At 43.8% G+C, this 54,531-nt stretch carries 45 protein-coding genes, 2 tRNA genes, 1 rRNA gene and 1 pseudogene; 37 read left to right on the top strand and 12 right to left on the bottom strand.

All coding sequences use genetic code 11. The annotated features are described in order from the left end of the window. Positions 1 to 42: 42 nt before the first annotated feature. Both AACW75_RS23255 and AACW75_RS23250 read left to right on the top strand, forming a co-directional pair. A tRNA-Met gene (locus AACW75_RS23255) sits at positions 43 to 119 on the top strand. A gap of 77 nt (positions 120 to 196) precedes the next feature. Further along, positions 197 to 272, top strand: a tRNA-Gly gene (locus tag AACW75_RS23250). A 632-nt stretch (positions 273 to 904) separates the two neighbouring features. On the opposite strand, the gene queG is transcribed toward AACW75_RS23250, so the two are convergent. Beyond that, positions 905 to 2,047, bottom strand: a complete 1,143-nt coding sequence (gene queG / locus AACW75_RS23245) for a tRNA epoxyqueuosine(34) reductase QueG (RefSeq protein WP_145572181.1) — start codon at positions 2,045 to 2,047, stop codon at positions 905 to 907. 247 nt (positions 2,048 to 2,294) lie between these two features. On the opposite strand from queG, the gene tsaE reads away from it, so the two are divergent. From tsaE to hflC, 8 genes are all read left to right on the top strand, one after another. After that, positions 2,295 to 2,759, top strand: a complete 465-nt coding sequence (tsaE, locus tag AACW75_RS23240; protein ID WP_004735870.1) for a tRNA (adenosine(37)-N6)-threonylcarbamoyltransferase complex ATPase subunit type 1 TsaE — start codon at positions 2,295 to 2,297, stop codon at positions 2,757 to 2,759. After that, positions 2,753 to 4,462: a LysM peptidoglycan-binding domain-containing protein gene (locus AACW75_RS23235; protein ID WP_017073488.1), complete on the top strand. Its 1,710-nt coding sequence runs from the start codon at positions 2,753 to 2,755 to the stop codon at positions 4,460 to 4,462. The genes tsaE and AACW75_RS23235 overlap by 7 nt, the downstream gene beginning before the upstream one ends. Positions 4,463 to 4,513: 51 nt before the next feature. Next, positions 4,514 to 6,775 (top strand): DNA mismatch repair endonuclease MutL, encoded by a 2,262-nt coding sequence (mutL, locus tag AACW75_RS23230; protein WP_145572180.1) that lies wholly within the window; start codon positions 4,514 to 4,516, stop codon positions 6,773 to 6,775. A 97-nt stretch (positions 6,776 to 6,872) separates the two neighbouring features. Further along, positions 6,873 to 7,805 (top strand): tRNA (adenosine(37)-N6)-dimethylallyltransferase MiaA, encoded by a 933-nt coding sequence (miaA, locus tag AACW75_RS23225; protein ID WP_017073486.1) that lies wholly within the window; start codon positions 6,873 to 6,875, stop codon positions 7,803 to 7,805. A gap of 193 nt (positions 7,806 to 7,998) precedes the next feature. Further along, complete coding sequence (gene hfq / locus AACW75_RS23220) at positions 7,999 to 8,265, top strand: RNA chaperone Hfq (protein WP_004735866.1); 267 nt, start codon at positions 7,999 to 8,001, stop codon at positions 8,263 to 8,265. A 44-nt stretch (positions 8,266 to 8,309) separates the two neighbouring features. Then, entirely contained in the window at positions 8,310 to 9,617 is a 1,308-nt protein-coding gene (gene hflX / locus AACW75_RS23215; RefSeq protein WP_017073485.1) for a ribosome rescue GTPase HflX, read from the top strand. A gap of 27 nt (positions 9,618 to 9,644) precedes the next feature. Beyond that, positions 9,645 to 10,847, top strand: coding sequence for an FtsH protease activity modulator HflK (hflK, locus tag AACW75_RS23210; protein WP_017073484.1), 1,203 nt, complete (start codon positions 9,645 to 9,647; stop codon positions 10,845 to 10,847). Positions 10,848 to 10,849: 2 nt separating this feature from the next. Further along, positions 10,850 to 11,830, top strand: a complete 981-nt coding sequence (gene hflC / locus AACW75_RS23205; RefSeq protein WP_017073483.1) for a protease modulator HflC — start codon at positions 10,850 to 10,852, stop codon at positions 11,828 to 11,830. 475 nt (positions 11,831 to 12,305) lie between these two features. On the opposite strand, the gene AACW75_RS23200 is transcribed toward hflC, so the two are convergent. After that, positions 12,306 to 12,494 carry a DUF2065 domain-containing protein gene (locus AACW75_RS23200; RefSeq protein ID WP_017073482.1) on the bottom strand — a complete coding sequence of 63 codons (189 nt, stop codon included), beginning with the start codon at positions 12,492 to 12,494 and terminating at the stop codon, positions 12,306 to 12,308. 172 nt (positions 12,495 to 12,666) lie between these two features. Here AACW75_RS23200 and AACW75_RS23195 point away from each other — a divergent pair, with 172 nt between their 5' ends. Further along, positions 12,667 to 13,983, top strand: a complete 1,317-nt coding sequence (locus AACW75_RS23195; protein ID WP_017073481.1) for an adenylosuccinate synthase — start codon at positions 12,667 to 12,669, stop codon at positions 13,981 to 13,983. A gap of 314 nt (positions 13,984 to 14,297) precedes the next feature. Beyond that, the gene (motX, locus tag AACW75_RS23190) at positions 14,298 to 14,933 is read left to right on the top strand and encodes a flagellar protein MotX (protein ID WP_135459053.1); all 636 of its coding nucleotides are present in this window, start codon (positions 14,298 to 14,300) and stop codon (positions 14,931 to 14,933) included. 205 nt (positions 14,934 to 15,138) lie between these two features. Here motX and AACW75_RS23185 read toward each other — a convergent pair whose 3' ends face one another. Continuing rightward, the gene (locus AACW75_RS23185; protein ID WP_145566100.1) at positions 15,139 to 16,548 is read right to left on the bottom strand and encodes an amidohydrolase; all 1,410 of its coding nucleotides are present in this window, start codon (positions 16,546 to 16,548) and stop codon (positions 15,139 to 15,141) included. Between the two features lie 248 nt (positions 16,549 to 16,796). Here AACW75_RS23185 and rnr point away from each other — a divergent pair, with 248 nt between their 5' ends. From rnr to rplI, 5 genes are all read left to right on the top strand, one after another. Continuing rightward, positions 16,797 to 19,295: a ribonuclease R gene (gene rnr, locus AACW75_RS23180; protein ID WP_102572984.1), complete on the top strand. Its 2,499-nt coding sequence runs from the start codon at positions 16,797 to 16,799 to the stop codon at positions 19,293 to 19,295. A gap of 156 nt (positions 19,296 to 19,451) precedes the next feature. After that, a complete protein-coding gene (rlmB, locus tag AACW75_RS23175; RefSeq protein ID WP_017073477.1) occupies positions 19,452 to 20,192 on the top strand; it encodes a 23S rRNA (guanosine(2251)-2'-O)-methyltransferase RlmB in 741 nt (246 codons plus the stop codon). Between the two features lie 358 nt (positions 20,193 to 20,550). Next, positions 20,551 to 20,964: a 30S ribosomal protein S6 gene (gene rpsF / locus AACW75_RS23170; protein ID WP_004735855.1), complete on the top strand. Its 414-nt coding sequence runs from the start codon at positions 20,551 to 20,553 to the stop codon at positions 20,962 to 20,964. 132 nt (positions 20,965 to 21,096) lie between these two features. After that, on the top strand, positions 21,097 to 21,324 hold the full coding sequence (gene rpsR, locus AACW75_RS23165) for a 30S ribosomal protein S18 (protein ID WP_000090472.1): 228 nt from the start codon (positions 21,097 to 21,099) through the stop codon (positions 21,322 to 21,324). Positions 21,325 to 21,362: 38 nt separating this feature from the next. Continuing rightward, positions 21,363 to 21,815 (top strand): 50S ribosomal protein L9, encoded by a 453-nt coding sequence (gene rplI, locus AACW75_RS23160; protein WP_017073476.1) that lies wholly within the window; start codon positions 21,363 to 21,365, stop codon positions 21,813 to 21,815. Positions 21,816 to 22,068: 253 nt separating this feature from the next. On the opposite strand, the gene AACW75_RS23155 is transcribed toward rplI, so the two are convergent. Then, positions 22,069 to 22,968, bottom strand: a complete 900-nt coding sequence (locus AACW75_RS23155) for a DUF481 domain-containing protein (RefSeq protein WP_029224843.1) — start codon at positions 22,966 to 22,968, stop codon at positions 22,069 to 22,071. Positions 22,969 to 23,143: 175 nt separating this feature from the next. On the opposite strand from AACW75_RS23155, the gene AACW75_RS23150 reads away from it, so the two are divergent. Genes AACW75_RS23150 through AACW75_RS23140 form a run of 3 tightly spaced genes read left to right on the top strand, consistent with a single transcriptional unit; the run spans position 23,144 to position 26,856 of the window. Further along, positions 23,144 to 24,535, top strand: coding sequence for a replicative DNA helicase (locus AACW75_RS23150; RefSeq protein ID WP_017073474.1), 1,392 nt, complete (start codon positions 23,144 to 23,146; stop codon positions 24,533 to 24,535). Between the two features lie 6 nt (positions 24,536 to 24,541). Next, a complete protein-coding gene (alr, locus tag AACW75_RS23145) occupies positions 24,542 to 25,627 on the top strand; it encodes an alanine racemase (RefSeq protein ID WP_102572983.1) in 1,086 nt (361 codons plus the stop codon). Between the two features lie 23 nt (positions 25,628 to 25,650). Continuing rightward, positions 25,651 to 26,856: a BamA/TamA family outer membrane protein gene (locus tag AACW75_RS23140; RefSeq protein WP_102572985.1), complete on the top strand. Its 1,206-nt coding sequence runs from the start codon at positions 25,651 to 25,653 to the stop codon at positions 26,854 to 26,856. Positions 26,857 to 26,950: 94 nt separating this feature from the next. On the opposite strand, the pseudogene AACW75_RS23135 reads toward AACW75_RS23140, so the two are convergent. Next, a pseudogene (locus tag AACW75_RS23135) lies at positions 26,951 to 27,370 on the bottom strand (secondary thiamine-phosphate synthase enzyme YjbQ). Between the two features lie 325 nt (positions 27,371 to 27,695). On the opposite strand from AACW75_RS23135, the gene pgi reads away from it, so the two are divergent. Continuing rightward, a complete protein-coding gene (gene pgi / locus AACW75_RS23130) occupies positions 27,696 to 29,348 on the top strand; it encodes a glucose-6-phosphate isomerase (protein WP_145566092.1) in 1,653 nt (550 codons plus the stop codon). Positions 29,349 to 29,535: 187 nt separating this feature from the next. Here pgi and AACW75_RS23125 read toward each other — a convergent pair whose 3' ends face one another. Continuing rightward, positions 29,536 to 29,997, bottom strand: coding sequence for a chemotaxis protein CheX (locus AACW75_RS23125; RefSeq protein ID WP_004735847.1), 462 nt, complete (start codon positions 29,995 to 29,997; stop codon positions 29,536 to 29,538). A gap of 17 nt (positions 29,998 to 30,014) precedes the next feature. Continuing rightward, positions 30,015 to 30,473, bottom strand: a complete 459-nt coding sequence (gene zur, locus AACW75_RS23120) for a zinc uptake transcriptional repressor Zur (protein ID WP_004735846.1) — start codon at positions 30,471 to 30,473, stop codon at positions 30,015 to 30,017. A gap of 560 nt (positions 30,474 to 31,033) precedes the next feature. Between zur and AACW75_RS23115 the strand changes: the two genes are divergently transcribed. After that, on the top strand, positions 31,034 to 31,342 hold the full coding sequence (locus AACW75_RS23115; RefSeq protein ID WP_237297518.1) for a pyocin activator PrtN family protein: 309 nt from the start codon (positions 31,034 to 31,036) through the stop codon (positions 31,340 to 31,342). 40 nt (positions 31,343 to 31,382) lie between these two features. On the opposite strand, the gene AACW75_RS23110 is transcribed toward AACW75_RS23115, so the two are convergent. Both AACW75_RS23110 and AACW75_RS23105 read right to left on the bottom strand, forming a co-directional pair. Further along, a complete protein-coding gene (locus AACW75_RS23110) occupies positions 31,383 to 31,682 on the bottom strand; it encodes a hypothetical protein (protein ID WP_145572175.1) in 300 nt (99 codons plus the stop codon). 5 nt (positions 31,683 to 31,687) lie between these two features. Next, positions 31,688 to 32,521, bottom strand: coding sequence for a hypothetical protein (locus tag AACW75_RS23105; RefSeq protein ID WP_145572174.1), 834 nt, complete (start codon positions 32,519 to 32,521; stop codon positions 31,688 to 31,690). 223 nt (positions 32,522 to 32,744) lie between these two features. Between AACW75_RS23105 and AACW75_RS23100 the strand changes: the two genes are divergently transcribed. The 7 genes from AACW75_RS23100 to AACW75_RS23070 all read left to right on the top strand — a co-directional run bounded on the left by AACW75_RS23100 (position 32,745) and on the right by AACW75_RS23070 (position 42,754). Then, the gene (locus tag AACW75_RS23100; protein WP_145572183.1) at positions 32,745 to 33,089 is read left to right on the top strand and encodes a hypothetical protein; all 345 of its coding nucleotides are present in this window, start codon (positions 32,745 to 32,747) and stop codon (positions 33,087 to 33,089) included. Between the two features lie 130 nt (positions 33,090 to 33,219). Further along, complete coding sequence (locus AACW75_RS23095; RefSeq protein WP_145572173.1) at positions 33,220 to 35,568, top strand: type I restriction-modification system subunit M; 2,349 nt, start codon at positions 33,220 to 33,222, stop codon at positions 35,566 to 35,568. An 86-nt stretch (positions 35,569 to 35,654) separates the two neighbouring features. Then, entirely contained in the window at positions 35,655 to 36,971 is a 1,317-nt protein-coding gene (locus AACW75_RS23090) for a restriction endonuclease subunit S (protein ID WP_237297517.1), read from the top strand. Positions 36,972 to 37,041: 70 nt separating this feature from the next. Beyond that, positions 37,042 to 37,656 (top strand): DUF2971 domain-containing protein, encoded by a 615-nt coding sequence (locus AACW75_RS23085; RefSeq protein WP_145572171.1) that lies wholly within the window; start codon positions 37,042 to 37,044, stop codon positions 37,654 to 37,656. A gap of 14 nt (positions 37,657 to 37,670) precedes the next feature. After that, entirely contained in the window at positions 37,671 to 38,270 is a 600-nt protein-coding gene (locus AACW75_RS23080) for a hypothetical protein (protein WP_145572170.1), read from the top strand. Positions 38,271 to 38,511: 241 nt separating this feature from the next. Beyond that, the gene (locus AACW75_RS23075; protein WP_237297567.1) at positions 38,512 to 41,745 is read left to right on the top strand and encodes a type I restriction endonuclease subunit R; all 3,234 of its coding nucleotides are present in this window, start codon (positions 38,512 to 38,514) and stop codon (positions 41,743 to 41,745) included. Beyond that, positions 41,732 to 42,754, top strand: coding sequence for a hypothetical protein (locus AACW75_RS23070; protein WP_145572169.1), 1,023 nt, complete (start codon positions 41,732 to 41,734; stop codon positions 42,752 to 42,754). The genes AACW75_RS23075 and AACW75_RS23070 overlap by 14 nt, the downstream gene beginning before the upstream one ends. Before the next feature lie 70 nt (positions 42,755 to 42,824). Here the strand turns inward: AACW75_RS23070 and AACW75_RS23065 are convergent, their stop codons facing one another. The 3 genes from AACW75_RS23065 to AACW75_RS23055 form a co-directional block, all read right to left on the bottom strand. After that, positions 42,825 to 43,880, bottom strand: coding sequence for an AAA family ATPase (locus AACW75_RS23065; RefSeq protein WP_145572168.1), 1,056 nt, complete (start codon positions 43,878 to 43,880; stop codon positions 42,825 to 42,827). A gap of 73 nt (positions 43,881 to 43,953) precedes the next feature. Next, positions 43,954 to 45,129, bottom strand: a complete 1,176-nt coding sequence (locus tag AACW75_RS23060) for a site-specific integrase (protein WP_145572167.1) — start codon at positions 45,127 to 45,129, stop codon at positions 43,954 to 43,956. Between the two features lie 171 nt (positions 45,130 to 45,300). Further along, complete coding sequence (locus AACW75_RS23055) at positions 45,301 to 46,368, bottom strand: site-specific integrase (protein ID WP_145572166.1); 1,068 nt, start codon at positions 46,366 to 46,368, stop codon at positions 45,301 to 45,303. A 243-nt stretch (positions 46,369 to 46,611) separates the two neighbouring features. On the opposite strand from AACW75_RS23055, the gene dusA reads away from it, so the two are divergent. The 8 genes from dusA to AACW75_RS23015 all read left to right on the top strand — a co-directional run. Further along, entirely contained in the window at positions 46,612 to 47,592 is a 981-nt protein-coding gene (gene dusA / locus AACW75_RS23050) for a tRNA dihydrouridine(20/20a) synthase DusA (protein WP_145572165.1), read from the top strand. Positions 47,593 to 47,841: 249 nt separating this feature from the next. Continuing rightward, positions 47,842 to 48,063: an envelope stress response protein PspG gene (gene pspG, locus AACW75_RS23045; protein ID WP_004735816.1), complete on the top strand. Its 222-nt coding sequence runs from the start codon at positions 47,842 to 47,844 to the stop codon at positions 48,061 to 48,063. 135 nt (positions 48,064 to 48,198) lie between these two features. Further along, the gene (locus tag AACW75_RS23040) at positions 48,199 to 48,867 is read left to right on the top strand and encodes a TIGR04219 family outer membrane beta-barrel protein (protein WP_065682097.1); all 669 of its coding nucleotides are present in this window, start codon (positions 48,199 to 48,201) and stop codon (positions 48,865 to 48,867) included. Positions 48,868 to 49,068: 201 nt separating this feature from the next. Next, positions 49,069 to 49,299 carry a hypothetical protein gene (locus AACW75_RS23035; RefSeq protein WP_017073465.1) on the top strand — a complete coding sequence of 77 codons (231 nt, stop codon included), beginning with the start codon at positions 49,069 to 49,071 and terminating at the stop codon, positions 49,297 to 49,299. A gap of 122 nt (positions 49,300 to 49,421) precedes the next feature. Continuing rightward, the gene (locus tag AACW75_RS23030) at positions 49,422 to 51,287 is read left to right on the top strand and encodes an assimilatory sulfite reductase (NADPH) flavoprotein subunit (RefSeq protein ID WP_145566086.1); all 1,866 of its coding nucleotides are present in this window, start codon (positions 49,422 to 49,424) and stop codon (positions 51,285 to 51,287) included. Next, complete coding sequence (gene cysI / locus AACW75_RS23025) at positions 51,287 to 53,014, top strand: assimilatory sulfite reductase (NADPH) hemoprotein subunit (RefSeq protein WP_145572164.1); 1,728 nt, start codon at positions 51,287 to 51,289, stop codon at positions 53,012 to 53,014. The genes AACW75_RS23030 and cysI overlap by 1 nt, the downstream gene beginning before the upstream one ends. After that, positions 53,007 to 53,783 (top strand): phosphoadenylyl-sulfate reductase, encoded by a 777-nt coding sequence (locus tag AACW75_RS23020; protein WP_054548387.1) that lies wholly within the window; start codon positions 53,007 to 53,009, stop codon positions 53,781 to 53,783. Before cysI ends, AACW75_RS23020 begins: the two co-directional genes overlap by 8 nt. Before the next feature lie 659 nt (positions 53,784 to 54,442). After that, positions 54,443 to 54,531 (top strand): 16S ribosomal RNA (locus tag AACW75_RS23015); the annotation flags it as partial.

Here is a 54,531-nt window from a genome sequence, read left to right as displayed (position 1 = left end):
ATGTTGGGAAATAGACTCATTGACTTAAACAATGCATCCGGACGCGGGATGGAGCAGTTTGGTAGCTCGTCGGGCTCATAACCCGAAGGTCGTCGGTTCAAATCCGGCTCCCGCAACCACATTACAGTTACACGTTGGTCACTGCCTTGCAGTAAGCTCTTAGCTTCTTAGCAGACAGGATTAACGGTTAACTAATGCGATACTAGCTCAGTTGGTAGAGCGCAACCTTGCCAAGGTTGAGGTCATCGGTTCGAACCCGATGTATCGCTCCAGCTTTCTTCTTAAAAAGTTATTAAGATTCTTTAAGCCACCGTGTTCTTCTTTAGATCACAGAGTTTAAAGGCGACCTTAAAGGTCACGCTCTTTCTTTAATGCTGCGAAGCATAATCCCCCCAAAAAGCAAATAATCCTCCATCATGGTGGATATTTTTTTGTCTTAAATTTTTCTTAGCAACTGGAATGCTAGTAAACATCAGGTCTCTGAAGCAGATACTTGAGGTTTTTCACATCTATAAACAGACTTATCCACAATAAGTCGGATGTGGATAACTTGGTTGATAAAGTTATTTCAGGCTTAATTCTTTACATATCTCTAAAAGATCTTTCTTGTTTTCAATATATTAGCTGAATTGAGGCGATCGTAACTTGTTGTTTTTTATCAAGTTGACTACTCATCTTGAATTTGACAAAAGATCGTTAACTTATTGTTTTTTGATCTTAATCATTTATCGCTACTGTGTTTAACTTTGTGAGGGTGTCGGAAGTTTACGAGAGATCTGAATTTTTTCCACATTGTTAAAATTGAGAACAAGGTCAAACATTGTTCTAAAATTATGTGCAACGAGTTGTCTTAAATCTTGGACTGTTGGCGTCCGTTAGTCCGCCAATCGTTGGTACCTAAAGGCTAGGCGTCTCTCGGTAGTCCTTTTTCCACGATACGGATAAGTCTGTGCTTTTTGGTGGAGACTTTATTCTTGCCTTCTTGGATGTTACTGGCATTCGGCAACTGCTGTAGTTGTTTTTCCAAAGCCCACTCAATATGCACATCCAACATGTCGTTTTTGCCTTGATGAGATTCCAGTGTTTCAACAATGCGTTGTTGAAATGGCGCATTGCCCATAGCAACAAAGATATTGCGCAACCACTGGGTGTGGCCGATGCGTCTTATTGCTGAGCCTTCCATTTTCTTCAGGAAGGTTGCTTCGTCCCAACTTGAAAGTGAAACCAGATCGGCTTCTTGAAAATCTTCTCTGCGATGAAAGTCTTTTTGCTCTGTGAGTTCGGCATGGCGATTCCACGGGCAAACTAACTGGCAGTCATCACAACCGTAGATACGGTTACCAATTGCGTCTCTATACTCTTCAGGTATGACGCCATCGTATTCAATGGTTAAGTACGAAATACATTTTCGAGCATCGACTACGCCATCAGCAATAATGGCACCCGTTGGGCAAGAAGTGATACATGCGGTACATTTCCCGCACTCATCGATACTTGGCGTATCTACTGGGAGAGGGATGTTAACGAGCAGTTCTCCTAGGAAGAACCAAGACCCCGCGTCTTTATCTAAAATTAGCGAATGCTTCCCTGTCCATCCAAGCCCTGCTTTTTGAGCAAGCGGCCTTTCTAAAATAGGCGCTGAATCCACGAAAGGACGCGAGTCTAAACCTTCGACTTCTTTCTCAATTCTTTGTCCCAGCTTTTTCAACTGGTTACGGAACAATTTGTGATAATCGCGGCCTAAAGAATAACGGCTGATATAGCCTTGAGTGGTATCGCTTAGGTTAGAGGCAAACTGAGCTTCTGGTGGTAGGTAGTTCATTCGGGCGCTGATCACTCGAATGGTGCCAGGATGAAGCTCATTAGGGCGAGCTCGCATCATGCCATGTCGAGCCATCCAATCCATTTCGCCGTGATTGCCAGCATCTAGCCATGCTTGAAGAGGGGCTTCGTGTTCACTTAAATCGACATCACAGATGCCAACTTTTTGAAAGCCTAACTCTTTCCCCCAGATTTTAATTTTTTCAGCAAGATGGTCTAGATTCATGGCTTCATTCTTAATTCTTATTTTCTCTGTTTTACAATTAGAGATAAGGCTAATTAAAATTAGGTTCGGCAAAAATGGGGGCGGATCTTAACGGATCTTAGTGGTATTGACCAGAACAGACGTGTTTTGAGCAGTATTTTTCATAGAACTTACACTTGAGTGCTTGTCTCCCAAAAGCATCACGGTTTACTATTCTTGTTCTTTTGATTTTTATATAGTCAACGATCGATTTTTAGAGAACGTATTCATGAGCACGAAACAATTTACTTTGAAAGATGAACAAGCAACGATTCAATTAGGAACGGAGCTTTCTAATCTTTGCTCACAGCAGACGACTATTTATCTGCATGGTGATCTTGGCGCAGGCAAAACGACGTTCAGTCGTGGCTTTGTAAAAGCACTTGGCCATCAAGGAAATGTAAAGAGCCCAACGTATACTCTAGTTGAACCTTATCAACTTGCAGATTGGCAGGTGTATCACTTTGATCTTTATCGCCTAGCCGACCCTGAAGAGTTAGAGTTCATGGGAATTCGTGATTACTTTACTCCGGACGCTATCTGTTTGGTTGAATGGCCTGAAAAAGGTTATGGGATGCTACCAGAAGCGGATTTGGACATTGATATTCGTTACCAAGACGATCACCGTATTGTTTCTTTAACCGCTAATAGTGAATACGGACAGCGCTTACTCAGTCAGTTGGAGTTATGTTGATTTCTAGACGCCTTTTTTCAACAGTAGCAATGGTAGCTACTGTTTTCTCTTTATTGTTTTCTTCACTTGTTTCTGCGAACTCACTGAAAGGGTTGAGGGTTTGGCCTTCACCTGAAGAAACTCGTGTGGTTATCGATCTTAAATCCGAAGCCGACTTTAGCTATTTCACTTTGAGTAGCCCGAGTCGCTTAGTTGTCGATTTGAAACATACCGGCCTTGCGACCCAGTTACCTGTTGTGGTGAAGGATAGCCCTGTTCTGACGAAAGTTCGTAAGAGCTCTCCACCGGACAAAAATACTTTTCGCTTAGTTTTCGAGTTAAAGAAATCCTCTAAAGCCGATTTGTTTAAACTCAACCCAACACCGGGAGGTCAGTACGGTCATCGTCTGGTGATTGACTTCCCTCATGGTGCGGCAAGCAAAGGAACATCGACGCCGAGCAAGCCAACGGTAAGTAAGAACATTAACCAAGTTAAGCGCCAGCGAGATGTTCTTATTGTGATTGACCCTGGTCATGGTGGTGAAGACCCAGGCTCTATTGGTCCTTCTCGTAAATATGAGAAGAATGCGACTCTGAGTATCTCTCGCAAGCTTGCTGCACAGTTGAATGCCGTTCCGGGTATCAAGACACGCTTAACGCGTAATGCCGACTACTTTGTAAACCTTAACCGACGTGTTGCGATCGCTCGTGAAAATGAGGCGCACTTGTTTATCTCTATTCACGCCGATGCCTTTACAACGCCTCAACCAAGAGGTGGTTCGGTATTTGTGTTGAATACTCGACGAGCGAATACTGAGATTTCTCGCTGGATTGAGAATAAAGAGAAACAATCAGAATTGCTGGGTGGTAGCGGTGCGGCTTTCACTGGCAATACTGATGATAAGAACGTAAACCAAACGCTGCTTGATCTGCAGTTTAGCCACTCTCAAAAAGAGGGCTATAAACTGGCAACGACCATTTTATCTGAAATGGGCAAGGTCGCTAAGCTGCATAACAGCAAGCCGATTAACACCAGTTTGGCCGTATTACGTTCACCACAGATACCATCGGTATTAGTAGAGACTGGCTTTATCTCGAACCCGACTGAAGAAAAGCTTCTTTTCCAACGTTCGCATCAAGATAAGCTTGCTCGTGCTGTGACTAAAGCGGTTGTTAAGTATTTGAAAGCGAACCCACCAGAAGGGATTATTCTTTCAAACGCGACAGTGCCGTCTAACTCTACTGGTCAGCATAAAGTGAAGCGTGGTGAATCGTTGTCTGTGATTGCTAAGAAGTATGGGACATCCACACAAGCGCTAGTGAAGTTAAATGGCTTGAAGTCGACGAGCTTAGCAATAGGTCAAACTTTGAAGGTTCCAAGTTCAGGTTCGCAAACCTCGACCACAACAAACCGTAAAACGGTGACGCATGTGGTTAAGTCAGGCGAGTACCTTGGAGGCATCGCTAAAAAATATGATGTTACGGTTGCTGCGATTAAACGAGAGAATAATCTACGCAGTGATACGCTTAGAGTCGGGCAGAAGCTCCGAGTCACCCACGATGTCAAAGCATTGCCTTTGCGAAAGCACAAAGTCGCAAGAGGTGATTATCTTGGCAAGATTGCCTCTAAGTACGGTGTGAGTGTTGATTCTATCCGTAAAGCAAATAATCTACGATCTGATGGCCTAGCTGTCGGGCAGGTGTTGATTATTCCGCACAAGTAATCTTTTTAACGAAGACATGTTTCCATTAATGGCAGTAAGGTAACTATACATATGACGATCAAAATACTGCCAGCTCGGTTAGCGAACCAAATCGCAGCAGGTGAAGTGGTAGAAAGACCCGCTTCTGTTGTGAAAGAGTTGGTTGAGAACAGTTTGGATTCAGGTGCCACACGTATCGATATCGATATCGAGAAAGGTGGCGCCAAGATGATTCGTGTTCGTGACAACGGTAAGGGCATCGTTAAAGATGAACTTGCTTTGGCATTAAGCCGTCATGCGACCTCTAAGATTCATACACTGGATGACCTCGAGGCGATCGTCAGCCTTGGTTTTCGTGGTGAGGCGTTGGCGAGTATCAGCTCTGTTGCGCGCTTAACCATGACTTCACGCCCTGCCACTCAAGATCAAGCTTGGGCAGCACACAGTGAAGGCCGTGACATGCAGGTAAAACTGCAGCCTGCTGCGCATCCCATTGGTACTTCGGTCGAGGTGTTGGATCTGTTCTTCAATACGCCAGCACGCCGCAAGTTCTTACGCACCGAGAAAACCGAATTCACGCATATCGATGAGCTGCTTAAACGCATCGCATTGAGTCGCTTTGATGTGACGATTAACCTTCGTCATAACGGCAAAATGATTCGTCAGTACCGCGCGGCTAAAACAGACGTTCAAGCAGAAAAACGCATCGCTGCGGTATGTGGCAATCCTTTTGTTCGTCATATGCTTAAGATCGAACTTGAGCATCAAGGCCTAAAACTTCATGGCTGGATCACCACGCCAGAAGGAGCAAGACAACAAAGCGATCTGCAATACTGCTATGTGAATGGTCGTATGATGCGTGACAAGCTGATCAATCATGCGATTCGTCAAAGCTATGAGACTAGCCTGCGTCCAGACCAATTCGCAACTTATGTACTGTTTATTGAATTAGACCCGCATCAGGTGGATGTGAATGTTCACCCTGCAAAACATGAAGTGCGTTTCCACCAAGCTCGCCTTGTGCATGATTTCATTTATCAGGCATTGAGTGATGGACTCGCTCAAAGCAAACAGATTAATGCGGTACCAATCAAGCAGTCTGCGTTTCATCAATCAGAAGCAACGAATTATCAGCAAGATAATGCAATTCCTGAATCTAGTGATGCGACGAGTTACCCTACGCAAGAAAGCGCTGTCCCTGCTTATTCAGATCAAAACCCAGCATTTGATCAAAGCCCTCCATCTGAAAGGGCGCGACATGCTATTGATCAAACGCCTTCATACCCAAGAAAGGCTGAGTCTGAACAAGCGAATGATCAGCCTCAATACGGCGTTAATGATGGTGGACAACACTATAGCTCAACAGCCAACCGAGGTTCATCGTCTAGCAGAGGTTCGTCATCTAATCAAGGCTCGTCACCTAGCCGAGGTTCTTCATCTAACATAGGCTCGTCTGCTCGCGACACCAGTTTTACGGGTTCTCCTCGCCAAGAGTGGATCGAGTCTCGACCTGAACCTAAAAAAGAGAAAGAGCCACATCAGCATCATGGTGACCCCGCACCCTCTAAGCGAGAAGTGAAAGCCTACAAAGAGCTTCTGAAAACGCCAGATTTTGATGATCAAGTTGTAGCTCCATCATCTCCTCAAGAGCATGTGGCACCAGTAGGAACCAGAGAAAATAGAGAAAATATAGAAGCTAAGCCCGCTCAACAGAATCCTGTTCATTCAAAGCCAAGAGCACCTGTGACGGACTTAGGCAAAGCCGTCTCGGTAGTGGAACGCCAATATTTGGTAATGGGAAACAAAAACGGCAGCGTATTGCTGTCTCTAGCCAAAGCAGAATTGCTACGTGTGATTGGCCAACTTGATACTCGAGAAGGGGCGTTAAAAAGCCAACCGCTATTGGTGCCTTTATCAATTAAGCTTGGTAGTGAACTTGTCGAGGTTGCTAAGGCGTTGAGCCAAACACTGGCGTTATTGGGGATTGAGCTTAAGGCGCGAAACAGTGAAGCGGTAATGGTGATGGGCGTGCCTTCTCCTTTGAGGCAGCAAAACTTACAAATTTTGATCCCAGATCTGTTATCTTACGCGGCTTCATTAAACGCTCAGATTGTCGATAATCACGCAGATACTGTTTTTAACGATATGTTGCCATCATTGGTCAACTGGATCGGGATTCAAACGGCACAAGTAAAAAGCGACTACACTTTATCTGAAGCGGTTCAACTAGTTGGGGAACTTGAACAGCTTTGGCATGGTCTACTTCCATTAGATGATCCAGAGTTTGTCAATCCTATCGACTTTTCAGCGACCATAGCCGCGTTTACGGTTTAACTTTTTCGCGATGGCATTTGTCTTTTTAGCTGAATACGTCGCGACACAAAGCCCTTTTTTATAAAGCGCTCTAACAGAGAAACAAATACAAAATATCATGACTGAAAAATTACCTTTAGCGTTGTTTTTAATGGGCCCTACGGCATCAGGAAAAACAGATTTAGCTATCCGCTTACGCCAGAAATACCCAGTAGAAATCATCAGTGTGGATTCGGCATTGATCTACAAAGACATGGATATTGGCACCGCTAAACCAGACGCGGAAGAGCTCGCGCTCGCGCCTCATCGCTTGATTGATATTCTGGATCCAAGCGAAGCGTATTCTGCGGCAGATTTTCGTCGTGATGCGATCAATGAAATGAATAAGATTGTAGCGGAAGGCAAAATCCCGCTACTTGTTGGTGGCACAATGCTGTACTACAAGGCATTGCTGGAAGGTTTATCGCCACTACCCGCGGCAGATAAAGAGATTCGTCAGCAGATTGAAGCAGAATCTATCGAACAAGGTTGGCAGGCTCTGCATGATCAATTAAGAGAGATAGATCCCGTATCCGCTGAAAGAATACACCCAAATGATCCACAAAGGCTTTCAAGGGCATTGGAAGTTTATCGAATTTCGGGTAAAACATTAACTGAGCTAACTCAAACGAAAGGCGATAGCCTGCCATTTCGTGTAAAACAATTTGCTATAGCTCCCAAGGAAAGGACTGAACTCCATCGCCGTATTGAACTACGTTTCGAGAAGATGATTGAGGCGGGTTTTGAAGAGGAAATGAAGGCGTTACACGCCAGAGAAGATCTTCACCCGGAGCTACCATCGATCCGATGCGTCGGCTATAGGCAGATGTGGGATTATTTAGACGGGAATTGTGATTTGGACGAAGCGGTTTTCCGTGGTGTCTGTGCAACTCGTCAGTTGGCCAAGCGACAAATCACCTGGTTGCGCAGTTGGGATGATTTAACTTGGTTAGATAGCGAAAACATTGATCAAGCGTTAGAAACTCTTTCAGATGCAATAGCATCTGATTAGTATTGCTGTGTATAATGTGATCGTTTTTGCGTGAATATACTCTGGAAAGGATCCGTTATTGAGGCTTTTAAAAAATCACAGCCTTTCAATAACAACGGAGTTTTTTTATTCATTTAGCTCAGAGGCAAAGGCCGCACCTTTTTGTGCACCGCTAGCTAAATAATTACAACAAAATACAAATAAGGAAAATAAAATGGCTAAGGGGCAATCGCTACAAGACCCATTCCTGAATGCACTCCGTCGTGAGCGCATTCCAGTCTCTATCTATCTTGTGAACGGCATCAAGCTGCAAGGTCAGATCGAGTCTTTCGATCAATTCGTGATCTTATTGAAGAACACGGTAAACCAAATGGTTTACAAGCATGCGATTTCTACTGTGGTTCCTGCTCGTGCAGTTAGTCACCACAGCGGCGAGCAACAACGTGCGCCATCTGATCGTCCAGAGAAGACTGAAGATTAATCGTTCAACAAATACAGCACACGCTGTAATAAGGAGTTGGTTGCTTGTTTGACCGTTATGAATCCGGCGAGCGAGCCGTACTTGTTCATATCAACTTCACGCAAGAGGGAGAATGGGAAGACCTAAGCGAATGTGAAATGCTGGTCTCCTCAGCAGGGGTAGAAACGCTACAAGTGATTACTGGTAGCCGCCAATCCCCGCTCCCTAAATACTACGTTGGAGAAGGTAAAGCCCAAGAAATCGCTCAAGCCGTTCAGCTGACTGGGGCTGAAATCGTGGTGTTTAACCACTCTCTCTCTCCTGCCCAAGAGCGAAATCTCGAACAGTTGTGTAAATGTCGTGTGATTGATCGCACGGGTTTGATCTTAGATATCTTTGCACAGCGTGCACGAACTCACGAAGGTAAGCTACAAGTTGAGCTCGCTCAGCTTCGTCATATCTCTACTCGACTGATTCGTGGTTGGACTCACCTTGAAAGGCAGAAAGGTGGTATTGGTCTTCGTGGTCCAGGTGAAACTCAACTGGAAACCGATCGCCGTTTGTTGCGTGACCGTATAAAGGCAATACTGCGTCGTTTAGCGAAAGTGGCTAAGCAACGTGAACAAGGACGACGTGCTCGAAATCGAGCTGAAATCCCAACTATTTCTTTGGTTGGCTATACCAACGCAGGGAAATCAACACTTTTCAATCGCATTACCAGTGCGGGTGTTTATGCTGCAGACCAACTGTTTGCAACCCTAGACCCAACACTACGTAAGATTGATTTGGCAGATGTAGGGCCTGCAATTCTCGCAGACACCGTAGGTTTTATCCGTCATCTACCACACGATTTGGTCGCTGCATTTAAGGCAACGTTACAAGAGACGCAAGAAGCTGACATTTTGTTACATGTTGTTGATGCCAGTGATGACCGCTTTCGTGAGAATATTCAGGCTGTTCATGATGTATTAGAAGAAATCGATGCTCATGAAGTGCCAACCCTTGTAGTCATGAATAAAATTGACTGCATGGAAGACCAAAAACCTCGAATTGAAAGAGACGAAGAGGGCGCTCCACGCGCTGTTTGGGTTTCTGCAATGGAAGGAGTAGGTATTGAACTGTTGTTTGAAGCTTTAACCGAGCGTTTAGCAAGTCAAATGGTTCAATTCCGTTTGTGTATTCCACATCAACATCAAGGCCGTGTTCGTAGTTTATTTTTCCAGATGAAATGTATTCAACAGGAAGAGTATGATGAAAATGGTAACTTGTTGATAGATATCCGAATGCAACAAATAGATTGGTCTAAACTTGAAAAAAGAGAAGGGGCGCTCTTAGGTGACTTTATCGTTACCAAAGAGACTGCTACAGTATAACGTCATATCAAATGATGGAGCTTTCTAATGGCGTGGAATGAGCCTGGAAATAACAACAACGGCGATAATAACGGCCGCGATAACGACCCTTGGGGTAAGAATAATAATCGCGGCGGCCGAGATCAAGGACCGCCAGACTTAGACGAAGTGTTTAGTAAACTAAGTCAAAAGTTAGGTGGCAAGTTTGGTAAAAAAGGTGGCAACGGTAAAGGGCCATCTATTGGTGGTGGCGGTGCGATTGGCTTTGGTGTCATTGCTGTCATTGCGATTGCTATCTGGTTCTTCGCTGGTTTCTACACCGTTGGCGAAGCAGAAAGAGCCGTTGTACTTCGACTGGGTCAATTCGACCGTATCGAAGAACCTGGCCTTAACTGGCACCCACGCTTCATCGATGAAATCAAAGATGAGCAACTGGTTAACGTTCAAGCGATTCGTTCTCTACGTGCTTCTGGCACGATGCTAACGAAAGATGAAAACGTTGTGACCGTTGAAATGGGTGTTCAATACCGTGTTTCTGACCCGTACAAGTACTTGTATCGTGTAACGGACGCGGACGACAGTTTACGCCAAGCAACCGATTCTGCGCTTCGTGCGGTAATTGGTGACTCACTAATGGATAGTATCCTAACAAGTGGTCGTCAGCAGATTCGTCAAAGCACTCAAGAAGAGCTGAATCGTATTATTGATAGCTACGATATGGGTATTCTTATTGTTGACGTGAACTTCCAATCAGCGCGTCCACCTGAGCAAGTGAAAGATGCATTTGATGATGCTATCGCAGCTCGTGAGGATGAAGAGCGTTTCGAACGTGAAGCTGAAGCTTACCGTAATGATATTATTCCAAAAGCAACAGGTCGAGCTGAGCGTTTGAAGAAAGAAGCGGTGGGTTATTCTGAGCGTATTGTTAATGGTGCTTTGGGTCAGGTTGCTCAATTCGAGAAACTTTTACCTGAATACCAAGCTGCTCCTGAAGTAACACGTAACCGTATGTACCTAGATACAATGGAAAAAGTGTACTCAAGCACATCTAAAGTTCTGATTGATTCAGAATCAAGTGGTAACTTGTTGTACCTACCAATTGATAAGCTAGGCGCTCAAGGTGGAGACCAATCGGGTAAACGCTCGACAAAAGCTCCATCAACTTACGATCAAATTGAGTTAGAAACTCAAGCGGATCCAAAGTCTAGCTCTACAACTCGTTCAGACAGTTCACGTCAAGGGAGATACTAATAATGCGTAAGTTAATGATCCCTGTTTTAGTTGTGACGATTGCCCTTCTATTGATGTCACTATTTGTGATTCAAGAAGGCGAACGTGGCATGGTAATTCGTTTTGGTCGAGTTCTCGATGACAACGGCGTATCACGAATCTATGAACCAGGCCTACACTTTAAGATGCCGTTGTTTGATCGCGTTAAAGTACTTGATGCGCGTATTCAAACGATGGATGGTCGTTCAGACCGTTTCGTAACATCAGAGAAAAAAGACGTTCTAATTGATACTTACGCAAAATGGCGTATTGCTGATTTTGGACGTTTTTATCTGAGTACGGGTGGCGGCAATATCTTGACGGCAGAAGCACTTCTTGAGCGTAAAGTGACAGATGTTCTTCGTTCTGAAATCGGTTCTCGCGAGATCAAGCAAATCGTTTCAGGCCCGCGTAACAAAGACGTACTACCTGATAGTGTTGATAGCGAAGAAGTAACAACTGAAGCCGCTAAAGAAGCACTAGAGATTGATGGTGAACGAGATAAAGTTATGGCGAACGTTTTGTCTGGAACGGCAGAAAGTGCGATGGCTGATTTGGGTGTTGAAGTTGTTGATTTCCGAATGAAGAAGATTAACCTTCCTGACGAAATCAGTGAATCTATCTACCGCCGTATGCGTGCAGAGCGTGAATCGGTTGCTCGTAGACACCGTTCTCAAGGTCGTGAGAAAGCAGAAGTTATCCGTGCTCAAGCTGAGCTAGAAGTAGCGACTGTTCTTGCTGAAGCTGACCGTACTGCTCGAGTGACTCGTGGTGATGCTGATGCAGAAGCGGCGAAGATCTACTCTGATGTGTACAGCAAAGATCCTGAGTTCTATGGCTTTATGCGTTCACTGCAAGCTTATGAGACATCATTTAGCGATAAGAGCGATATTCTAGTATTGGATCCGAAGACAGACTTCTTCCGATACATGAATCAATCAAGCGGTGTACCAGCAGCAAAATAAGCTAATTTGTTATTCAAAAGCTGACTCAAGTTTAGATAACAAAGTACGTTAAAAATCAAAAGGCTCCCTGATGGGAGCCTTTTTGTTTTCTGTTGGTTTATTTTGGTCGCTTCACTTTTTATCAGCCTATCTTGTTAGCTGATTAGCTGATTAGCTGATTAGTTGATTAGTTGATCAGCTGACTAGTTTGCTTGGTGCTTCGGTTGATTAACCATGTTGTTACCCCCGAGGACCTATACTGCTGTTACCGATTATCTACGTTGCTGCTGCCGATCGCCTATGCTGCTGTTAACGATGACTTGCGATGCCTTTACATGACAGGTGGCCCCTTGAGCGTTAGGCTCATGCGTGAGTCACAACCGGTATAGTGAGTCGCAATCGGTATAGTGAGTCGCAATCGGTATAGTGAGTGCGTAAACCTCTTACTTGTACCGGTAAGGTTTAGGAAATAATGAGTAGGTTTCTAGAAGGAAGGTTAGCCGTGGGTCATGAAAGCGATAACCGCTCCAGCAACAACAAGACAGCCGCCAATACGGCGCAGTTGAGAGTCTGGTTGTTGGCTTAGCTGGGCAACCATGTTTCTCCAACCGTTTGGTGCAATCAAGGGACCAAGCCCCTCTACGATAAGAACAAGCCCAATTGCGAGCCAAATTGAATGAGACATGACACTGCCCTATATTTATAAAAATACAATGATATCAGTATCTTTACGGTTCCGCCCTGAGTTCTCACTGATTTGTTTTTGAACAGCCTTGTCGATTATGAACAAAAAGTGACTGCAAGAAGTGTGATTCGGTGCTAGAATCCATTTTTAATTAGCAACAGAAATTGGAAAGATGGGAAATAACGTAGTTGTTCTAGGCACCCAATGGGGTGACGAAGGTAAAGGTAAAATCGTTGACCTTTTAACTGAAGATGCAAAATACGTGGTTCGCTACCAAGGCGGTCACAATGCAGGTCATACACTTGTAATTGACGGTGAAAAAACCGTTCTTCACTTAATTCCATCAGGTATCCTACGCGATAACGTTAAATGTGTTATCGGTAACGGTGTAGTATTATCACCTGACGCACTTCTTAAAGAAATGAAACCTCTTGAAGATCGCGGTATTCCAGTACGTGAACGTCTTTTCATCTCTGAAGCTTGTCCTCTAATTCTTCCGTACCATATTGCTATCGACAACGCGCGTGAAATCGCTCGTGGCGCTAAAGCTATCGGTACAACGGGTCGTGGTATCGGTCCAGCTTACGAAGATAAAGTTGCTCGTCGCGGTCTACGCGTTGGCGATCTTTTCGATAAAGAAGCATTTGCTGAGAAGCTAAAAGAAGTTATGGAATTCCACAACTTCCAACTAGAGCATTTCTACAAAGCTGAAACAGTAAGCTACGAAGAAGTACTTGAGCAAGCGATGAGCTACGCAGACATGTTAACTGCGATGGTTATCGACGTAACTGACGAACTAGACGCAGCACGTAAGCGCGGCGACAAGATCATGTTCGAAGGTGCTCAAGGTACGCTACTAGATATCGACCACGGTACTTACCCATACGTAACGTCTTCTAACACGACTGCTGGTGGTGTTGCTGCAGGTTCTGGTTTCGGTCCTCGTCACATCGGTTACATCCTTGGTATTACTAAGGCTTACTGTACTCGTGTTGGTTCAGGTCCATTCCCAACTGAGCTTTACGATGGCCTTGATAAGCAAGACCCAGTTGGTAAGCACCTAGGCGATGTTGGCCACGAATTTGGCGCAACAACTGGTCGTCTACGTCGTACTGGTTGGTTCGATGCCGTTGCTATGCGTCGTGCAATCCAAATCAACTCTCTATCTGGTATCTGTCTAACTAAACTAGACGTTCTAGATGGCCTAGAAGAACTGAAAATCTGTACTGGTTACAAGATGAAAGATGGTTCTATCCTAGAAGTTTCTCCAATGGCTGCTGAGTCATTCGAAGAAGCAACGCCAATCTACGAAACAATGCCTGGTTGGTCTGAAAACACATTTGGTGCTAAATCTATCGACGCGCTTCCACAAGCTGCTCTAGATTACATCAAGCGTATCGAAGACCTAACTGGCGTTCCAATTGATATCGTATCAACTGGCCCAGATCGTAACGAAACTATCATCAAGGTTCACCCATACGGCGCATAATGCCCGCTGAGTGATTACCAGGCACTAGCCGTGCTGTGGTAATTAAAGTGCTCTGATAATGAAATAGTTTTCTAAAAGCCGACTTTATTAAGTCGGCTTTTTAATGCCTGCAATATAGAGCTTAAGCTTTGGGTGATGATCTTTTAAACGTCATCAGGCAAAATATTGCCCATTAGCGGCAAGTTTTGTCTAAAGCCGTCAAGGTTGTTGCCGATACAGATATCATGGAAAGTGAAGTTCACCCTATTTTTGACGTCTACCTCGGTAGCCAATAAGAAATAGATAACTTTAGCGACAGATAATTGAGTGCAGGTATGAAGCTACGAATTGTGGCAGCTTCATTGATAATGGCGCTGAGCTCACCCTTGAGTCATGCAAATTTGGCTGAAGTGGGAGACCCAGTTCCAATATATACAGAAGCTGAGCTGATTAAGTTAATTGAAAATAATCAACATCTTGAGCGTGTAAAGGCGGATAAGTGCCAGCTAGTGGAAGATATCGTTGCGCGTGCAACGCGTATTAGCTTGCCTTCTTATGAGTTTTTATACGGTGATATGTTGGCGTGGGGTGTATGTGTTCCACAAGATGTAGAGCTTGGTCTTTACTATATGGAAAACGCAGCGCATCAAGGTCTACCCGCTGCATTAGAGCAGTTAGGTCGTTATTACTCCCGAGGCACTTTGGTTCAACAAGACAAAGAGCGCGCGATTCCGTATTTACGTGAAGCGGCGTCTATGGGAAATCTAAGTGCGAGTATTCACTTAGCTGAGTTGTTGTTGCGAGATTACGGTAGCCCGCTAGATTATGAAGATGCTTATCGCTGGTTGTATAATTCGGTGACGGCTGACCAAAGACAGCATAAACGTATCACTGTGCTTAGAAGTGGTTTAGAACAGAGAATGCCAGACAACATTATCGCGCGAGCAAAACGTCGAGATGTGTTCTGGTAAGATCGATTATTGAATCAGAGTTGATGATTAATGACTGCACTCGTTAATGATTGACCCACATTAAAAAGGCCTCGTAGGTAAATACCTATGAGGCCTTTTTTGATCTTAACTGCTTTTTTGTTTAACCAATTTTTTGATTTATCAGCAGTTTTGATTTACCCGCTTTTTAGAGTTAACAGAAAGCGCAGCGATTTAGTCTTAGTCGTTACTGAACAACTTCACCAGATTCAATCACCGTCTTACGAACGACTTTAGTGAAATCGAGTGCTTCTTGGCGAATCTTATCTTCATCGACCGTTAGCATGTCGCGGTCTTGCATGATGATTTTACCATCAACGATCGTATGGCGAACGTTACCCGCGTTAGCTGAGTAAACTAATGCCGAGTATGGGTTGTAGACCGGAACCATGTTTGGCGCTTTAGTATCGATCACTATGATGTCGGCTAACTTGCCCGCTTCAAGAGAACCGATCTTATCTTCCATGTGCAGCGCTTTTGCTGCGCCCATTGTTGCCATGTCGATCACTTTGATCGGAGGCATCGCGGCGCGATCTTTATTAACTAGCTTATGTACTTTAGCGACTTGGTTGAACTCATCGATGGTGCTCAGTGTATTACCTGACATTGGCCCATCGGTACCTAAACCGATACGTACGTTCTCGTCATACATCTTAAGCGCCGGTGATACGCCTTTTGCTGACTTGATGTTAGCACTCATGTTGTGAGCCACACCCATATCCGATTTTTTCACCAGTTCGATATCATGATCGTCAACGAGGATCATGTGTGCACCCACCAAGTTTTTGTTGAGTGCGCCAATACTGTCCATGTATTGAACCGGTGATAGCCCATCTGAACGCTCGGCGATTTTCTCTTCTTCACGGTGTGATTCTGCAAGGTGAATCATTACTGGTACATCGAGCTCTAGAGAGAGCTTAGAGATCTTCTGCAGTATCTCTGTGGTGTTGGTGTAAGGCGCGTGTGGTGCAAACGCTGGTGTGATACGCGGGTGGTCTTTGTATTCTTCAATGAAATTCAGCGCGTATTGGATGCCTTCTTCAGCATTAGCCGCATCTGCGACTGGGAACTTAATAACGGTTTCACCAAGAATGGCACGCATACCGATCTTATCGACAGTTTTCGCCACTTCATCTTCGAAGTAGTACATGTCGGCGTAAGTCGTGACACCGCCTTTAACCATTTCGACGTTACCTAGGTTAGCGCCAATGCGCACCATGTCTCGTGACACTAACTTCTTCTCTAATGGGAAGATGTAACGGTGAAGGCGATCAGGCACATCATCGGCTAACGAGCGAAACACGGTCATTGATACGTGAGTATGAGTATTGATGAGACCTGGCATCACGATATCACCATCCACGTCTAACACTTGCTTGGCTTGGTATTGCTTCTCTAATGATGCATCGCCGACAGCAATGATTTTGTTGTCTTTCACAACAACAGTGCCGCTTTCATATACCGTTTTGTCTTGGTTCATCGTTAGAACCATCGCATCGGTAATCATTAGGTCGGCTTTTTCCATCGCAGAACTCGCGAATGGAAATAGAGCGAGACTTGCCATTGCTGAAGCCAATAGGGTGCGTTTTAGTTTCATATCAATACTCAGAACAGGAGTTGGTAAAGTGTCAGGATAATAGTGTATTTCATTCATGGCGCAAACGTTTGTTTTATCGTTTGCTCAAAATTTTGATGAGAGACAATGGCTATGAAGTGATGTTTCACAAAATGAAGAGATGTATCAATCTGAGGTTATTTGAGGCTTTTCCAAAGCATATCTGTAGCTTACCCCTAGCATCAGATATACTAGGGGTATATACATTCCTTGCTTAAGCAGGCCCGCCTATGTCAAAAAACACACCGATGCCAGAAAACACGACAGCTACAACCACTGTTGATCCCTTTGCAGACCGAGAGTCTAAAAACTACGAAAATCCAGTACCAAGCAGAGAGTTCATTATTTCGTTTCTAACAGAAGCGAATATTCCGATGAACCGTAACGATCTATTTGAAGCTTTGGGTCTTGCTGGAGAGGAACAATATGAAGGGCTGCGTCGTCGTTTACGTGCAATGGAGCGTGATGGACAGCTAATCTTTACTCGTCGTCAGTGCTACGCATTGCCGGAGAAGATGGAACTGATTAAAGGCTATGTGATTGGTCATAAAGACGGTCATGGCTGGGTTCGCCCAGACGGCAGTGTTGGTAAAGATAACGATATCGTGTTGCCGCATCACCAGATGAAAACCATCATGCATGGTGACTATGTATTGGCTCAGCCTACTGAAAACAGTAAGCGAGGTCGTCGTGAAGGGCGCTTAGTACGTGTTCTTGAAGAGCGTAAAACACCACTTGTTGGTCGCTTCTTCCTAGAGTACGGCCATTCTTATGTGGTTGCCGATGATTCACGTATTAGTCATGACATTCAGATCCCTACTGAGCATAAAGGCGGTGCTCGAATGGGTAATGTGGTTGTGATTGAAATTACTGATCGCGGTGGTCGTTCTCGTAACATGATGGGCAAAGTGACCGAAGTTCTCGGCGAGAACATGGCTCCGGGTATGGAAACGCAGATCGCGATCCGTACTCACCAGATCCCACAAGAGTGGCCTGAAGCGGTTGATAAGCAAATCGTAAACCTAGGCGAGCATGTTCCTGAAGAAGCAAAAGAAGGGCGTGTTGATCTACGTAAACTGCCATTAGTCACGATTGATGGCGAAGATGCACGTGACTTTGATGATGCGGTTTACTGTGAAGCGAAGAAAGGCGGCGGCTGGCGTCTTTGGGTAGCGATTGCTGACGTAAGTTATTACGTTCGCCCAGACACTGCGCTAGACAAAGAAGCGATTAACCGTGGTAACTCGGTATATTTCCCATCGCAAGTTGTCCCAATGCTGCCTGAAGTACTTTCTAATGGTCTGTGTTCATTGAACCCTCAAGTAGACCGTTTATGTATGGTGTGTGAGATGACTATCTCAGATAAAGGTAAACTGTCGGGTTACAAGCACTACGAAGCGGTAATGAACTCTCATGCTCGTCTTACTTACAACAAAGTCGGTGCGATCTTAGATGGCAATGAAGAACTTCGTGAGCGTTACGAGCCTGAAGTACCACATCTTGAAGAACTTCATAAGATGTACAAGGTACTTAAGAAAACGCGTGACGAACGTGGTGCGATTGAGTTTGAAACCGTTGAAACGAAATTTATCTTTAATGCGGATCGTAAGATTGACCGTATTGAACCCGTAATTCGCAACGATGCACACAAGATCATCGAAGAATGTATGATTCTTGCGAACATTGCATCGGCGTCTTACGTAGAAAAAGCGAAAGAACCGGCACTGTATCGTGTTCACGATACTCCGGGCGAAGAGCGCTTAACGGGCTTTAAGAGTTTCCTTAGTGAGCTAGGTTTAACGCTGGAAGGGGGCCTTTCGCCATCACCAGTCGACTATGCACAGCTGATGAAACAAATTAACGAGCGAGAAGATCGTGAGTTAATCCAAACCATGTTGCTGCGCTCAATGAAGCAAGCGGTATACAACGCGGATAACGCGGGTCACTTTGGGCTAGCTCTTAAGCGCTATGCCCACTTTACCTCGCCGATTCGCCGTTACCCTGACTTGCTTTTGCACCGTGCGATTAAGTACCTTATTGCAAAAGAAGAAGGCCGTAACAGCGAACGTTGGACGCCAACGGGTGGTTACCACTACACTTTCGATGATATGGACTTCTACGGCGAGCAGTGTTCAATGACTGAGCGTCGTGCTGATGACGCAACACGTGAAGTGAACGACTGGCTGAAATGTGAATACATGCAAGACCATGTTGGTGAAGTGATGGATGGCGTAATTGCTAACGTTACTGGTTTCGGCTTCTTTGTTCGTTTGACTGAACTGCACATTGACGGCTTGGTACACATCTCAGCGCTAGCGAATGATTACTACCAGTTTGATGCTATTGGTCAGCGCCTAGTGGGTGAAAGCTCAGGTAATATCTACCGTTTGGGTGATTCGGTCAAAGTGAAGGTTTCTGCGGTTAACCTGGAAACTCGCCAAATTGATTTTGACATGGAAGACACTGATCGTCAGCCTCGTGGTAAAGGTAAAACTGCCAAGAAGCGTGCAGCCGAAGCGATGAATAAAGCGAAAAGCAAGAAGCGCTCAGCGGTGAAGAGTAACAAGCCAGGTGTACCTGCGAAGGCTTTGATTGAACCCACTAAGCGACCAGACGGAAGTAGTGAAAGTCCAACTAAGAAGAAGTCAGCGAATAAAACAGGTGCCGCTAAAGCTCGAGCTAAGAAAAAGCGCGCAGCAAGCCGTAAGCCAAAAGCTGATAAGTCTTAATTCTTAAGGCTTATAAGGACGAGCAAGACTTAACGTCTGACTAATTTAATGCGAGGGTATCAGGCGGAAACGCATGCTCTCGAACTAAACAACACAGAGGTGGATGTGTCGGTATTGATGTCATTCATCTCTGAGCAATAAGAGTAATTTGAGACAATGAGTAACGAATTTATTTACGGTATTCACGCGGTGAAAGCCGTACTAGAAAAAGATCCAGCGCGCTTTATAGAAGCATATGTACTGAAAGGCCGCCAAGATGATCGCCTGCTTCCGCTATTGAATCAGCTACAACAGTTTGGTGTGTCGATCCAACAAATGGGCCGTAAGCCGCTTGATGAAAAAGCACAAGGTGCGAATCACCAAGGTCTTATTGCTAAGGTAAAGCCTGCTAAGCAGCTTAATGAAACACACCTAGATGATATCCTAGCTAAGCATGAACAGCCTTTATTGTTGGTTCTAGACGGCGTAACAGACCCTCATAACTTAGGTGCTTGCTTACGTAATGCGGATGCTGCAGGTGTGGCGGCTGTTATCGTGCCTAAAGACCGCTCTTCGCCGTTAACGGCAACGGTAAGCAAGGTAGCGTGTGGCGCGGCTGAAACCGTTCCACTAGTACGCGTAACCAACCTAGCCCGCACAATGCGCGCACTACAAGAGCAGGGTGTATGGTTCGTGGGTACGGCAGGTGAAGCGACGCATGATATCTACCAAGCGAAGCTAACTGGCCCGCTTGCTGTTGTGATGGGCGCTGAAGGTGACGGTATGCGTCGTTTAACGCGTGAAACTTGCGATGACCTTATTAAGATTCCAATGTCAGGTAGTGTGTCGAGCCTGAATGTTTCTGTGGCGTCGGGTATCTGCCTGTTCGAAGCTGTAAGACAGCGTTTAGCTCAGTAATGCTAGGTTCAGCAACATTTGACTAAGTCACGCTTGGTTTAGTTATGCTTGTCTATGTTGTTTAGAGATACTTGCTACATAAAGAGTTAAACGACTTTAAGTCTATGAATTTATTAACGCTCACTACTCGCTGGTGGGCGTTTCTTTTTAGGCTGTTATGACGGAATCGATTGGTTTATCAGATGGCTAGATGGCGAAAGAAAAACTGTTTCATTATTAGCCAAATACCGCTTGCCAATACCGGGTTCTTTCTATAATATTTGCCGTCCTTAAAACTCGGTCATTTTTCTTTAGTTCCTTGCTTCCCTTGGACGACCGAGCCTTTCGTGGAAGCTAATAATCCGTAAGGAGCAACCAAATGCGTCATTATGAAATCGTATTCATGGTTCACCCTGATCAAAGCGAGCAAGTTGCTGGCATGATCGAGCGTTACACTGGTTCAATCACTGAAGCTGGTGGTACTATCCACCGTCTAGAAGACTGGGGCCGCCGTCAAATGGCTTACCCAATCAACAAACTTCACAAAGCTCACTACGTTCTTATGAACGTTGAAGCTGGCCAAGAAGTGATGGACGAGCTAGAAACTGCTTTCCGTTTTAACGATGCAGTTCTACGTAACATGATCATGCGCACTAAAGGCGCTGTGACTGAGCAATCTATCATGCTTAAGCAAAAAGAAGAGCGTGCAGAGCGTGCTCCTCGTCGTGATGACCGTGAAGAACGTGCACCACGTCGTGAAGAAGAAGCTAAGCCAGAAGCTGCTGCTGAGTAATTCTTTTTTGGCCTTTTAGGTCATTAAATATTATTCAACTCGTTTAGGTATTTCCACTACAAGCATTTGCTTAAGCTTATTTATAAGTTCGTGTGAATACCGCATTATTAAATTTAGATCAGGAGATAGCCCATGGCTCGTTTCTTCCGTCGTCGTAAATTCTGCCGTTTTACTGCAGAAGGCGTACAAGAGATTGACTACAAAGACGTAGCAACTCTAAAAAACTACATCACTGAAGCTGGTAAAATTGTACCTAGCCGTATCACTGGTACAAGTGCTAAATACCAACGTCAACTAGCTCGCGCTATCAAGCGTTCTCGTTACCTAGCACTACTACCGTACACTGATAAGCATCAGTAATCGGTAATAGTTAACAATAGTTTAAGAGGACTAAGATAATGCAAGTTATTCTACTTGATAAAATCGGTAACCTAGGTGGCCTTGGCGACCAAGTAAACGTTAAATCTGGTTACGCTCGTAACTTCCTTATCCCACAGGGTAAAGTAGTTATGGCAACTAAAGACAACGTTGCTATGTTCGAAACTCGCCGTGCTGAACTAGAAGCTAAAGTTGCTGAGCAACTAGCTGCTTCTGAAGCTCGTGCTGAGAGCGTTAACACTCTAGAAGGCGTTACAATCGCTTCTAAAGCTGGTGACGAAGGCAAGCTATTCGGTTCTATCGGTACTCGTGACATCGCTGACGCTATTACAGCGGCAGGTGTTGCAGTAGTTAAGAGCGAAGTACGCCTACCTGAAGGCGCTCTACGTAACCTTGGTGAATTCGAAGTAAGCATCCAACTTCACTCTGAAGTTTTTGCTACTGCGAAAATCACTATCGTTGCTGCTGAGTAATTTCAGTACCAAGACGAATTCTTTCTTTTGAAAGTTTTAAACACCAGCTTCGGCTGGTGTTTTTTTATGTCTGAAATATAGGAAAGCACAAGGAAAGGCTACTGTAGGTAAAAAGCTTACAGTGATCTATAAGCTCTTATTGCTGAACAGGCCATTCTCAAGATTAGAATCGCTCTTGAGACTAGAACTGCTCTTGAGATTAGAGCTGCTCTTGAGACTAGAACTGCTCTTGAGATTAGAATAGTTCTTGAGATTAGAACTGAAAGAGCAGGTTAATCGACAGTACTGAGTCTTCTTTGCTTAACCCGCTAGGTACTTTGTCATGGTATTGACGAGAGTGAGCGATCTTCAGTGCGATATTGTCGGTGATATCGTTGATGGCTTCTAATTCAGTATCAAATTTCAGGTTACTGTGGCCAGACACTAACGTTACATCTGCCTTGAGCTGCAAATTCTTCAACACCTGCCATGATGTATTCACATTGCCACGGAAAATCGCCTCTTCAACAATCTCTGGGAAGATGATGTCATCGTCGTCCAATTCATCGAGATTAGGTTCTTGGTAACGAAAACCCGGTCCGACTTCGACTTCCAACACAAACTCTTCAGTGTTCGAGAATTGATAACCTAAACCACTAGAGATTGTGTAGTCTTTAAAGTAAGCACTGTATCGTGAATCGACCCCTTTAAAGCTGCCATAAAGGTAGGTTTTAGGGCTTAACTTATAGTCACTCTGAGCCGAGTAAGTCGATTGCCTTTTATCTTCTTCGCCATCTTTGTAGAGGTTGTAGTATTTCCATTCGCCACTGGTTCTATGACGGCCAGCCGTATACTCACCGTTTAGGCGGGCATTTAGCGATCGTGAATCAGAATTACCAGTATGCGACTGATACCCAAATTCGACTTCCGTCTTGAGTGGGTTCGGCAGCTCTGTGTCACTCGTATCACTTGGCGCGATATCCATATCTTTTTCAGGTGTCGGTGCAACGACGATCGGCTCGACAGTAGGTTCTGAAACTACTATAGAGTCGAGGATTGCATCGACAGAGGCTTTAGCATCATCATCAGCTAAGGCCAACGGAGAGCTCAGAAGGCTGGTGCTTAGAAGACCAGAGCTTAGAAGACCAGTGCTCAGAGCCAATAATTTGGACACGCATACCTCAGTTATACAGTGAATGAATGGAAGGATCGTAATGCTACCCTTGGTTAATTCCGTCAGCAATAGGTAAATTCTTACTGAAGAATAAAACAATCCCCTAGGATTGCATTACAAATGAATGTTCTTGGGTATAATGAACGATCATTATTAGTTATTGAGTGTAGTCATAGTGGATACCAGAAGTCAGAAATCAGCCAACGATCAGGTGGACGCCATCAAGGTCCCGCCACATTCATTAGAAGCTGAGCAATCTGTTATCGGCGGTTTGTTGCTGGACAACGAACGCTGGGATACGGTTTCAGAAAAAGTCGTGAGTAAGGACTTTTACAGTCGCCCTCACCGTCTGATCTTCGAAGCGGTAAAAGATATTCTGGAAGAAAGTGCTCCTCTGGATCTTATTACACTCTCTGAACATTTAGAGTTGCGTGAGCAGCTCGAAGAAGTTGGCGGCTTTGCCTACCTTGCCGACCTTGCTAAAAATACCCCAAGTGCGGCGAATATTAACGCTTACGCGGATATCGTGGCACAGCGTGCATTGGTTCGTAGCCTGATTGGTGTTGCGAATGAGATTGCCGATTCTGGTTATGACCCTCAAGGGCGTACATCAGAAGAGTTGGTGGATCTGGCTGAGAGTAAGGTCTTTGCGATTGCAGAAGGTCGAGCAAGTGAAAACGAAGGTCCCCAAAACGTTGATAGCATTCTAGAGAAGACTCTGGAACGTATCGAGATCCTATATAAATCACCACAAGATGGTGTGACTGGTGTCGATACTGGCTTCAACGACCTCAACAAGAAAACAGCAGGCTTGCAGGGTTCAGACTTAATCATTGTTGCTGCGCGTCCATCGATGGGTAAAACCACGTTTGCGATGAACTTGTGTGAAAACGCGGCGATGAAACAAGATAAGCCCGTTCTGATTTTCTCTCTTGAGATGCCAGCCGAACAGCTGATGATGCGTATGCTTGCGTCACTTTCTCGTGTCGACCAAACCAAGATTCGTACCGGTCAATTGGATGATGAAGATTGGGCGCGTATTTCATCGAGTATGGGTATTCTTATGGATAAGAAGAATATGTATATCGATGATAGCTCGGGTCTAACACCAACAGAGGTTCGTTCGCGTGCTCGACGTATCGCTCGTGAGCATGACGGTATCTCTATGATAATGATAGATTACCTTCAATTAATGCGTGTACCTTCATTGTCTGAAAATCGTACCTTAGAGATTGCCGAAATTTCTCGTTCCCTAAAAGCCCTTGCGAAAGAGTTGAATGTTCCGGTTGTTGCACTTTCTCAGCTTAACCGTTCCCTAGAGCAACGTGCAGATAAGCGCCCAGTAAACTCGGATTTGCGTGAATCAGGTTCTATCGAGCAAGATGCCGACTTAATCATGTTTATCTATCGTGATGAGGTTTATAACCCAGATAGTTCATTGAAAGGCATTGCTGAGATTATCCTTGGTAAGCAGCGTAACGGTCCTATCGGTTCTGTTCGTTTGACATTCCAAGGGCAACACTCCCGATTTGATAACTATGCAGGCCCTGCATTTGATGATGAGTAATCGTTAATGACTTACATGAAAGCTGCGGCGGCGAGCATTGATTTAAACGCGCTCGAACATAACCTGAACCAAATAAAGTTGAAGGCTCCTCAGTGCAAGGTCATGTCTGTAGTGAAAGCCAACGGCTACGGACACGGTTTACTGCATATCGCTAAACATTCTAAAAGCTCAGATGCTTTTGGTGTGGCGCGTATTGAAGAAGCGTTACAACTGCGTGCTGGTGGAATCGTTAAGCCGATATTATTGTTAGAAGGTTTTTACTCTTCGGGCGATTTACCCATATTGGTGACTAATAACATCCAAACCGTTGTGCATTGCGAAGAGCAATTGAGCTCACTAGAGAATGCTGATTTGGAAACGCCTGTTGTGGTATGGCTAAAGGTCGACAGTGGCATGCACCGCTTAGGTGTTCGCCCGGAGCAATACCAAAATTTTGTAGAGCGTTTGCATCAATGCCCAAATGTGGCAAAGCCATTGCGCTACATGAGCCATTTTGGATGTGCTGACGAGTTAGATAGAACCACAACAGTTGAACAGACTGAGCTTTTTTTATCTCTAACGGATGGTTGCGAAGGTGAACGTTCACTTGCGGCTTCTGCTGGGTTACTCGCTTGGCCGGATAGTCATCTTGATTGGGTGCGCCCTGGAATCATCTCTTACGGTGTTTCTCCATTTGCTGATAAGTCGGCTCAAGAGCTCGGTTTTTTGCCTGTAATGACTCTGACATCTCACCTGATTGCGGTTCGTGATGTTAAAGCGGGTGAAAGTGTGGGTTATGGTGGAAACTGGACCAGTAAACGTGACACCAAGGTCGGTGTTATTGCTATTGGTTACGGAGATGGCTACCCGCGCACCGCACCAAATGGCACGCCTGTACTTGTTAACGGTAGAATAGTACCGATTGCAGGTCGAATATCAATGGACATGCTCACGGTTGATCTCGGCCCTGATGCCGTGGATCAAGTGGGTGATGGGGCGACGCTCTGGGGTAAAGATTTACCTTCAGAAGAAGTCGCGGAACATATTGGCACTATCGCGTACGAGTTAGTCACTAAGCTGACTTCGCGTGTTGCGATGGAGTATGTGAAGTAGTTATGGATCTTGTAAACTAAATGATGTTCAAGAGAGCCTCTCGACACTGGTTAACGTCAGTCATGGCACTGCTCGGTGTCAGCTTTTCCTCTTCTGCTCTGAGTGAAGAAAAAGATTCAGCCTTCGTTCCTTTCTATTTCAGTACTGAAACCATGGGTAATACCGTTGGGGTTGCTGGTGTCGCAAAGGGTGTTTGGCAACCTCAGGCTGCTCTGTTTGGGATGGCGTTGTATTCGGACAAAGACAGTTATGTCGGGTTTTTATCAGCCTTTAATTATGCATTGTCTGAGAGTGTTCTGTTTAGTACACAGATGTACCAAGCACGTTTCAATGACAATCCTTATTACATTGGCTCTCAAGGTGACAATGATTCATCAATTGATGACAAAACCATTGCCGATGGCTTAGAGCAGAACTACCAGTTTGAATTTAAGTATCTGCTGCCTTGGGGCAATGTTGCAGACCATGGCTTGTTAGGGGCTTTTCAACCAATCAAAGATGTGAGCTTTGCTTCGCCAGTCGAGTCGGGCGTCAGCTCTATTATCTTCACGCCTTTTTATACCGCTCGTGAGCTAGAAGGGTTAAACAACACAGAAGAGGCGACAGGCTTTAGCTTGGCGCTTGATTGGGATAACCGTGATAGCACACGTAATCCAACCAAAGGGTCTCATACCAATCTTGAGTTCACTACTGGTGCTGAAAGTTGGTCTAATGACGACTTGTGGCTGAAATGGACATTCCAAAATAGTCAGTACTTCGCTTTAGGTCCTTTAGGGGACTTGTTCGACCAACAAGTCGTGGCTTTCGATTTCTATACAGCCGATACACCTACGTGGGATAACTGCTCAGGACAAGATTGTGCGCGTCCACCGGAAACAGAACAAGCTCGACTCGGTGGTTTGTATCGTCTTCGCGGTTATACTGGTGGTCGTTACCATGGCCGTTCAGCGGTGCATTACTCCGCCGAATACCGAGTGCTTCCAGATTGGCAACCACTCGGTGATATTCCTTTGATTAACTACTATGACTTGCCTTGGTGGCAGTGGGTCGCGTTCGCCGAAATAGGGCGAGTGGCTGATGAGTACGATATCAAAGAATTGCACACTGATATGAAATGGAGCTTAGGTGGCGCTGTTCGTTTTCAAGTGGAAGGTATTGTCGTTCGTGCTGAGTTAGCTCGAGGCGGTGATGAAGGGACTTTTAGGGTCATGATAAACCAGCCTTTCTAGATTTCACTGCTTCAGTTGAAAGTGAATCCACATTGTACTCTTAAAGAGTGACTGCATTTGCGTCACTCTTTTTTGTTCGAATTAGCTTAACTGTTTATTCACCTTGAATCGTGGCGATCACAATGCGGCTTCCACCGCAATCTCGGTGCTCACCCAAGTATATGCCCTGTCATGTTCCTAAAGCTAAACGCCCGTTGGTTATTGGAATTGTCACACAGCTGCCAAGTGTCGATGCTTTAATATGAGCTGGCATGTCATCATCACCCTCATAAGTATGTCTGTAATAAGCCGCTCGCTCGGGTACGAACTTGTTAAAGTGTGATTCCATATCTGCACGAACGGTTGGGTCGGCATTTTCGTTGAGTGTTAGGCCAGCAGAAGTGTGTTGTATGAAAAGATGTAATAAACCAACAGAGAGAGAGTTCATATCGTTTAACTGTTGTTCAATTTCATCAGTAATGAGATGAAATCCCCGCTTTCGTGCATTGAGGTGTATAGTCTTCTGAATCCACATACGCCATCCCTTATAATGTATTTGGAAAAAAAGCAGTTTAACGCTATCTTTTGAACTTGAATTTATACGCTATCGCTCACATTTAATTATGTTAGAGCTAGAGTAAGTACCGATTTTTCTATCAGGAAATCGATTTCTGATTTATCTCAAGGTACAGCTCTTCATATACGGCATAATACGTCGTGAAAATAAATTACAAAGAATCTTTCAGTGGTGATGCGTTTTATCGTCACAGAAAAATATAAACTTTCGCCTAATCGGGGGTTCTATTCATCACCCTAGTGACGTTTAGAATAAAACCTACAGTAATATCGGGATAGATACCATGTTGAAAAATATCAACCCAACGCAAACACAAGCGTGGAAAGCTCTAACTGCACATTTTGAGTCTGCTCAAGATATGGATATGAAAGAACTATTTGCTCAAGATGCAAAGCGTTTCGAGAGCTTTTCTACTCGTTTCGGTTCTGACATCTTAGTCGATTACTCTAAGAACCTTATCGACGCTGAAACGATGCAGCACTTATTCGCTCTTGCGAACGAGACTGAAGTTAAGTCTGCAATCGAAGCAATGTTCGGCGGTGATGCAATCAACAAGACTGAAGGCCGTTCAGTACTTCACACTGCTCTACGTAACCGTAGCGACAACCCAGTAATGGTTGATGGCAAAGACGTAATGCCAGCAGTGAACGCAGTACTAGCAAAAATGGAACTGTTCACGCACCGCATCGTTTCTGGTGAGTGGAAAGGTTACACAGGTAAAGAGATCACTGATGTAGTTAACATCGGCATCGGCGGTTCGGACCTTGGTCCATACATGGTGACTGAAGCACTAACACCATACAAAACTCGCCTAAACATGCACTTCGTTTCTAACGTTGATGGTACTCACATCGTTGAGACGTTAAAGCCGCTGAACCCAGAGACAACTCTGTTCTTGGTTGCTTCTAAAACATTCACAACTCAAGAAACAATGACGAATGCACACTCTGCACGTGATTGGTTCTTGGCTGAAGCGGGTGATAGTGCACACGTTGCTAAACACTTCGCAGCACTATCAACTAACGCAACTTCAGTTGCTGAGTTTGGTATTGATACTGACAACATGTTCGAATTCTGGGACTGGGTTGGTGGTCGTTACTCACTATGGTCTGCAATCGGCCTTTCTATCTCTCTTTCTATCGGCTTCGATAACTTCGCTGAGCTACTAGATGGCGCACACGAGATGGATAACCACTTTGCTTCAACTGAGTTTGAAAGCAACATTCCAGTGATTCTTGCTCTTATTGGTGTTTGGTACAACAACTTCCATGGCGCTGAGTCAGAAGCGATTCTACCTTACGATCAATACATGCACCGTTTTGCTGCTTACTTCCAGCAAGGTAACATGGAATCAAACGGTAAGTTTGTTGACCGTGAAGGCAACCCAGTAGAATACCAAACAGGTCCTATCATCTGGGGTGAACCAGGTACAAACGGCCAGCACGCTTTCTACCAACTGATTCACCAAGGCACTAAGCTGATCCCATCAGACTTTATTGCTCCTGCTATCAGCCACAACCCTGCATCTGATCATCACCAGAAGCTAATGTCTAACTTCTTTGCTCAAACTGAAGCACTTGCTTTCGGTAAGACAAAAGAGACAGTAGAAGCTGAATTCCTAGCGGCAGGCAAAACAGCAGAAGAAGCAGCTGAACTTGCTCCTTTCAAAGTATTTGAAGGCAACCGTCCAACGAACTCAATTCTTGTTAAGCAAATGACTCCTCGCTCTTTAGGTAACCTAATCGCGATGTACGAGCACAAGATTTTTGTTCAAGGCGTTATCTGGAACATCTTCAGCTTTGACCAATGGGGTGTAGAGCTTGGTAAGCAACTAGCAAACCAAATTCTTCCAGAGCTTGCTGACGATGCTCAAGTGACCTCTCACGACAGCTCAACTAACGGTCTTATCAATGCATTTAAAGCGTTGAAAGCTTAAGACTGTTTGAGTAGTACAGAGTAAAAACAGTAATAAATAATAAAAACGCCAACCCGAAAGGTTGGCGTTTTTTATATCCGTCGATTTTACGGCAATAAAAAAGGCTGACGCACGTGTGTCAGCCTTCTTAATATTTTAGTTACCGCTTCTAGATTGTAGCGAATACTCTATATATCAGTAAGTCGTTTTATTCGAAACAGATCTCGATGAAGGCATTACCCCACTGAGATGTGAAAGGCATAATGATAATAGCACCCTCACACTTGTGACGAATAGTATGTCCTTTGCCTGAAACTACGATTGGCGTTGCCATATCGAAGTCAAAGCCGCTTTCTGCAAGAATACGTTTTGCACCGCCAGTAACCATGTTGGTGATTTCACCGACCATATCGGTCACTTCTTCGTTCAAGCCGTTTGGTCGTTCACCTAGCATGTTTTCCATGATTTCAAGAGCGAGACCTTCATCGAAGGTGATCGACATTGAACCACGAGATTGTGTTCCAACCATGCCAATTAGGCCTGATACATCACCACGAGCGATCTCATCTTTCTTAACTCTTGGTTTTTGTGGCTTTAATTCTAGAGAAGCCATCGTTTTTAATACGTTCATCAAAGAAGCTAAAAACGGGTTTACAAATTCAGCGCGCATAATGTTCTTCTATAATCTTATTCTTTCATATCGGAGGAGCAAGTTTGGCAAATGCCATGCGACTCAATGACTTGATTAGTCAATTTAAAGCCATGCTTCTCAGCGTTACTAGCGAGTAGAGTGACAAGCGCATCGTCTTGTAATTCTACCACCGTGCCACATTTATCGCAGATCAGTAGTTGGGAGAAATGTTTATTGGCATTGCAAGAACAGCAGCATATAAAGCTATTGGTTGATTCAACTCGGTGAATGAAACCTTGTTCCAACAAGAAATCCAAAGCGCGATATACTGTCGGAGGCTTGGCTTGTGGTTCACTGACTTTCAATTGCTCTAACAATTCATAAGCACTAGAGGCTTTTTTATTAGAGAAAATGAGCTCAAACACTCGCTTTCTCTGAGGTGTTAATCTAACGCCTCGAGATGCGCATATCCCTTCAACTTGCTCTATTAATGTGTGGTCCAAATTTTTCACCATTCAATCGGACATCCCTATTCAAACCCTATTTCTAGGTTACTACGTTTTGGGAGCCAATGATTTCTATTAAAGTCAGGTACAGAGCGTATTGTGACCCACGACTTTGAATAAGACAAGGTAACTCAAAATGACAGTGTGACTCAAGGCATAACTGATTAGTGAGGCTGAATTAGAGGTTTGGTGAATAGGTTTAAATAAAAAATGTGAGGTAAAGTTCATATAGCACAAACCGGGCATAGCATTTACAATAGCCGACCTTGCTTTTGCTGGGTGTTCCAGCATATTTTTTTGACTCGCTATCAGGGTACTTTACCATGACACATTCATGTAGATTGTCTGTCGCTCCAATGCTCGATTCGTAGCACTGAGCTGGCTTGGCCTATAAAAACAGAGTGTTACGTCTGTTCTGAGAAGTTGAGGGGATGGTTAGGGGACTGTTACTCGTCATAAAAATAAAAGCACCGTCTTACCCATACTATCTCCCTTTCTGAAAAATTCAAAAAAAATGCTTTATGGGCGTGAAAAAGTGCAGCTAAATATTATTGATAGAGCGTGTCGCTATGACCGACGATAATAAATTAGGAGCACCGATGAGCGTTACTTTGAATTCCATTTCCACTCGATCGCTTTTAGCAGCCAAACATAGCAACGAGCCTCTTATTCCGTTGGAAGTTGTTGCAACAACTTATCTCGGGCTGACAGCAAGCACAGCGAAGCGGAAAGCGCGCATTAATGACCTACCATTTCCTGTTATTCGTTTTGGCTATTCTCAAAAAGCCCCGTGGCTGGTTGATTTTAACCACCTTGTAGCTTACGTAGAGCGTGCAGCTACAGAGTCTCAATGTGACTGGCTTCGCATGCAGGCCTAGGCTGTAGAACGAATTAGCCCGTCGTTTGACGGGCTATACATTAGGTGGATCTTTTCTGTTGTCGAGCTACACGTTGTTCCATTACAGCTTGAAACTTTTTAGTTTTCTCTACTCTTGCTATAAGAGTTAGCTTATAAGCCTTAATCTTCCCTGCACTTTCTTCTTTTTCAGAAAGAAACTGTTTAATCATACCGTCAGTCCAGTTTCTTCCTTGCTTCAACCCAGTTTTTGATATCCACTTTTGGTGCCATGCTTGGCGATAAGTTTCTCTTTGTTGGTGACCATATTCACGTCTTTCAGCTTCAGAATATAGGTGCCATTTTCCATTGTAATAAGGCATAAGTTCTATTTTATTTTTTGTTTTATTTTAATTAATTGTTCTTGTTGTAAAGGCGATAATTTTCTTGATTCCAACCCTTCGTAAGTTTTTAGTAGTCGATTTTTCTGACGATGTTGCTGCCTATCATTGTGCTCTTCTTTCGCTTTTAACCACTTATCAAACTGGTTTTGCATCTTCGAGATAAGTTTTTCAATCTCTAGCGCCTGATTAGCTTTGTCATATTGATATTGCCAAGTGGAGAGCCTTCTCCCTTTCTCTGCCTCCATCGGCTCATAGCTTCTATGATCTACCCCGACATGTTTTAAAACAGCATGATTGAAAGCTTGCTTGATTAATTTAGTTGCTTTCTTTTGCTGAAGTTCCTTCAGAACTCGTTTGCCAACGACCTTCCCAATAATTAAGTGGACATGATCACCGCTACCTTTTTTTCTTTCCTGATCTTGTTGGTGCAGAACCGCGCGAATCTGTTGGCGATATTGTGCAAATTCCAATTTGTTCAGTTTGCATAATTTTGCGAGGGCTAAGCTGCAATCCTTAATCACGGATTGCCATTGTTGGGTAGTAGGGCGGTATCCTTTGGGTAGAGTGAGACAGTATTCAACCGCGTAGCTCGAAAGTGGTCGACCGCCACGACTGTTATATATTTTTTGATTGAGTCGAAACTCTTCGCCAGCAAGCGCAATTCTGTTCGATGTTTTAGCGCAACCAAATATGGATACGATATGTTCGGTATGTTTGTGATTGGCGTGTTTCAGGCTTTGCAAGTAGCGTTCGCGCATCATAACGCCATCGCTTGCAAGGCGAACAGGTTGGGTAATTACAGTCCAGTTTTTTAACATGTTTATTGTTTGCTTTAAGCTTACAAATTCATTCTCAGATTTGCAAACTACGGGACTTTAACCATGCGTATTCATAGGTGATTCCAGATAGGACAACGGCTTCGCTTTCGTTATCTGCTGGTAAGAAGGGAGACCCTTCTTAACTACCCCCTAACAAAAGGCACTCACTCTTTTGCCATATTTTGCAGTTGGGAAAAGAAAATGTATCCTTTTAATAAACACTATGATCAAACCTATATCCACAGAAACACAATTCAAACTCGCATATGATTTAGAAGTATTCGAAGCAACGAGCCTTGTTGAAAAAGTAATAGAAAAGGCAATAGAAGCTCGCTTCCTCACCTTAAGTGATACATCCGATAATCGATTAAAGTTGGCATGGATAAAAAAAATCACTCAACACGCAGAAGATGCTTACAACCTAGAAGATATCGCTGATGGCGAAGATATAGAGGTGAAAATCACTAATCTCAAGCAGCTTTTGGATCGTCGTGACAAGCAAGTAAAGGATATTCTAGAGTTACTTGCGAAGCACATCATTGACGCCTCCCCACGCTATAAGGCTTGATGCTCTATCCGTAAGATAACTTGTTTAATTAAGCACCTGATGTAGGTGCTTTTTTGTTTCAGGTCGCTGTCTCTTCAATGTTGTTGGGGTACAATCGAAATAACTTCGTCAGGCTTACTAAGAACCAAATATGACTAACACAAACTTCTCTCAAACCGCTGCATTCATTTGGTCGGTTGCCGACCTTCTTCGCGGTGACTTCAAACAATCTCAATACGGGCGTGTTATCTTGCCTTTCACTCTTCTTCGTCGCCTTGAGTGTGTGCTGGAAGAGAGTAAAGATGCTGTCGTTATTCAGGCCGAAAAAGTGAAAGCTATGAACCTGCCTGAAGAAGCACAAGAAAAAATGCTGCTTCGTGCTACTAACGGATTGTCGTTCTTCAATACCTCACCAATGAACCTTGGAAAGATGGGGCAGAAGGATATCAAAGATAACCTAGAGAACTACATTCAATGTTTCTCGGCAGACGCTCGTGAAATCTTTGAGCACTTCAAGTTTGATGAGTTTGTTGGTCTGTTAGATGACGCCAACTTGCTATTCAAAGTAGTAAAGAAGTTTGCGACTACCGACCTTAGCCCAACTAAAGTATCCAACCATGAAATGGGATTAGTGTTTGAAGAGTTGATTCGCCGCTTTGCTGAAAGCTCAAATGAAACCGCAGGTGAGCACTTTACCCCTCGTGATATCGTTCGTTTAACCACATCGCTCGTGTTTATGGAAGATGATGATGCGCTGACCAAAGAAGGCATCATTCGCACCATTTACGACCCTACAGCGGGTACGGGCGGCTTCCTATCTTCAGGTATGGAATATGTTCATGAGCTGAACCCTAAAGCAGTGATGCGTGCGTTTGGTCAGGAGTTAAACCCAGAGTCATACGCAATCTGTAAAGCGGATATGCTGATTAAGGGGCAAGATGTTAGCCGTATCAAATTAGGTAACACTCTCTCCAATGACCAACTGCCAGCCGACCAATTTGACTACATGCTATCTAACCCTCCGTTTGGTGTTGATTGGAAGAAGATTGAAGGTGAGATCAAAGACGAACATGCCCTAAAAGGTTTCGATGGTCGTTTCGGCGCGGGCTTACCTCGTGTGTCTGATGGCTCTCTACTGTTCTTGATGCACCTGATCAGTAAAATGCGTGACACTCATGCTGTTGACGGCAGCGTTACGGATGGTGGTCGTATCGGTATCATCCTCAATGGATCACCACTGTTTACTGGCGGTGCTGGTAGTGGTGAAAGTGAAATTCGTCGTTACATTCTTGAGGCTGACTTACTTGAAGCCATCGTCGCGCTGCCAACCGACATGTTCTATAACACAGGTATTGCAACTTACGTATGGGTGCTAAGCAATAAGAAAGCCTCAGAGCGAAAGGGTAAAGTTCAATTAATTGATGGCTCTAACCTGTGTGGCAAGATGCGTAAATCGCTAGGCTCTAAGCGTAACGTAATGAGTGAAGACGACATTAAAACCATTACTCGCAGCTTTGGTGATTTTGAAGTGGTTGATGCTCGTGAGCTTGATAAGCCAGCAGAGCAAAAGTCTAACCGTGGACGTCAGTCAGCGACACCAAAAACAGAAGCGCCTAAAACTTTCGCCAGCAAGATTTTTAGCACCCACGAGTTTGGCTACCGCCGCCTAACAATTGAGCGCCCATTACGTTTATCTACACAGTTAACAGATGAGCGAATCAATACCCTTCGTTTTGCTCCTAAGCCATTTAACGCAGTTATGCCAGCGGTCTATGAGAAATTTGGTTCAGAGTGGACAGAGGAGACATATGGACTGTTAGGTGATGTTGAAACTGAGGTTCGTGCATTAATCAAAGCGGATTTCCCAGAACTAACAGAGAAGCAAATCAAAGATGTCTTGGATAGCAAGATTTGGCTATTCCAAAAGTCTTTAATGGAAAAAGCCCAACAGCTACAAGCTGAAATTGGTCAATCTTTTGGTGGTAAAGCGCACCAGTCTGATGATTTCAATCAGTTTGAATTGACCTTGAAAGGTGCATTTAAAGCCACTGGAATTAAGTTTGATGCCAAAGAGAAAAAGCAGTTTATTGATGCGGTAACGTGGAAGAACCAAGATGCTGAACCAGTGGTTAAAAAGGCACTAAAAGAAGATTCTCAACCATCGTATGGCGCGTTTGAATACAAAGGTAAAGTGGTTGAATTCCAACAGGATGGTGACCTGCGTGATAACGAGAACGTGCCACTTGATCCAAGCGTTAGCACGTCAGATCTGATAGAAAGTTACTTCAAGCGCGAAGTACAGCCACACGTTACCGATGCGTGGGTTAACGCTGATAAGCGTGATGACAAAGACAATGAGATTGGCGTAGTCGGTTACGAAATCCCATTTAGCCGCCATTTCTACGTCTACCAGCCACCACGTGAGCTAAAAGCGATTGATGAGGACTTGGATGCCGTGAGCAACGACATTATGAAGCTACTGCAAGAGGTGCATTCGTAATGAGTAACTATCCTGCTTATTCTGAATACAAACCAACCCACTTGGGTTGGTTACATGAAATCCCCGCTCACTGGGAAGTAAAGCGTTTGAAATATCTTGGTGAAGCGATAATTGGATTAACTTATTCACCAGATGATGTTGTTGATAACTCAGATGAAGGAACATTGGTTCTACGATCTTCAAATGTCCAAAATAAGCAACTGGCATTTGAAGACAACGTATATGTGAATAAGAAAATCCCAGAAAAGCTAAAGACTCAGCTTGGTGACATATTGATATGTGCTCGGAATGGTAGTCGAGCATTGATCGGAAAGAATGCCCAAATTGATAAACAGGGATTGGGTATGACTTTTGGGGCTTTTATGTCTGTGTTTCGTAGTCCTTACAATGATTACCTTTCGAAAGTGTTTAATTCAGCTTTGTTTGAGTATCAATCGGGGTCATTTTTGACTGCTACGATCAATCAGTTAACGACGGCTAATTTAAACAGCTTTGAAATTCCATTGCCACCCAAGGATGAACGTCTTCAAATCGCCAACTTCCTCGATCACGAAACCGCCAAAATCGACACGTTGATCGACAAGCAGCTGCAACTCATCAAGCTGCTAAAAGAAAAGCGTCAAGCCGTGATCAGCCATGCAGTGACTAAAGGGCTAAACCCAGATGTACAGATGAAAGATTCTGGTGTGGAGTGGCTGGGGGAAGTGCCCGAGCATTGGCAAATAGTTTCTGTAAGAAACCTTATCCGCGGAGCTAAGCTAAAAATTCAAGATGGAAATCATGGAGAATTACATCCCGTAGCAAATGATTATGTAGATGATGGGATTCCGTTCCTAATGGCAAATAACGTCAGAAATGGCAAAGCAGACACAACCTCATGTAAACGAATTCCTAAAGCTCTAGCTGATAAGTTACGTATTGGTTTTGCTAAAGCTGGAGACATGCTGTTAACCCATAAAGGAACAGTTGGTGAGGTCTGTATTGTGCCTGATGAAATGTCAGAAGAATATTGGATGTTAACGCCTCAAGTTACTTATTATCGTTGGCTGCACCACACTCTAAGTAACCAATTTTATTACTATCAGTTTCAATCAACGTCCGTTGTAACTCAGTTAGATGTGATAGCAGGTAAACAGTCCACCAGAGGGTATGTTGGGCTGATTGCTCAAGGTGACGTTGAATTGGTCGTCCCACCAATCAATGAACAACAAGAAATTAACTTGTGGCTAAGTACTTATGTGAAAAGATACCAAGACATAATTCAAAAAGCAGAAAATTTGGTTACTCTTCAAATGGAACGGCGTACAGCTCTAATTTCTGCTGCTGTAACAGGTAAAATTGACGTACGCAATTGGCAAGCCCCTGTGAGCCAGAAAGCTCAACAGCAGGAGGCTAGCGTATGAGTGCTGATTCAACTCGAGAATGCATATTCCAAGATGACATCATTCGTCAAATTACAAGGTAGTGAACCAAGTGTCTAAGCCATGGAAACATGAAACTGATGAAGGAGATGTTCTTTACAAGTATCGCTCCTTTGAGAGCTTTGAAAATTTAGTCGATATATTGGTCAACTCTAGAGTCTATGCTGCAAGTTACTATGCTATGAACGATCCTATGGAAGGGTGTTATAACTTCCCTGACTCGTACGCCGATGACGAGATCGACGTATTAGAATCAGTTATTTCTAAACAGAAGTTTTGTTCTCTGAGCACATCAAGAGACATTGACCTAATGTGGGCGCATTACTCGAATGGTAATCGCGGTATTTGTATTGGTGTGACATTGAAGAACACCAATAAAGCTGGGCAGGCTTATAAGGTTAAATATGAAGGGATGCCGAACCTTATACACCGCTCTGTTGATAAAGATAAAGACGATAGAGCGCGGCGTATACTCAGACACAAGTCACCTTGTTGGAGATACGAAGAAGAAATTCGTCTATTTAGCAATGAAGGTCACTTGATTGATGTGGAAATCAAAGAAGTTATCTTTGGAAAAAGAGCAGACAAGAGAATTAAACCATTGGTTGAAGCACTAATAAGTAAGTTTCAGCCTGAAGCTAAAGTGCTGACTCAAAATGAACTGTAGATAAGGGATACGTAGTGGATAAGAAGGACGTGCTAGATATCTATCGAGAGCAATTTGCTTTTGAGAACGATAGGAAAAAGGACATTACAGCGCAGGCTCAGATTCGTTTTGCACTTATTGCTACAGGAGCAACGTTGTTAGTGTATATGGCTCGCAATGTCGATTTGGATGCTTCATTGCCACTACTCGCATTCTTTACTATTTGTTCTTCAATAAGTGCAGTCATATTCGTTGTGGTTGTTTACAAGTTAACAGATGCATTTTGGGGTAACGAATATAGCTATTTACCGCCAATGGATGAAACAGAAGAATATCGCCAAAGCCTTGGAAATAGTGCCTCTATGGCAACGGAAACCTTTGAAGACTATTTAATCGAAGAATATAGTGCCTGCTCTGGAGAAAACCGCAAAACAAACAAGAAACGTCAGGATAAGTTGAACTCGATAGTGAAGTGGCTTAAAGCATCAATCATTCCATTTGTGTTATCTGGAGGTGTATTTTTGTTGTTTGATTTGGATTCGTCATCATCGAGAAAGGTGACAGAAATTAAACTTATTGGTGGTGGGCAAGTGAGTTGTGTAACTAAGGAAGATGTGAGGACTAAAAATGACTAACAATAATAACAACAATAATAATCAACCTTCACAAATGGCTTCTCCGATAAAGCGCCCCCAGAGGGAGCGAGTGATTGAGATGAAAAAGTCATATGGTACCTCCGATGCCAATGCGCTTTATATGGTCAATGATTTTATAAGTGAATCAAATGAACCTTTAAATAAAAATCAATTATCTAAACCTCAGCAACACCATGAACCTACGCTAGAGAGTGCATTTCAAGCTGATATTATTCATCAAATGGTTGCTAATGGTTGGGTAGAAGGAAAACCTGAAGGCTACAACCGAGAGTCGGCACTGTATGAACAAGATGTACTGAACTTCGTAAAAGATACCCAATCAAAAGAGTGGGATAAGCTTTGTAAGATCTATCCAAATGAAACTGAACGCCACTTTTTAGAGCTATTAGTTGCTCAACTTAATAAGGCCGATGAAAATGCTACCGATAAACAATCTCGTTTGTGGGGAACGCTCGGTGTTCTGCGTCATGGATTAAAAATTAGGAAGGTTAGATTCTCCCTTTGTCAATTTAAACCCGAGCATAACCTAAACCCTGAAACCTTGGCACGTTATCAGCAGAACATTTGTCGTATTGTTCCTGAGCTTGTTTACAGCCCCTATGCCACTAAAGAACACTTAGAAGCAACTGGTAAAAAAGCCAAAGCGTGGCGTATTGATCTAGTCCTGTTCGTTAATGGTTTACCTGTTTCAACCCTTGAATTGAAATCAGAGTTCAAACAAGCGGTAGAGAACGCAGTTAAGCAGTATAAACGCACTCGCCTACCTAAAGACCCTGCTACCAAAAAGCTTGAGCCGTTACTCAGCTTTAAACGTGGTGCTTTGGTGCATTTCGCCGTCAGCCAGTATGAAGTGTACATGGCAACCAAACTGGCAGGTGATGACACCTTCTTCCTGCCTTTCAACAAAGGCACTAAAGAAGGCGGTGCGGGTAACGATGTACCTAAAGATAAGAGCCGTTATGCTACAGATTATCTGTGGAATGAGGTATTAGTCCCTGACAACCTATTGGATATCATCGGTCGCTTTGTTCATCTGCAAATTGAAGAGAAGGAAGACTGGGAAGGGCGTAAATACAAGAAAGAAGCGCTTATCTTCCCGCGTTATCACCAGTGGGATGTGGTGACGAAGCTGATTGACGCCGCCATCGAAGAAGGCACTGGTAACAAATATCTTGTGCAGCATAGTGCGGGCTCGGGTAAGTCGAACTCTATTGCATGGACAGCGCATCAGTTATCTACACTTTATGACGCTGAAGGTAACAAGCAATTCCATTCTGTTATTGTTGTAACTGACCGTACCGTTCTTGATGATCAACTACAAGATACTATCTATCAATTTGAACATGCCGATGGTGTGGTAGGGCGTATCAATAACAAAGAAGGTGATGGCTCTAAGTCTGAGAAGCTGGCTTCAGCGTTAGAGAACTCGCAACCTATCATCATTGTGACCATTCAAACCTTCCCGTTTGTTCTGCGTGCGATAGAAAACAGCACGAGCTTGAAAGAGCGTAGCTATGCCGTAATTGCGGATGAAGCGCACTCATCACAAAGTGGTTCTACTGCTCGTCAGTTAAAAGAAGTATTGATGACCGAAGAAGCCGATGATGATGTCGAGTTGTCTTCGGAAGATATTTTGGATGCGACCATTGCCGCACGTAAAGGCAGTGCGAATCTAAACTACTACGCATTCACGGCAACCCCTAAACCAAAGACCATGGAGCTATTTGGGCGTTTACCCAAGCCTGAGCTTGCACCATCAAAGCAGAACAAACCAGAAGCGTATCATGTGTATTCAATGCGTCAAGCTATTGAAGAGGGCTTTATTCTGGATGTGCTAAAGAACTACACCAACTACAAGGTGATGTATCAATTAGCGCAGAAGGTGGATGCTGCTGATAAAGAAGTCGACAGTAAGAAAGCTAAGGTGAAGTTGAATCAATGGGTACGCCTGCACGATCATAATATCTCACAAAAAGTGAAAGTGATTGTTGAGCACTTCAAAGATAACGTCATGGGCTTATTAGGTGGTCAGGCTAAAGCAATGGTGGTCACGAGTTCTCGCAAAGAGGCGGTGCGTTATAAGCTAGCTTTTGACAAGTACGTGGCGGATGCGCTCGCCGAGAACAAGAGTGGCTATGATGCGATTCGCGCTATGGTAGCTTTCTCGGGCGAAGTTGAATTCAACGCAAATGATCCTGATAGCTTTGCTTTCATCGATCAAAAGTTCACTGAAAAGAACATGAACCCAGACTTAAAAGGTCGGGATATGCGTAAAGCCTTCGATAGCGATGACTATCAAGTAATGCTTGTCGCGAACAAGTTCCAAACGGGCTTTGACCAGCCTAAGCTGTGCGCTATGTATGTTGATAAGAAGCTAGGCGGTGTTGAGTGTGTTCAAACACTTTCTCGCCTTAACCGTACTTATCCGGGCAAGGCAGAAACGGGAACCTTCGTATTAGACTTTTACAATGAACCTGATGAGATTTTGGGTTCCTTCCAACCGTATTATCAAACCGCAGAATTGGCGGACGTCACCGATCCTAATATGGTGTTTGATCTGTATGAGAAGCTGCGCACGAGTGGCATTTTCTTATGGTCTGAAGTAGAGCAGTTCTGTGAAGCCTTCTTTACTAAGAAAAAGTCTAATGCTGCGATTAGTAACATTTGTCACCCAGCCAAAGAACGCTGGCAAAAGCGTTATACCTCTGCGGTAGAGGCTTACATCAAAGCCAAAGAGATGTTTGAGCGTACCAAGAAGACAGGCGATGCCGTTCTTATTGCGAACGCTGAAAATAGCTTCAAAGACTGCAAGCAAGAGAAAGACCGTCTTGAGATATTCAAGAAGGATCTCGGCAGTTTCACCCGTTTCTATGAGTTTATGTCTCAGCTCGTTGATTACGATGATAAAGAGCTAGAAAAACTGAGCTTATACGCTCGTCACTTGCGTCCGTTGCTTCGTGAGAAGGTGATTGAGGAAGATGAGTTAGATTTAGATAACGTGGTAATGAGTCACTACCGTCTATCAAAGATCCGTCAGCAAGATATTCAGCTCAAAGAAGATGCTCCGGATTACCAACTTGAGCCAAGTACCGATATAGGTACTGCTAAGGCCAAGGATAAACAGGAAGAGTTTTTATCTTTGGTCTTGGATAAGCTTAATGAAGCGTTTGCCAATGAAAATCTTTCTGATGGTGACATGTTAAATACTGTTCGTAAGTGGAGTGAGAAAGTCCGCGAAAATGAAATGGTGATGGCTCAAATTAAAAATAACCCGAAAGCTGCGGCGATGTTAGGTGACTTCCCTCAGGCTAGTGACGATGCAGTTATGGCTAGCTCTAGTGCCGAGCAGGAAATGATGGTCAAGTACCTAAGTGATCCTAATACTCGTCAAGCTGTGCTTAATGTCATGTTTGATATGGTCAGCGGGAAGGAGGGGATGAATGGCAATCTATGAGTTAGCGAAAGATACTTTAATTAAGGTAGAACCCACTTCTTTTGAAGCAGAGAGGCTAAAAGAAAGGCAAGATATTCAACGCCTACTGAGAGCCAATATTGAGGCTATTAGCCCTGATACTTTGGTGATTGCAGAAGAGTACGGCCATTTTGTAGAGTCTAATCGCCGTATTGATTTGTTAGGGATAGACAAATCAGCGAACCTTGTCGTCATTGAACTAAAAAGGGATGACGATGGCGGTCATATGGAACTTCAAGCCATTCGTTATGCCGCTATGGTTGCCAACCTTACTTGGGAACAAGCGGTGAGTGCTTATAAAGAGTTCTTAGCTCAGACAGAACAAGCACAGGATGCCGAAAGTTCACTGCTTGATTTTCTTGATTGGGATTCACCTCAAGAAGATGAGTTTGGCAAGGATGTTCGTATTGTTCTTGCTGCTCGAAACTTTTCCAAAGAGATCACGACGTCAGTGCTTTGGGTTAATGATATGGGACTAGACATTACCTGTGTTCGTTTGAATCCATTACGGCTTGATGAGCGTCTATTACTCAATGTAGAGCAGATCATCCCACTCCCTGAAGCATTCGATTACCAGATTGAAGTTCGTCATAAGAAAAGAGAGGAGAGGGCTGCACGAGTAGGCCAGCGTGACTCTTCAGTTATATCACTGTCTATCGACGCTCAGCCTTTCAAAACCCGCTTCAAAAAATCTGATCTTGGTTTGTTTACCGTTCAAGCTGTTTTGGAGTCTGGGCTGTTAGATAGTCACTCTTTTGAGTTTCTCCGCCAAAACACGTCATGCTCTTTTCCATTGATAAAAATGGAAAGTGAGGTCAAAGATAATGAACGTAAATACCGTAAGTATCGTGTACACAAAGAACCAGAGCTAGTTTTTGAAGAGCAGGGCTACTATGTGGTCAGAAACTGGGGTATAGGCAATATACAGCGCTTTATTGATGAGATTGAATCGCGGTTTCCGACGATTAAATTTACGATCGAAGCTGAATAATTAGAGTACACATTTTCAATGACAAGTGACGCACTTATAAGTGCGTCACTTGTCATTGAGAAAGGTTACTCTACAATTCAAGTGGTAGCTCGTATTGTTGAGACATTTTAATTTCGTCGCTCGCGTGTGCCTTTATGCCTTTTTGATGAATGGTGATCAGCCCTTCATCTTGTAAGTTAGACAAAGCACGTTTGAATTGTTGGTTGGTCGTATTCGCCTTGATATTTTGTTGAGGGGGAAAGCAAGCCATTCGTAGTTCATCCCTTGTACATTGTCCTTTAAATTCCTCGCGTAACGCTTTTAATACAGGGTTGTTCTCACCATTTGCTTCTTGTTTGATAGCTGCTGGCTCTGTTAAGGCTAAAGATGTAATGGGCTTATTTTCGTCACAAACGGTACCTAGATCTACGGCTTGAAAATCAAATTCAAAGTCAGGTGCAGCTTCGGCGTCTTTTTGTTTGGTGTTGCTTAGCGTTGTAAGGTTAGTAGTGACGTTGTGTGTAACTTTAAACTCAAAATCACAAGCACCAATAAGAGCCGAGCTTCCACGACCCCCCTTTGAGGTATCTTTGCCACAGTGGTGTACGCATAAGATAGTAGTGTCGGCAACCTCCTTAACTGTATCGCAGCCACGAATAAACTTGCCCATGGCGTCCGAACTATTTTCATCCCCTTCAAAGTTACGAGCGAGTGTATCAAGGACTACTAACTGAACTTTAACCCCATGCTTATTCTCAATATCATGAATAGAATCAATTAAACTCCTTCTGTCAGAAGCATCAGATAGAAGCAAGCTTTGACCTAGCATGTAAAGGTTGTCTACATTTTTACCGTTCGTTATTTCCCATGCTCTTACACGTCGAGCCATTCCTGTTTGTCCTTCGGCAGCCACGTAGACTACAGCACCAGCGGCAACGGTTTTATTTTGCCATGGTGTGCTGGTAGCGATTGAGCAACTCAGGTCTATTGCAATAAAGGATTTTCGCGAACCGGATTTACCGTAAATAACGCCAAATGAAGACTTAGAGAAGAAACTTTTTACAAGCCAAGACTGGTTGTTGTCGAATCCCTCTGATCCGATAGAAAATTCCAAAGAACCATATTGTCTTTTTGGTTGTATGTTCATATTAATTAGTATTCTCTTTCTGTAGGTAAGCGTTACCCCTCCCCAATTTTAGGGGATAGGACTTAAAGTGGAGTTAAGCGGCTAAAAGACTTGCTCGTGTTGGGTAGAAGCGTAAGTAAATATTGTTCAAGATATTTAAATCACGATGACCTGATACTTTTGAAATCGCAGATAGACTCCAGTTTTCTTCATAAAGACGGCACAGGGCTTCCGCTCGAAGGTCGTGAAAATGCAGGTCTTCAATCTCAAGCTTTTTCATCGTTCTTCGCCAAGAGGCACTTACAGAATTAGCCTTGTAGGGGAATATAGGGTCACTATCTTTGCTCTTTGGCTGTCGCATAATGATTTCTATAGCTTTAAGAGACAGCTCAAAAGTTGAAGTTATCTTCTGACCTTGTTTCGGTGTTTTTCGATTACTGATCGTGAGGATGCGGCTTTCAGCATTCCAATTTCCCCAACAGATTTTTTCGCTACAGATCTCTCCGCGTCTTGCTCCTGTTTCTAGTGCAAACTCAACAATATCCAACATTGGAATTTTGTGGCGAGAGCTTCCAAGTTCTACTGCAATTGCATTTAACTCAGCTTTTGTTGGGCGGCGAGTACGTTCCTCACTACGTGATATAAAACCTATACGCCTTGATGTTGCGATGGCATCGGCATACCCACCGAGTTCAATATCTAGTCGAAGCATTGTTTTACAATTTTGTAAGGTTGAGCGCAGCACTGATAGGTTGTGTGCAACTGTTTGAGGTTTGTTGCCCCAATTGTCATGCATGTCTTTAGCTAAATTAAACCAGTGATAGGCTTTTAGTTGGTCGGCTGGAGCTGATCCAAAAGGAGTCAAGGCGATGCGTTTGAGTAATGGAATAACCCCAACCTTCAAATCAATGAAAAGAGGACTATTGATATACGCACCGATAACACCTGACATAGATAAGTGTCTTTGTACTTGGGAGAAGAAACTAAAATCTCCCTTCGCAAGTTGACCTTCGAGTTTTTTTTGGAAAGCCATTGCTTTTGCTAGGGTTGGAAAAGTTCGTGACTTCTGACCAACAAAAGGGTCAGCTTGGTGAGTTCGTGCACGTACTTTGTGTTTGGTGCAGTCAGTGTTTTGTGGTTTAGATTTTTCTACGAAAATTGCAGGCATTGTGCCTATCTCCAAATGAATGCCGTTTTCGGCTGCTGGATTTAATCTAACCTCATGATTTGTCAAAGTAAAATGATTGGGTTTTTCAACTGTTTCACGCACTTAGGTTCGCAGGGAAAGTTGTTTATATAATCAGAATTGAAGTGATTCACACACTTACGTTCGAATTGTTACTTATTGAAAGTAATAAAAAAATCAGGCTTGATCACTGAAAAATGTGAGGTTGATCAAAAAAAACTGCTATTACACAGGTTTTTTCCTTTTTTTAACATCCTATCGAGTGTGGAGAGTACCGACACCAAGCCGTAAATAAATGTTGTTCAACACATTGATATCTCTGTGCCCCGTGATTTTGGATATTTCTACAATGTTCAACCCCCGTTCAAACAGTTGGCATGCGCCTTCAGCACGGAGGTCGTGATAGTGTAAGTCACTAATACCTTGTTCTCGGCACATACGTTGCCATGCCGCGCCTACTGAGGTCGCTTTATACGGGAAGATGCACTCTTCGCTTTTAGCCTGCCGTTTGATGATCTCTAATGCCTCAGGGAACAGTGGTATCGTGCAATGATTACCTTTCTTTCTTCTAGGATCCTTACGGTCTCGAATGGTCAATGTGCCGTCTTTGAGGTTTAAATCGTCCCACGTAACACGAGTGATCTCTCCAAGCCTCATACAGGTTAGAATCGATATGTGGAAGATATCAACGAGTGGAATATGTGATGCTCGATGGCTCTGACGCTTATTCAAGCCTTCTTCAGCCAATATCAACTCTTCTTTCGTTGGTCGGCGGTCGCGTTGGTTACTTCGGCCTATTAATCCGTATTGGACAAGTGTCGGTATTGCCTCATTGTGGGCGTGTATGTTGGCTAAATATCCAAACATTGGCCCTGCAACGTTAATAACACTACGCAGATATGTGACGTCTTGGTAGACAGTTTGCGGCAGTGGTGCTGTCGGTTCTTGCAAACGTTCTCGGCAATGTCTAACTAAATGGTGGGCACTAAGCTGATCTGCTTGCACCAAAGCAATGTCATAACTACGCAACCGTCTCAAAACAGCCGCTTTGGAGCGGCCAAGATCTTTAGAAGTAATTCGGTCATTTAGGTAGAGGGTGATGAGGTCACCAATTAAGATGCTTCTCTTAGGGGCATCAAGTGAAGGAATACCCTGCTCATCTAGCTCTTTAACGATCTCTTTTGCCCATTTGGTGGCATCAGTTTTCTTGGTAAATGTTTTTGATTTTTCAAATACTCGTTTGTTGTGACGTGTTGCTCTAACACGCGCTTTATACTTGATCCCTGAATTGCGTTTAATTTTTTCGATGTGAATTGTAGCCATAAGAACCTCTTATCTGTTGATGAAGAGGTGCTCTACTTTTATGTCTCTCGTGATCATTGAAGCACTAGCGACTGATCGCTATAATCCGCTCCTTGAATACTCGTTTGGGGGACAGTTAATGTCCCTCATTTGTCCCCCGATCTGTCCCCTAGTGTCAAAATAGGCTGAAATCGGATGAAATATATAGCAATGCCCCTATGTGGTATTAACTGTAACTCGCTAAATTATAAGGGTTTTTGAAATATGTTCACACCATCTCGATTCTCGGTAGCACCCATGCTCGATTGGACTGACCGTCACTGTCGTTACTTTCACCGTTTGCTTTCTCAGCAGACGCTTCTGTACACGGAAATGATAACAACAGGTGCGATCTTACATGGTAAGGGCGATTTTCTAGAATATAACGAACAAGAACATCCTCTTGCGCTTCAACTCGGCGGTTCAAACCCGGTTGATCTGGCTGCTTGTGCCAAGCTTGCTGGTGAGCGTGGCTATGATGAAATCAACCTTAATGTCGGTTGTCCTTCAGACCGAGTTCAGAATGGTCGCTTTGGTGCTTGCCTAATGGCTGAGCCTGAGCTGGTGGCAGATTGTGTGTCGGCGATGAAAGAAGTCACTGATATTCCAATTACCGTGAAAACGCGTATTGGTATCGACGACCAAGACTCTTATGAGTTCTTAACTAAGTTTGTTTCGACGGTTTCTGAAAAAGGCGGCTGTGAGCAATTTACTATTCATGCTCGTAAAGCATGGTTGAGTGGTCTTAGCCCGAAAGAGAACCGAGAGATTCCACCGCTAGATTACGATCGTGCATACCAAATCAAGAAAGACTTCTCTGATCTTGTGATTGCCGTGAATGGTGGCGTTACTACTCTGGAGCAAACTAAAGAGCACTTGCAACACCTTGATGGTGTGATGATCGGTCGTGAGGCTTACCATAGCCCGTTTATCTTGGCTGAAGTCGATCAGCAGATCTTTGGTTTAGACACGCCAATCAAGAAGCGCTCACAAGTGGTTGAAGAAATGTACCCGTACATTGAGCGTGAGCTTTCAAATGGTGCAAGCTTAGGACACATCTCTCGTCATATGCTTGGTTTGTTCCAAAGCATGCCGGGCGCAAGACAATGGCGTCGCTACATCAGTGAAAACGCACATAAGAAAGGTGCAGGTATCGAAGTGATGCAGACAGCATTGGCTAAGATCCCTAAAGAGCTAAACGTATAACCTCCCTCGAGGTTAAAAGTTCGAGCTTAAAAACCCAAGCTAAAAAACCTAAGCTTAAAAACCTAAGGTTAAATTCGCCACTAGAGGCTAAATTTGCCATTGATAGTTTCTTTAAAAGCCACGCATTTAGATGTGTGGCTTTTTATTTATCTGATAAGTAAGGGTTTTATTGGTTTTACTAACTTGGTATGGAAGCTGCAATGCTAGAAAGTAGGAAAGATAGGTCATTAACTCATTAGGGAGACCATTATGTTTGAATTAATCTTTGTTCTTATTTTCGTCGCAACTCTACTTGTCACTGGTATCACGTTTATGACGGTATTAGCTGCAACCGGAATCGCGTTAGTCGTCATGTTGGTCTTAGGTATGATGGGGGTTGTGTTTAAGTTGCTGCCTTGGTTAATTGTGATTGCATTGGGTATCTGGTTTTTCAAAAACTTTGTACACAGTTCTAACCAAAGACGTTACTAAGGTCATGGTGTCGTCAAATCTTTGATCGTCATCGGTTTATCGTTTTAGAATTTAAGATGTGTGATAGAATTTTCCCCAATAATCTATGAATGTGCATACAATTAGCACAACGATATGGAATTGGAGCTATCTCAAATGAATAAAATGCCATTAATTGCTTTAGTGGGAATGCTATCTTTAAGCTCGGCAGTGTCTGCTGAAGAAGAGTTTTCTTACACGGCTAAAGTCGGTGCCGATATGTGGTGGGGAAGTACAAAGCTAAACGAAGTTAGACAAGATGATGATTCTAACTCACCTTCGTTGTATCTCGCATTTGAGCATAATGCCCCGATGCTACCAAACGCTAGCTTTCGCTATACTTCTGTTGATGCAGATTCATTGGCTTTCGATAAGTACGACTACACCTTCTATTACACGTTGTTAGATCACAAGCTGATGAACTTCGATGCGGGTGTGACGTTTACTCAGTATTCAAACTCGAATTATATCGAACCGAAAACGGGTGGCGCTCAAACAAGCTTTGATGAATTCACTTGGAGCTTCTACGGCAACGCAGAGATCAACGTTCCTGAGACCAATTTCGATATCATCGGTACGATGGAGTTCGGTGATAGCAGTGGTATTAAGAGCACGGATTTGATGGCGGGTGTTCAGTACCGAATCCCTGTAGCGGAAACCGAGATAGCACTGCGTGGTGGCTACCGTGTGATCGACCTTGAGTCTGAAGAGTTCTTCTCTTCAGAGTTAGGTAAAGAGTTTGTCATGGTCGATGGCTGGTTCGCTGGTGCAGAAGTGCGCTTCTAGGCTATTCAAGCTCATTAAGAACGAATTTTAAGAACGCCACTTTATTAAGTGGCGTTTTTTTATATCTATTGGTTACTTGGGTATATATCTTTCTGGAATTAGTTAGCACATTCATCACTTTCGACCATCCTTAATACAGAGATCTAATTAGCGTCTATTCTTATAAGGTCTATGTTGTGAGGTCAAAGCAAGGGATGAAATATGACACTCAATGAATTACGAAATTTGTATCGAGAAAACCTGTTAGTTGAAGCGGTTATTGAGCCCTCGATTCAAGAAGGGACGTGGGTTGTCGAGTTTCGCCATATGGGAGGAGGCTTCGTTCTGCTTACCGATGTTCATGGTGAAGAGTGCCATTACGCTGATCTAGATTTAGCATCAAAGTCGGCAATGGCGGTTGGCTTTCAACAAGTCCGGATTGAAAACCAATAATCAATTTAGTGTTCAATCGCTTTTTACTTCCAAAAAGTTATAAAACATACGTTTCTATTCTTTCTAGTTATTAAAGGGAGTGGTTAATCTATTGTCACGCAATGATTAGGGATGTCGTGACCATGTCTTTAAATAAGAAAGAGTCTTCACAAAATAATAATGCACAGTCTGGAACTAATGAGTTACCTGGGCTGGCAGCTCCACTTAATGACCAACAACTGGGTCATCTTCAACACACTGTTTCTGAATTATCTTCTCAACAACTGGCATGGGTCAGCGGTTACCTTTGGGGTGTGAGCCAAGCTCAGCCTGTCGGTGCAGCTGCGCCAATTGCTCAAGCTGCCGCTGCAGTCGCGGCTAAACCTGCGGGTAAGTTAAGTATTATCTTCGCTTCTCAAACGGGTAATGCTAAAGGTGTTGCTGAATCACTTGCAGCAGAAGCGAAAGCCTTAGGTATTGCTGTCGAGCTTTTCGATGCAAGTGACTATAAAGGTAAGAACCTAGCCAAAGAGACACACGTCATTTTTGTTGCTTCAACTAATGGCGAAGGTGAAGCTCCTGATAACGCCATTGAGTTGCACGAATTCCTACAATCGAAGAAAGCACCTAAATTATCAAACTTACAATATGGTGTGATTGGTTTAGGTGATTCAAGCTACGAGTTCTTCTGCCAAACCGCGAAAGACTTCGATAACTTCTTAGCTAAGCTTGGTGCTAAATCGTTTGTTGACCGTCTTGATTGTGATGTTGATTACGAAGCATCGGCAACAGAGTGGCGTGCTAAAGCATTAGAGCAAGTAAAAGAGACGTTATCGACAGGCACTGAAGCCGATGTGGTTCAATTACCTGTTGGTCAAGTGGCCGCTGGTCATTCGCAATACACCAAACAAAACCCATACACGGCGACATTACTGACTAGTCAAAAGATCACGGGTCGCGACTCGGGCAAAGATGTTCGTCATATCGAGATTGATCTTGATGAGTCAGGTATCACTTACCAACCTGGTGATGCGCTAGGTGTATGGTTTGAAAACAGTTCAGAACTCGCAAATCAGATCCTTTCTAAGGTTGGGTTGTCTGGTATCGAAAGTGTTGATGTCGATGGTGATAACTTATCTGTCCACAGCGCACTCGTTAGTAAATTCGAGATTACATCTTCAAACCCTCAACTTGTGTCTAAGTTTGCTGAGCTATCGGGCAGCAAGAAGTTGATCAAGCTGGTGGAAGATAAAGACAAGCTTCGTGAATATGCGGGTAACACTCAAATTGTCGATGTGCTAGCAGAGAAGAAAACCAAGCTATCAGCTGATGAGCTAATCGGTCTTCTACGTAAGTTAACTCCACGTCTCTATTCTATTGCATCAAGCCAAGCAGAAGTGGATGAAGAAGTTCACTTGACGGTTGGTCTGGTTGAATACCAAAAGGGCGATGAATCCCGTTTAGGCGGAGCTTCTAGCTTCTTAGCTCAACGTCTTGAAGAAGGTGGTGAAGTGAAGGTGTTTGTAGAGAACAACAATAACTTCAAACTCCCACAAGACGACAATACGCCAATCATCATGGTCGGCCCGGGTACCGGTATCGCACCGTTCCGCAGTTTTGTTCAAGAGCGTGAAAACAATGATGCTGAAGGCAAAAGTTGGCTCTTCTTTGGTGACCGAACTTTCACTCAAGATTTCTTATATCAAGTTGAATGGCAGAAATACCTTAAGTCTGGTGCGCTAACCAAGCTTGATGTTGCCTTTAGTCGTGACCAAAAAGAAAAGGTTTATGTTCAAGATCGCTTAATTGAACAAGCAGCTCAGGTTTGGCAATGGCTTCAAGAGGGCGCGTACCTCTATGTATGTGGCGATGCGACTCGAATGGCGAAAGATGTTCATGAAGCGTTAGTTACAATTGCGGAAAAACATGGCGATCAGAGCCGCGAGCAAGCTGAACAATATATTAATGATTTACGTAAAGCGAAACGTTACCAAAGGGATGTGTACTAATGAGCAAGCAAGTAATAGAGCAAGAAGTGCTAGGTCAAGTACTGGGACCTTTGGCTGACAACGAGCGTTTGAAGCGTGAAAGTAAAAATCTTCGCGGTACGATTGAACAAGATCTCCAAGATAGAATTACGGGTGGCTTTACTGCCGATAACTTTCAGTTAATTCGTTTCCACGGTATGTATCAGCAAGATGACCGTGACATCCGTAATGAACGTACCAAGCAAAAGCTAGAACCTTTACATAATGTCATGCTGCGTGCGCGTATGCCTGGCGGCATTATCACTCCGAAGCAGTGGCTCGCGATTGATAAATTCGCAGATGAAAGCACCTCTTATGGTTCTATCCGTCTCACAACTCGTCAAACTTTCCAGTTTCACGGTGTGTTGAAGCCGAACATTAAGTTAATGCACCAAACACTCAACAGTATTGGTATTGATTCCATTGCGACTGCGGGTGACGTAAACCGAAATGTTTTGTGTACGACAAACCCGGTTGAGTCCGAGCTCCATCAAGAAGCTTACGAGTGGGCGAAAAAGATCAGTGAACATCTATTACCTAAGACTCGTGCTTATGCAGAAATCTGGTTAGATGGTGAAAAGCTAGCAACAACGGATGAAGAACCTATCTTAGGTAGCAACTACCTACCACGTAAGTTTAAGACGACGGTTGTAATTCCTCCGCAAAATGACGTAGATGTGCATGCTAACGATCTTAACTTCATCGCGATTGCTAAAGACGGAAAGCTGGTGGGCTTTAACGTATTAGTGGGCGGTGGTCTTGCAATGACGCACGGCGATACTTCTACTTATGCGCGTAAAGCTGACGACTTTGGTTTTGTGCCATTAGAGAAAACGTTAGATGTAGCTGCGGCGGTGGTAACGACTCAGCGTGATTGGGGTAACCGTTCGAACCGTAAGAACGCAAAAACCAAATACACACTAGACCGTGTTGGTATTGATGTATTCAAAGCAGAAGTAGAAAAACGTGCAGGCGTTGAGTTTTCTGAAAGCCGTCCTTATGAGTTTACTGGCCGTGGCGATCGTATCGGTTGGGCGGAAGGCATTGATGGTAAGCAACACTTAGCGTTATTCATCGAAAATGGTCGTTTACTTGATTTCCCTGGGAAAGCGCTGAAAACAGGTGTTGCTGAAATAGCGAAGATCCACAAAGGTGACTTCCGCATGACAGCGAACCAAAACCTAATTGTTGCAGGTGTGCCTAAGAGCCAAAAGGCAAAAATTGAAAAGCTGGCACGTCAATACGGTCTGATGGATGATGCCGTTTCCGAGCAGCGTAAAAACTCAATGGCTTGTGTGGCATTCCCAACATGTCCTTTAGCAATGGCAGAAGCTGAGCGTTTTCTTCCTGAGTTTGTAACGGATGTTGAAGACATTCTGAATAAACATGGATTACCAGAAGAAGATAACATTATCCTTCGTATCACGGGTTGTCCAAACGGTTGTGGTCGTGCAATGTTGGCTGAACTGGGGTTAGTCGGTAAGGCTCCGGGGCGTTACAACATGCACTTAGGTGGCAACAAAGCCGGAACTCGTATCCCGAAGATGTATAAAGAGAACATCACTTCAGCTCAGATCTTAGAAGAGATTGATTCGCTGGTGGGACGTTGGGCTACGGAACGTAACGACAATGAAGGGTTCGGTGATTTTACAATCCGAGCTGACATCATCGAAGAGGTGATCATTTCAAAGAGGGATCTGCATGCATAATTCTGTCGCTTCAAAACTGAAGTTAGCAGAGCTACTCGCATTGACTAAGACGGAGCAAATACTTCGTCTTGGACAAATCAATGCTGAGTTAGAGCAGCTAACCGCATTAGAGAGAGTTAAGTGGGCACTAGAACATTTAGAAGGGACACATGTTGTGTCTTCTAGTTTCGGAATCCAAGCGGCGTTGATGCTGCACTTAGTGACTCAAGCAAAACCAGATATTCCGGTTATTCTTACGGACACTGGGTATCTATTCCCGGAAACGTATCAATTTATCGATGAGTTAAGTCAGAAGTTGACTCTAAACCTTCAAGTTTTTCGTTCTCAGCAGAGCCCTAATTGGCAAGAAGCGCAATATGGCAAACTTTGGGATCAAGGTATAGAAGGGATAGAGAAGTACAACAAGCTTAATAAAGTTGAACCGATGAGAAGAGCGCTGGATGAACTCGAGGCTGGCACTTGGTTTTCTGGGTTGAGAAGAGAGCAATCTCAATCGCGTGCAAACTTGCCTATCTTATCTATCCAAAATGGTGTGTTTAAGTTCTTGCCAGTAATTGATTGGACAAATAAAGATGTTCATTATTATTTAGAAGAGCATGGCCTCAGTTACCACCCACTTCGCGAACAGGGGTACCTTTCTGTTGGAGATACTCATACGACTAAGAAATGGGAACCGGGTATGACTGAAGAAGAAACCCGTTTTAATGGTCTAAAACGAGAATGTGGTCTCCATGAAGACGATGGAGAGCAATATGGCTCTGGGATTTAGACTCATTGCCATTTAAAAAGCTGCCTCAAGGCAGCTTTTTTAGTTTCTAGGATGAAAATTAGAGCAATTGTGGATAAGTCTGTGGTTATTCTGTAAGTACTTTGTAGTTAAACTTGCACAAATAAGGCTTTGAGTGTTTATTCGTCATCTAACCGTTATTTTTACATTTTTCGGCAATAAACACTTGCCAATGTGAGGAACATCTCTATAATGCCGCCTCACTGACACGGTAGACGCCACAAGGCTTCAGCGAAGAATGTTAGTAAGGCAACTAGCTTTAAGCGATTATTCGCTCCTACTTTTTAAAAGTGGAAATTAATTTTCAAAAGTGTTTGACACTGAGAATTAAAACGCTAGAATGGCCGCCTCTTCCGAAGTGATGTAAGTCACAACGAAGAGAAGCTCTTTAACAATTTAAACCTATCAATCTGTGTGGGCACTCGTTGATGAATATCAAAACGTCATTCTTAGGAATGGCAGTTACTTCGGTAACAAACTTGATTTCAATGAACTGAGTGACCAATACAAAATTAAGTTTACTTAATTTTGGCACAGTCAATTCATTACCATTCTGTTGGAATGGTAATAGCTTTAGAATTACATGTTTACTTCGGTAAATATTAGTTTTGAAGTCAGTATTCGTTGAGTCACAAAATCTTAAATTGAAGAGTTTGATCATGGCTCAGATTGAACGCTGGCGGCAGGCCTAACACATGCAAGTCGAGCGGAAACGACAACATTGAATCTT

Source organism: Vibrio sp. L3-7 (assembly GCF_963898195.1).
GTDB lineage: Bacteria > Pseudomonadota > Gammaproteobacteria > Enterobacterales > Vibrionaceae > Vibrio > Vibrio echinoideorum.
The sequence above is the reverse complement of the archived record's forward strand: the minus strand, read 5'-3'. Positions and strand labels throughout refer to the sequence as shown.

Coding starts and splice junctions, on each gene's coding strand:
- AACW75_RS23115 (WP_237297518.1), top strand. CDS start 31,034: ATGACCGACGATAATAAATTAGGAGCACCGATGAGCGTTACTTTGAAT.
- hflC (WP_017073483.1), top strand. CDS start 10,850: ATGCGTAAGTTAATGATCCCTGTTTTAGTTGTGACGATTGCCCTTCTA.
- AACW75_RS23070 (WP_145572169.1), top strand. CDS start 41,732: ATGGCAATCTATGAGTTAGCGAAAGATACTTTAATTAAGGTAGAACCC.
- pspG (WP_004735816.1), top strand. CDS start 47,842: ATGTTTGAATTAATCTTTGTTCTTATTTTCGTCGCAACTCTACTTGTC.
- AACW75_RS23125 (WP_004735847.1), bottom strand. CDS start 29,997: ATGCGCGCTGAATTTGTAAACCCGTTTTTAGCTTCTTTGATGAACGTA.
- AACW75_RS23235 (WP_017073488.1), top strand. CDS start 2,753: ATGTTGATTTCTAGACGCCTTTTTTCAACAGTAGCAATGGTAGCTACT.
- AACW75_RS23185 (WP_145566100.1), bottom strand. CDS start 16,548: ATGAAACTAAAACGCACCCTATTGGCTTCAGCAATGGCAAGTCTCGCT.
- rpsF (WP_004735855.1), top strand. CDS start 20,551: ATGCGTCATTATGAAATCGTATTCATGGTTCACCCTGATCAAAGCGAG.
- miaA (WP_017073486.1), top strand. CDS start 6,873: ATGACTGAAAAATTACCTTTAGCGTTGTTTTTAATGGGCCCTACGGCA.
- AACW75_RS23075 (WP_237297567.1), top strand. CDS start 38,512: ATGGTTGCTAATGGTTGGGTAGAAGGAAAACCTGAAGGCTACAACCGA.
- AACW75_RS23030 (WP_145566086.1), top strand. CDS start 49,422: ATGTCTTTAAATAAGAAAGAGTCTTCACAAAATAATAATGCACAGTCT.
- pgi (WP_145566092.1), top strand. CDS start 27,696: ATGTTGAAAAATATCAACCCAACGCAAACACAAGCGTGGAAAGCTCTA.
- rplI (WP_017073476.1), top strand. CDS start 21,363: ATGCAAGTTATTCTACTTGATAAAATCGGTAACCTAGGTGGCCTTGGC.
- rnr (WP_102572984.1), top strand. CDS start 16,797: ATGTCAAAAAACACACCGATGCCAGAAAACACGACAGCTACAACCACT.
- AACW75_RS23105 (WP_145572174.1), bottom strand. CDS start 32,521: ATGTTAAAAAACTGGACTGTAATTACCCAACCTGTTCGCCTTGCAAGC.
- hflK (WP_017073484.1), top strand. CDS start 9,645: ATGGCGTGGAATGAGCCTGGAAATAACAACAACGGCGATAATAACGGC.
- AACW75_RS23195 (WP_017073481.1), top strand. CDS start 12,667: ATGGGAAATAACGTAGTTGTTCTAGGCACCCAATGGGGTGACGAAGGT.
- tsaE (WP_004735870.1), top strand. CDS start 2,295: ATGAGCACGAAACAATTTACTTTGAAAGATGAACAAGCAACGATTCAA.
- AACW75_RS23055 (WP_145572166.1), bottom strand. CDS start 46,368: ATGGCTACAATTCACATCGAAAAAATTAAACGCAATTCAGGGATCAAG.
- hfq (WP_004735866.1), top strand. CDS start 7,999: ATGGCTAAGGGGCAATCGCTACAAGACCCATTCCTGAATGCACTCCGT.
- zur (WP_004735846.1), bottom strand. CDS start 30,473: ATGGTGAAAAATTTGGACCACACATTAATAGAGCAAGTTGAAGGGATA.
- mutL (WP_145572180.1), top strand. CDS start 4,514: ATGACGATCAAAATACTGCCAGCTCGGTTAGCGAACCAAATCGCAGCA.
- AACW75_RS23020 (WP_054548387.1), top strand. CDS start 53,007: ATGCATAATTCTGTCGCTTCAAAACTGAAGTTAGCAGAGCTACTCGCA.
- AACW75_RS23040 (WP_065682097.1), top strand. CDS start 48,199: ATGAATAAAATGCCATTAATTGCTTTAGTGGGAATGCTATCTTTAAGC.
- AACW75_RS23065 (WP_145572168.1), bottom strand. CDS start 43,880: ATGAACATACAACCAAAAAGACAATATGGTTCTTTGGAATTTTCTATC.
- AACW75_RS23100 (WP_145572183.1), top strand. CDS start 32,745: ATGATCAAACCTATATCCACAGAAACACAATTCAAACTCGCATATGAT.
- rpsR (WP_000090472.1), top strand. CDS start 21,097: ATGGCTCGTTTCTTCCGTCGTCGTAAATTCTGCCGTTTTACTGCAGAA.
- AACW75_RS23035 (WP_017073465.1), top strand. CDS start 49,069: ATGACACTCAATGAATTACGAAATTTGTATCGAGAAAACCTGTTAGTT.
- alr (WP_102572983.1), top strand. CDS start 24,542: ATGACTTACATGAAAGCTGCGGCGGCGAGCATTGATTTAAACGCGCTC.
- AACW75_RS23140 (WP_102572985.1), top strand. CDS start 25,651: ATGTTCAAGAGAGCCTCTCGACACTGGTTAACGTCAGTCATGGCACTG.
- AACW75_RS23095 (WP_145572173.1), top strand. CDS start 33,220: ATGACTAACACAAACTTCTCTCAAACCGCTGCATTCATTTGGTCGGTT.
- rlmB (WP_017073477.1), top strand. CDS start 19,452: ATGAGTAACGAATTTATTTACGGTATTCACGCGGTGAAAGCCGTACTA.
- AACW75_RS23110 (WP_145572175.1), bottom strand. CDS start 31,682: ATGCCTTATTACAATGGAAAATGGCACCTATATTCTGAAGCTGAAAGA.
- cysI (WP_145572164.1), top strand. CDS start 51,287: ATGAGCAAGCAAGTAATAGAGCAAGAAGTGCTAGGTCAAGTACTGGGA.
- motX (WP_135459053.1), top strand. CDS start 14,298: ATGAAGCTACGAATTGTGGCAGCTTCATTGATAATGGCGCTGAGCTCA.
- AACW75_RS23200 (WP_017073482.1), bottom strand. CDS start 12,494: ATGTCTCATTCAATTTGGCTCGCAATTGGGCTTGTTCTTATCGTAGAG.
- dusA (WP_145572165.1), top strand. CDS start 46,612: ATGTTCACACCATCTCGATTCTCGGTAGCACCCATGCTCGATTGGACT.
- queG (WP_145572181.1), bottom strand. CDS start 2,047: ATGAATCTAGACCATCTTGCTGAAAAAATTAAAATCTGGGGGAAAGAG.